Annotated in this window: 44 protein-coding genes; 23 read left to right on the top strand and 21 right to left on the bottom strand. The window is 51.1% G+C overall.

Going from position 1 to position 57671, the window contains the following annotated elements:
* Window positions 1-59: 59 nt before the first annotated feature.
* The 3 genes from H6G21_RS12825 to H6G21_RS12815 all read right to left on the bottom strand — a co-directional run bounded on the left by H6G21_RS12825 (window position 60) and on the right by H6G21_RS12815 (window position 4730).
* Complete coding sequence (locus H6G21_RS12825; RefSeq protein WP_190573814.1) at window positions 60-575, bottom strand: O-acetyl-ADP-ribose deacetylase; 516 nt, start codon at window positions 573-575, stop codon at window positions 60-62.
* 71 nt (window positions 576-646) lie between these two features.
* The gene (locus H6G21_RS12820; RefSeq protein ID WP_190573813.1) at window positions 647-2938 is read right to left on the bottom strand and encodes an HDIG domain-containing metalloprotein; all 2292 of its coding nucleotides are present in this window, start codon (window positions 2936-2938) and stop codon (window positions 647-649) included.
* Window positions 2939-3608: 670 nt separating this feature from the next.
* Window positions 3609-4730, bottom strand: coding sequence for a hypothetical protein (locus H6G21_RS12815; RefSeq protein ID WP_190573812.1), 1122 nt, complete (start codon window positions 4728-4730; stop codon window positions 3609-3611).
* Window positions 4731-4998: 268 nt separating this feature from the next.
* Between H6G21_RS12815 and H6G21_RS12810 the strand changes: the two genes are divergently transcribed.
* Together H6G21_RS12810 and H6G21_RS12805 are read left to right on the top strand one after the other, a co-directional pair.
* A complete protein-coding gene (locus H6G21_RS12810; RefSeq protein ID WP_190573811.1) occupies window positions 4999-5790 on the top strand; it encodes a peptidoglycan-binding protein in 792 nt (263 codons plus the stop codon).
* A 630-nt stretch (window positions 5791-6420) separates the two neighbouring features.
* Window positions 6421-7437 carry a sulfurtransferase gene (locus H6G21_RS12805; RefSeq protein ID WP_190573810.1) on the top strand — a complete coding sequence of 339 codons (1017 nt, stop codon included), beginning with the start codon at window positions 6421-6423 and terminating at the stop codon, window positions 7435-7437.
* Between the two features lie 61 nt (window positions 7438-7498).
* Here the strand turns inward: H6G21_RS12805 and H6G21_RS12800 are convergent, their stop codons facing one another.
* Window positions 7499-8503, bottom strand: coding sequence for a hypothetical protein (locus tag H6G21_RS12800; protein ID WP_190573809.1), 1005 nt, complete (start codon window positions 8501-8503; stop codon window positions 7499-7501).
* 1319 nt (window positions 8504-9822) lie between these two features.
* On the opposite strand from H6G21_RS12800, the gene H6G21_RS26040 reads away from it, so the two are divergent.
* Entirely contained in the window at window positions 9823-11340 is a 1518-nt protein-coding gene (locus tag H6G21_RS26040; protein ID WP_190573808.1) for a FecR family protein, read from the top strand.
* A 156-nt stretch (window positions 11341-11496) separates the two neighbouring features.
* On the opposite strand, the gene H6G21_RS12790 is transcribed toward H6G21_RS26040, so the two are convergent.
* Window positions 11497-12654, bottom strand: coding sequence for a sugar ABC transporter substrate-binding protein (locus tag H6G21_RS12790; protein ID WP_347278015.1), 1158 nt, complete (start codon window positions 12652-12654; stop codon window positions 11497-11499).
* Between the two features lie 779 nt (window positions 12655-13433).
* Between H6G21_RS12790 and H6G21_RS12785 the strand changes: the two genes are divergently transcribed.
* From H6G21_RS12785 to H6G21_RS12770, 4 genes are all read left to right on the top strand, one after another.
* Window positions 13434-14537, top strand: coding sequence for a type IV pilus assembly protein PilM (locus H6G21_RS12785; RefSeq protein ID WP_190573807.1), 1104 nt, complete (start codon window positions 13434-13436; stop codon window positions 14535-14537).
* Window positions 14538-15353, top strand: coding sequence for a PilN domain-containing protein (locus H6G21_RS12780; protein ID WP_190573806.1), 816 nt, complete (start codon window positions 14538-14540; stop codon window positions 15351-15353).
* Window positions 15350-16306: a hypothetical protein gene (locus H6G21_RS12775; RefSeq protein WP_190573805.1), complete on the top strand. Its 957-nt coding sequence runs from the start codon at window positions 15350-15352 to the stop codon at window positions 16304-16306. Before H6G21_RS12780 ends, H6G21_RS12775 begins: the two co-directional genes overlap by 4 nt.
* A 136-nt stretch (window positions 16307-16442) precedes the next feature.
* On the top strand, window positions 16443-18614 hold the full coding sequence (locus H6G21_RS12770) for a secretin N-terminal domain-containing protein (RefSeq protein WP_190573804.1): 2172 nt from the start codon (window positions 16443-16445) through the stop codon (window positions 18612-18614).
* 172 nt (window positions 18615-18786) lie between these two features.
* On the opposite strand, the gene H6G21_RS12765 is transcribed toward H6G21_RS12770, so the two are convergent.
* From H6G21_RS12765 to H6G21_RS12755, 3 genes are read right to left on the bottom strand one after another with little or no spacing between them, the layout of a single operon-like run.
* The gene (locus tag H6G21_RS12765; protein ID WP_190573803.1) at window positions 18787-19998 is read right to left on the bottom strand and encodes an aspartate aminotransferase; all 1212 of its coding nucleotides are present in this window, start codon (window positions 19996-19998) and stop codon (window positions 18787-18789) included.
* Window positions 19995-21149 (bottom strand): iron-containing alcohol dehydrogenase family protein, encoded by a 1155-nt coding sequence (locus H6G21_RS12760; protein WP_190573802.1) that lies wholly within the window; start codon window positions 21147-21149, stop codon window positions 19995-19997. Before H6G21_RS12760 ends, H6G21_RS12765 begins: the two co-directional genes overlap by 4 nt.
* A 28-nt stretch (window positions 21150-21177) precedes the next feature.
* On the bottom strand, window positions 21178-21696 hold the full coding sequence (locus tag H6G21_RS12755) for a Ycf51 family protein (RefSeq protein WP_190573801.1): 519 nt from the start codon (window positions 21694-21696) through the stop codon (window positions 21178-21180).
* Between the two features lie 172 nt (window positions 21697-21868).
* On the opposite strand from H6G21_RS12755, the gene H6G21_RS12750 reads away from it, so the two are divergent.
* From H6G21_RS12750 to H6G21_RS12740, 3 genes are all read left to right on the top strand, one after another.
* Window positions 21869-23032 (top strand): GuaB3 family IMP dehydrogenase-related protein, encoded by a 1164-nt coding sequence (locus H6G21_RS12750; protein ID WP_190573800.1) that lies wholly within the window; start codon window positions 21869-21871, stop codon window positions 23030-23032.
* Window positions 23033-23412: 380 nt separating this feature from the next.
* Entirely contained in the window at window positions 23413-23736 is a 324-nt protein-coding gene (trxA, locus tag H6G21_RS12745) for a thioredoxin (RefSeq protein ID WP_190573799.1), read from the top strand.
* A gap of 134 nt (window positions 23737-23870) precedes the next feature.
* Window positions 23871-24941: an LOG family protein gene (locus H6G21_RS12740; protein WP_190573798.1), complete on the top strand. Its 1071-nt coding sequence runs from the start codon at window positions 23871-23873 to the stop codon at window positions 24939-24941.
* Between the two features lie 102 nt (window positions 24942-25043).
* On the opposite strand, the gene H6G21_RS12735 is transcribed toward H6G21_RS12740, so the two are convergent.
* From H6G21_RS12735 to hslO, 4 genes are all read right to left on the bottom strand, one after another.
* Window positions 25044-26540 (bottom strand): NAD-binding protein, encoded by a 1497-nt coding sequence (locus tag H6G21_RS12735; RefSeq protein ID WP_190573797.1) that lies wholly within the window; start codon window positions 26538-26540, stop codon window positions 25044-25046.
* Window positions 26541-26713: 173 nt separating this feature from the next.
* Window positions 26714-27868: a threonine-phosphate decarboxylase CobD gene (gene cobD / locus H6G21_RS12730; protein ID WP_190573796.1), complete on the bottom strand. Its 1155-nt coding sequence runs from the start codon at window positions 27866-27868 to the stop codon at window positions 26714-26716.
* Between the two features lie 125 nt (window positions 27869-27993).
* Entirely contained in the window at window positions 27994-28278 is a 285-nt protein-coding gene (locus H6G21_RS12725) for an HU family DNA-binding protein (RefSeq protein WP_190573795.1), read from the bottom strand.
* Window positions 28279-28850: 572 nt separating this feature from the next.
* Window positions 28851-29759, bottom strand: a complete 909-nt coding sequence (gene hslO / locus H6G21_RS12720) for an Hsp33 family molecular chaperone HslO (RefSeq protein WP_190573794.1) — start codon at window positions 29757-29759, stop codon at window positions 28851-28853.
* Window positions 29760-29926: 167 nt separating this feature from the next.
* Here hslO and H6G21_RS12715 point away from each other — a divergent pair, with 167 nt between their 5' ends.
* A complete protein-coding gene (locus tag H6G21_RS12715) occupies window positions 29927-30337 on the top strand; it encodes a hypothetical protein (RefSeq protein WP_190573793.1) in 411 nt (136 codons plus the stop codon).
* Window positions 30338-30463: 126 nt separating this feature from the next.
* Here H6G21_RS12715 and H6G21_RS12710 read toward each other — a convergent pair whose 3' ends face one another.
* Both H6G21_RS12710 and H6G21_RS12705 read right to left on the bottom strand, forming a co-directional pair.
* Window positions 30464-31219 (bottom strand): hypothetical protein, encoded by a 756-nt coding sequence (locus H6G21_RS12710; protein ID WP_190573792.1) that lies wholly within the window; start codon window positions 31217-31219, stop codon window positions 30464-30466.
* Window positions 31220-31599: 380 nt separating this feature from the next.
* Window positions 31600-32601: a phosphoribulokinase gene (locus H6G21_RS12705; protein WP_190573791.1), complete on the bottom strand. Its 1002-nt coding sequence runs from the start codon at window positions 32599-32601 to the stop codon at window positions 31600-31602.
* 451 nt (window positions 32602-33052) lie between these two features.
* On the opposite strand from H6G21_RS12705, the gene petH reads away from it, so the two are divergent.
* The 6 genes from petH to H6G21_RS12675 all read left to right on the top strand — a co-directional run bounded on the left by petH (window position 33053) and on the right by H6G21_RS12675 (window position 41808).
* Window positions 33053-34243 (top strand): ferredoxin--NADP reductase, encoded by a 1191-nt coding sequence (petH, locus tag H6G21_RS12700; protein WP_190573790.1) that lies wholly within the window; start codon window positions 33053-33055, stop codon window positions 34241-34243.
* A 371-nt stretch (window positions 34244-34614) separates the two neighbouring features.
* Window positions 34615-35268 (top strand): cob(I)yrinic acid a,c-diamide adenosyltransferase, encoded by a 654-nt coding sequence (cobO, locus tag H6G21_RS12695; RefSeq protein WP_190573789.1) that lies wholly within the window; start codon window positions 34615-34617, stop codon window positions 35266-35268.
* A 406-nt stretch (window positions 35269-35674) separates the two neighbouring features.
* A complete protein-coding gene (locus tag H6G21_RS12690; protein WP_190573788.1) occupies window positions 35675-38590 on the top strand; it encodes a pre-peptidase C-terminal domain-containing protein in 2916 nt (971 codons plus the stop codon).
* 102 nt (window positions 38591-38692) lie between these two features.
* Window positions 38693-39478 (top strand): cobalamin biosynthesis protein, encoded by a 786-nt coding sequence (locus H6G21_RS12685; protein WP_199307193.1) that lies wholly within the window; start codon window positions 38693-38695, stop codon window positions 39476-39478.
* A gap of 172 nt (window positions 39479-39650) precedes the next feature.
* Window positions 39651-41210, top strand: coding sequence for an ATP-binding protein (locus tag H6G21_RS12680; RefSeq protein WP_199307192.1), 1560 nt, complete (start codon window positions 39651-39653; stop codon window positions 41208-41210).
* Window positions 41211-41244: 34 nt separating this feature from the next.
* Entirely contained in the window at window positions 41245-41808 is a 564-nt protein-coding gene (locus tag H6G21_RS12675; protein WP_190573787.1) for a pentapeptide repeat-containing protein, read from the top strand.
* Window positions 41809-41923: 115 nt separating this feature from the next.
* Here the strand turns inward: H6G21_RS12675 and H6G21_RS12670 are convergent, their stop codons facing one another.
* Window positions 41924-42898, bottom strand: coding sequence for a class I SAM-dependent methyltransferase (locus H6G21_RS12670; RefSeq protein ID WP_190573786.1), 975 nt, complete (start codon window positions 42896-42898; stop codon window positions 41924-41926).
* Window positions 42899-43228: 330 nt separating this feature from the next.
* Here H6G21_RS12670 and H6G21_RS12665 point away from each other — a divergent pair, with 330 nt between their 5' ends.
* Window positions 43229-44050, top strand: a complete 822-nt coding sequence (locus H6G21_RS12665) for a slipin family protein (protein WP_190573785.1) — start codon at window positions 43229-43231, stop codon at window positions 44048-44050.
* 131 nt (window positions 44051-44181) lie between these two features.
* Entirely contained in the window at window positions 44182-44556 is a 375-nt protein-coding gene (locus H6G21_RS12660; RefSeq protein ID WP_190573784.1) for a DUF4870 domain-containing protein, read from the top strand.
* Between the two features lie 149 nt (window positions 44557-44705).
* On the opposite strand, the gene H6G21_RS12655 is transcribed toward H6G21_RS12660, so the two are convergent.
* The 5 genes from H6G21_RS12655 to H6G21_RS12635 form a co-directional block, all read right to left on the bottom strand.
* A complete protein-coding gene (locus H6G21_RS12655) occupies window positions 44706-45893 on the bottom strand; it encodes a hypothetical protein (protein WP_190573783.1) in 1188 nt (395 codons plus the stop codon).
* Complete coding sequence (locus H6G21_RS12650; RefSeq protein WP_242041799.1) at window positions 45890-46306, bottom strand: hypothetical protein; 417 nt, start codon at window positions 46304-46306, stop codon at window positions 45890-45892. The genes H6G21_RS12655 and H6G21_RS12650 overlap by 4 nt, the downstream gene beginning before the upstream one ends.
* A 164-nt stretch (window positions 46307-46470) precedes the next feature.
* A complete protein-coding gene (locus H6G21_RS12645; RefSeq protein ID WP_190573781.1) occupies window positions 46471-46911 on the bottom strand; it encodes a hypothetical protein in 441 nt (146 codons plus the stop codon).
* Window positions 46912-47006: 95 nt separating this feature from the next.
* Window positions 47007-48431 (bottom strand): hypothetical protein, encoded by a 1425-nt coding sequence (locus H6G21_RS12640; RefSeq protein ID WP_190573780.1) that lies wholly within the window; start codon window positions 48429-48431, stop codon window positions 47007-47009.
* Between the two features lie 266 nt (window positions 48432-48697).
* Window positions 48698-49882, bottom strand: a complete 1185-nt coding sequence (locus H6G21_RS12635; protein ID WP_190573779.1) for an aminotransferase class V-fold PLP-dependent enzyme — start codon at window positions 49880-49882, stop codon at window positions 48698-48700.
* A 107-nt stretch (window positions 49883-49989) separates the two neighbouring features.
* Between H6G21_RS12635 and H6G21_RS12630 the strand changes: the two genes are divergently transcribed.
* The 3 genes from H6G21_RS12630 to H6G21_RS12620 all read left to right on the top strand — a co-directional run bounded on the left by H6G21_RS12630 (window position 49990) and on the right by H6G21_RS12620 (window position 54192).
* The gene (locus H6G21_RS12630) at window positions 49990-51483 is read left to right on the top strand and encodes a TM0106 family RecB-like putative nuclease (protein ID WP_190573778.1); all 1494 of its coding nucleotides are present in this window, start codon (window positions 49990-49992) and stop codon (window positions 51481-51483) included.
* Window positions 51484-51589: 106 nt separating this feature from the next.
* Window positions 51590-53146, top strand: a complete 1557-nt coding sequence (locus H6G21_RS12625) for an FAD-binding oxidoreductase (protein ID WP_190573777.1) — start codon at window positions 51590-51592, stop codon at window positions 53144-53146.
* A 203-nt stretch (window positions 53147-53349) separates the two neighbouring features.
* Window positions 53350-54192 carry a transglutaminase-like domain-containing protein gene (locus tag H6G21_RS12620; protein ID WP_190573776.1) on the top strand — a complete coding sequence of 281 codons (843 nt, stop codon included), beginning with the start codon at window positions 53350-53352 and terminating at the stop codon, window positions 54190-54192.
* Window positions 54193-54286: 94 nt separating this feature from the next.
* Here H6G21_RS12620 and H6G21_RS12615 read toward each other — a convergent pair whose 3' ends face one another.
* Window positions 54287-54949: an SIMPL domain-containing protein gene (locus tag H6G21_RS12615; RefSeq protein WP_347278017.1), complete on the bottom strand. Its 663-nt coding sequence runs from the start codon at window positions 54947-54949 to the stop codon at window positions 54287-54289.
* A 587-nt stretch (window positions 54950-55536) separates the two neighbouring features.
* Here H6G21_RS12615 and H6G21_RS12610 point away from each other — a divergent pair.
* Complete coding sequence (locus tag H6G21_RS12610) at window positions 55537-57438, top strand: polysaccharide deacetylase family protein (protein ID WP_190573906.1); 1902 nt, start codon at window positions 55537-55539, stop codon at window positions 57436-57438.
* Window positions 57439-57671 lie beyond the last annotated feature (233 nt).

Genomic DNA, 57671 nt, shown 5'->3' with positions numbered 1-57671 from the left:
CCTAATGGCCTCGCTAGCTTATGCAGGGGAATGGAGAGACGCTGAGACCCAGTGCGGCCTTAGGCGGCGGCGTCCACGGCTTGCAGATACGCTTGATAAATGAAATCAGAAAAACAGGTGAACAACACTTTTTCGATCGTGGAATTGGTTTCTAAAAAGCGGGTGGTCTCCGCGATCGCAATTTGTGTGGCTTGGTCAACAGGATAGCCATACACGCCACAACTAATGGCTGGAAAGGCGATCGTTTGCACCTGCCGTTCCACCGCCAGCATCAACGAGTGCTGATAACAGGAGGCTAACAATTCCGCTTCCTGCTGGTTGCCGCCGTACCAGACAGGCCCCACGGTATGAATAATCCATTGCGCAGACAGGTCATAGCCCCGCGTGATTTTAGCCTGTCCCGTTTCGCAGCCGCCTAACGATCGGCATTCCGCCAGCAATCGCGGCCCTGCGGCGCTGTGAATCGCTCCATCCACACCTCCACCGCCTAACAAGGACGTTTTTGCTGCATTGACGATCGCGTCTACTGCCAGTTTAGTAATATCGGCTTGAATAATTTCAATTCGGTTTAGCATCGTGATCTACCGGGTGAATCTTAATTGAAGTGATTATTCTCAGGATAGCGTTATCTTTTTCATCATTCTCATCACTTAGGATAGCTAATTCTTTGATGGTTAGACTGTTGCCATACCTGCAAAAAGACCTGACCAATTTTGGTGAGATCCTCCCGTGACAGACTGGAATTAGCCAGTTGTCCATCTTGCCATCTGGCCCGTAGGATTTTCTGAATCATATTATTCGCGATATCCGGAGTCGCATCTTTGAGCGATCGCAGGGCCGCCTCACAGGAATCCGCCAGCATCACAATGCCCGTTTCCCGCGACTGGGGTGCAGGCCCGTCATAGCAAAAATCAACATCCTTCACCACCTTACTCCCATCCTGTTGGGCTCTCTGCTGGGCACGATAGTGGAAATAGGCGATCGACATTGTGCCTTGGTGCTCTGGAATAAATGCCTGCACTGCTTTTGGCAATCGTGCTTTTTTGGCCATGACAATGCCCTCAGTGACATGTTTTTTGATGATTTTCGCACTCTCCCAGGGATCATCAATCACATCATGTTTGTTAGTGCCGCCCATTTGATTTTCAATAAATCCTAGGGGATCATGCATTTTGCCAATGTCATGGTACAGGGTGCCCGTTCGAACCAATTCCACATTGCAACCCAATTCCCGCGCCGCTGCTTCCGCCAAGTTTGCCACAAAAATGGTGTGCTGGAAGGTACCCGGAGCCTCCGCTGCCAGCCGCTTGAGCAACGGTCGGTTAGGGTTCGCCAGTTCCAAGAGACGAATGGTGGGAGCGAGGTCAAAAAATTGTTCCAGATAGGGACTTAACCCGATCGCGACAATGCTCCAAATCACACCCACCAGTGCTTGCAGGCCCATTTCCGTTACTAAGGCGTAGCTAAAGCCCCCCGTAAGAATCCCCAAGAGTCCATAGGTGGTGCCTTGCAGCAGGCCAATCATTAAGCCCAATAGCGCTTGTTCTTCCCGCGATCGTAGTTTCCCAGCCAGCATTGCCGCCAACAGTCCCCCCAATAGGCTTGGCAACCATTGCTTAATCCCTAGCACCATGCCCACGGGCAGCAATCCCCCCAGTCCCGCAGTCAGCAAAATCGCCGCCGGAGCGCCATAGAAGGTGCTGCTTAAAATCCCAATCATCGACAAATTAGGGACTGGAATTTTTAACATCAACAACAACGGTGTAGATAACGCTAAGAGAAGCACTAACCCGTCATCCCGCCGTCGCCACTGCTCCGTGAGCGAAGGCATCAATCGAGAAAAGACCAGAACGACAACTGCAACACCACCCCCAAACATGCACAGACCGATCCAGTTAGTACGTCGTTCGCTCAGTCCAAAATACTCTAATAATAAAAACTGCGATCGTTCAATTTTTGACCCGCCATAGACGATCACGGCATCTTTGCGAATCGTTACCATTTGAGGCGGCACTTCGTTGGCATTTTTATCCGCCGTGGCCTGAATGCGCGCTAGATCAGGAACTAAATTCGGCTGGAGCGATAATTTTAGAAGATTTTTCGCAGTGGTCTGGGTGTTGGTTGGGAGACTGCCTTGAACTTGTAGATCGATCGCCTGTTGCAGAGCCTCGTCGGGCAATCCCTGGGCAATCCCCTGCGCCAACATACGATCGGCAATTTTGCTAATTGTGGTTTGTATTTGCTTCCAAGTTGGGTCTGACCAATCTAATAACGCTGGGTCAAATTGCAATTTAGAATCGACAAATGTCGCATCTTGCAGGGCAGAAATGGCTGTTTTGTAAGCTTGACGGCTCTCTTGCACCGTGCGCAGAAATGGGCTGAAGTCGGCTGAAGTCTGGCGACGGAGATAGGTTTGAATCGCTTGAATGACTTTTTGTTGATTGGGATCTTTAACAGCGGTTAATTGCAGTTGTTTTAGGCGCTGTGAGTTTGGCCCGATCGCCTTGGACTGTTTGAGAATATCTGTTTGCACTGCCTGCCACTCCGCATCACTCCACTTGCGGAGAGACTGTTGCACAGCGATCGGCAAATCTGCGGGTTTCAAGTAAGGCAACGCCCCGGCCAATTTGCGAATCCGGTTACCTTGATCAAACAACCGGTGTAATTTTTGCTGCGTGGCCGACTGCACCTGGGGATCGATCATGACAAATCGATTCACATCCTTGCGGGCCTGTTGTTGCTTTGCTTCGGTGGCTTCCGCATCTTCTACACTTGCGTTTGCAGGGGCAATAATCGTTTGCGGGGCCATTTTCCCGATCGCCAATTGGGGTTGGGAATAAAACCGTTGACCCAAGGCAATGGTTAATGAAGTCACCGCAATCAAGCCAAATAACTGGGGATGGAGATGACGCATAATCTGAGCGAAACGTTTTGACATCGTGAATTCCTAATCAATAACGTTATGAAATCAGCCTAAATCCCTAGCAAAAGACTAGTTGTTGGTTCAAAATCCACTCATCGATCGTGATATCTTGGCGATCGCTGATCCCAACTCTACATCCTAGAAGCCTGAATCAAGATCGCCAAATCCAAGAAGCATGAAGACTCAAAGTACGAATGCTCGGCTGGAAGGATCACTACCGGAAGCAGACATACTTGCAGTATGAATAGCGAGACCTGTGCAAACTCGGAGCGTGAATGTTAAAAGCTATAGTGTCATCTCCATACAATTTAAGTTTTGACAACCCTTAAAACTTTAGTAAAACAGGTATAAGTACCGATTGATTAATCCAATTCAAATCAGAATAAACAAGATCAATAAAACAGTTGAATAGATGGAAAATATCACAATATATTGTAGAAATTGTGGATTACAACAGCAATCGGGAGGCAGCCTCCTCAATCATTGCAAAATCAATCATTTCAAAAAGCACTCTAAAAAAGTATTTTAAAAAAATCAATTTATCGATCTTCGTGTCAATAATACGGCTTGTCAATGAGGGTGTCCGGGAAATTTCCTTCTAGAAATTTGGACTATCCCCCATCCCTTGTCCAGTCAGGGTTACAAAGCGATCACTGTCCCTGGTCACATCATGTTCCACACTCAGTTAGGGACGGTTGCGCGATCGCACTTTCAACGATCGGGGGGCCGCAACCGATGGCGCTGTTACCTTAGCGCGTAGTTGTGGATCAATCCCAGCCCAAGCAAGGAGTAACTGTGTAGCTAGCCATTCACTCTGAGGCTCGTTTAATATCCTATCTGCTAGTCCCCCGTCTTCTAGTCTTGTGTCTTCTAGTCTTGTGTCTTCTAGGATTCTGTTCGCTCTAACCGAGTTCGCAGTCCTACCCCAGGCTCGCCAAGCGATCGGTAAACCCATCACCCCATTGTAAGCTCCCCCCAAAGCTCCCGCTAGGGCTCCCGTCAGGGTTGGATGATCGCTGGCCCGCACCGCTCGATCGACCACCGTTCCCACATCTTGTGGGGTGGAGAGAAAGCAATAAAGAACCTGCAAAACCTGCTGAGCATCCTTAGGCATCTGCGATCGGGTTTGTAACCATTGCTGGACAAACTCTAGACTGCGTTGCTGCGTCAGCCAATCTTCTAAGGTACTGATATGGGATAGGTTGAAGCCAGACTCTCCCTGGGGATGATCCGCCTGCGCCTGATCCCGCTTCTCCATAACCGGAAATGCCATTAACCACGGTCGCAGAAATTGGGCTAGGGCTGTTTTAGGGGACTCAGAATTTTGCAACGCCAGGGATAATCCTCCACCCACCAGCCCGAACAGCGAACAATGGCTAGGCCGCAAAGTGGGGAGGATCCTTTCTAGGATATGATTCAGCGCTCTGGGACTTTCATGGCCGTACAGCAGATAGGGCAACAGGCCGATCGCCCCTTCCAAGGGGGGAGTGGTTTCCGTCAACCACGGCAGTAAGCCCGCGATCGCTGCATCAGTCGGTAGAGGAAACGTACTCAGTACTGTGCGATCGTTGCTGGGGTCGCTCCTAGCTGCCACCAAGCTGTGGGTAGACTGCACCAGCCGTTGACTCAACTGACCGCAAGCAGACGACAGGATAGCGGGAGACTCATCCTGGAGCGCAGACCCTGTCCAGCCGCCCTGAGATCCCCGCCATGCTCCCAGAACTGCACCCAAAAGACAGCCTTGGAACCGCAGTAGAAGGGGATAGGAAGTCCGGGTCATGGTTGCTTGCTCCGTGAAGTATTCCATAGGTTACTCCGCAAATGGCTTCACGAGTTGTAGAAGCCCGTAGAGTCGTCTTGCCCAGTGATTGCTACGATCGCTGCCGTAGCTGACCTAGCCGTAGATGACTCAGCCATAAGATGCACGATCGCGGCTCCGTCAACGTAATCTGAATCTAATCTTCAGGTCGATCTCAGGTCGAATCTCAGGTCGATCTCAGTCCGATCTAAGTCAGAGATAGTATAAACTTCAGGGGAGTTAAACGTCTGCGTGGCAAGCTGAGGGAATTTCTGGGATGAGACAGGATACTCACCATCAACGACACAATCTCCTTGTCAGGATTGCAGGAGCTGGAATTTTGGGGCTTTGGGGCGCGATCGCTCCTTGCAATACCCCCTGGCATTTTGCGTCCACCAGCGCCCAGGCCGAAGTGTCTCCTGTGGCAACTATCCCCAACGTGGCAACTATCCCCAACACAGTTCCCACTCCCACGGCGGCACTCAACCGGCCATTGCTCAAGCTGGGCAGTCAGGGAGTCGATGTCTTGGAACTCCAAGGCATGCTCAAACTGTTAGGGTTCTACAACGGGAGTCTGACAGGAACCTATACCGAAGAAACTTTGATTGCGGTCACTCGCTTCCAGCAGGCCGCTGGCTTAAGTCAAGATGGCATCGTAGGGAATGGAACCTGGGCCAAATTACTGCCGCCTGCACCCGGTACCACACTGCCTAGTTCAGGGCCTAGTGCATCACCTAGTGCGACGCCCCCCAGCCCAACGGCTCCCCAGACAGCGCCTCCCAAATCCTCTACCCCGATCGCCCCTCCGCCCAAAACGGCCTCAGCACCCAAACCCCAGTCCCCCCAAGGGACGACCCAGGATGCCTATCCCGTTCTGCGGAAGGGCGCTAGCGGTGATGCAGTCATTCAATTACAGAAACGACTCCGCGCGATCGGGTTATTACAAAGTCTGGCGGATGGCATTTTTGGGGATGAAACGGAAGCAGCCGTCAAAGCCTTACAGGAGCAAGCGAAGTTGGATGTGGATGGGGTTGTTGGTGAAGCCACCTGGCGGGCTTTACAACGCTAAGAACGCTGATTTTTAAATCACCTCAAACTGAAGTATTGCAAAATGTAACAAGCCATCAACTTTGATAAAACTCTTGTTTTTTTCAGTCTGTACCGAGTAGATTAGATGCAGGCACTAAAGGAGCCAGACACCTCCTCTCTAAATCCCTGATTAAAGCTTGTGCCTCCTGCTTTGATCCCATCACAAAGGTTAACTTTTGAGCTTTATCTTCGGTCTCAAAATCTTAGCTCTGGAATCTGGTCTCAAACGCCATTCAACTCAATTAACATGTACCTGCTAGTTACTTTGTTTGAGGCTTCTCTACAATCCATCTAGAAGTACAGTCTGAATAGACTGAGAGCGATTTTTAAGGTCTGTTGACTACTGTGATTTTGTCCACGATTTCGCTTTCGTAATTGAACCAAGTTGCAAATTGAATTAATCTCTAGTATTCAGGGTCTAGTCATTTTGACTAGGCCCTTTGAGATGTTGAGAAAGATTCATTCAATAAGCTAGATTAAATCCGCGAGATTAAGTTAGCTGGGTGGCAAAATTCTAGGATTCTATAAACCCAATTTCAAACCCAATTTTGTGTCATTCTTGGATTCAAATCTGGTCAGACAATTGGAAAGTCTGTTATAGAAAATCGGTATGGTCGCTTTAGATGACTGCGTACGATCGGTAGTGATTTCGATCGAAGATCTTTTCCAGCAATTGCAATTGCAATCGGAGAGCAGCAATCCCGCAAATGAGGCCCATTCTCATCCTGCGATCCCTCGTTCTGCGATTCCTCATCCTGCGATCGTGATTGTGGATTGTCGTTTCTCCCTCATGCAGCCCCACCTCGGACGGCAGCAATATGAAGCGGGTCATCTGCCCGGTGCCTATTATCTTGACCTCAATCAAGATCTCTCGAGTCCCGTGGGTCGCCATGGAGGTCGCCATCCCTTGCCTGATCCAACAGTTTTGGCAGACAAATTAACAGCCATGGGCGTAACCTCAGAAACCTGGGTGGTGGCCTACGACGATTCTCGATTCGCATTTGCGGCGCGGTTATGGTGGCTATTGCGTTACCTGGGGCACGATCGGGTCGCGGTTCTCAATGGTGGTTGGTCTGCGTGGCAAGCCGCCGGATTGCCTACCACTACTGACCTTCCGTTGCCTCGGCAGGGAAACTTTCTCCCCCAGCCCAACCTCAGCGCAATTGTCGATATTCACAGGATTCGTGCGGGTCTTCCAGCGATCGAAGGGCATCAACCATCCCAAGCTGAGACGGTTCCGCCCAGTCTCTTGATTGACTCGCGGGAAGCCGTCCGCTACCGGGGGGAATCGGAACCGATCGATCCCGTGGCCGGCCACATTCCCGGTGCCATCAATGCCCCTTGGCAAGAAGTTACCGATGAACAGGGCTTTGTGCGATCGTTGGACTGGCAGCGCGATCGCTGGCACACCCTCCTAGGCGATGGGACTGAAATCCCGGAAAGCTCTGCAAGACCCGAAATTTCTGAAAACCCAGAAATCAGGCCAGAAATCATTGTCTATTGCGGCTCGGGGGTAACCGCCTGCGTCAACCTACTGTCTCTCCATCAAGTGGGCATTCCCGCAAAACTGTATCCCGGTAGTTGGAGTGACTGGTGCTCGTATTTGATTGAACCCGTTGAGATCTAACGTCCAGCCCAGGCTCTACGCCAAACCTGTGCTAAATCAACCCATGCTAAACACACCAGCGCTAAAAAAGTGGCACATTAAATACCACGCCGACTCCCAGTAGCCACCCATTGAAGTTCAGCCCTGGATTAGAAGAGTTACCGAAACTACGTCCCCCAAAAATATTGATTTGGGTACGGGGATTCAGTGTGTAACTCAGACGACCCGCCAGTTGATGGTACCAGTCTTCCCGCGATTGCTGGGTAAAGTGTGTCCAAATGAACTGGTAATCCAGGGCCGCTTGCAAGCTGGGGGACAGTTGATAGCTGAGGGAGCTGATGAAAGTATTGATCAGTCGATCGTAGTCTTTAATCTCATCCACCAAGCTCCAACGAAATTGGTAGTAAGTATTGAAGCTGAGCTGTCGAGTGAGCGGATCTTGGCGAGAAAATTCGATTCGCAAAGAATTATCGTTCAGAAACCGTTCTCCGGTCAGAACATTCCGTAACCCTTCCTTCGCTGTAAAGAGTTGTTGGTTGCTCCAGCCAATTTCCCCAAACATGCGGGGACTCAGCCTTTGCAAAATTCCCGCCCGAAATCGCAGTTCATCGTAGTTTAAGAGCGAGGCATTAGCGTATCGAATGACATTGGCATCGATCGACGTTACTGCATAGGTTTGAGGGCCGAGGGCTGGTGCATAGAACAGGGTCAACCCCGATCGGATCAAGCCATCGGATTCCTGCAAAAAAGCGGACGAAAAAATATTGGTATTGCGAAAATAATCTACCCGACCTAACAAGAAGACAGAGGGCGCTTTGGGGGGTGGGGGCGCGGGCAGGGGGCGGGGCTCCCGAATACGTAAGTCTCCTAATTCTGGATCCGAAGCACTAATTGGACGTAAGGTTAAGGTTCCTAGCTCGGGATCCGTATTCGGTTTGAGGCGAATTTCCCCCAATTCTGGATCATTTCCAGGATTTTGAGCCAATTGGGCAGTAGCTCGAGACGGTGCTGGCAGGGGAGAAGCGATCGCTTCCATTTCAGCGATCGTTACAGGTTGCCAGGGCTGGAGCGCGATCGTGTCCAGCAATGTCCACTGGGTTACTCGATTAGATATTTTTCGATTAGGGATTTCTCGCTCAGGGATCTCGCGAACATTGGGAGAAAAGTCCCTCCCATGGGAGAACTGGGAACGTTCGAAGGATAGATCAAGCGAATCGAAAGAATTAATGGGTAAATTGTTCTGAAATGTACTATTTAGTGGTGAATTCTGGGGTAGGGCTAGGGGATTGGGAAGAGGCCCGATCTGTCTGGCAGGTGGTGGGGCTAGGCGTAAATCTGGAGGGGATCCAAAAGTAGGTCGATCGGGTCGATTGAAAAGCGGCGGCAAGGGAGGTGGTGAATTGACTGGTGCTGAGCCATTGTTGTTTGGGGGGAGAGGAGGAGCCAAATCTGCCCAGGCAGGCAAGCTCACCCCAACATTGGTGAGGGCAAGGAGACAGCTGAGGTTGGCTATCCACCGCAACAACGGCGTCGAGTCATTGTGAAGTTGCTGGAGCAAGAGACAATCACCTTCAAGTTTGATGAGCGGGTGTTCTAAACAGAACTCGGAAAAGGATGCAGATGACTGAAGATACAGATGAATAAATGCTTGTCCACAGAAGTGCCCACCCAACATGACGGGAACCCCCGATCGAGCTACCTCGATTGAGGGACTCATGTTTTTGGGGGACTGATCTCTGCCTAGATGCTACACACAATCCTTCAGCTCTACTCCGTTTAGAGGACAACAAAATCCAGATCTGCCTTATTTTTTAACTGCTATTGCATCTCCTGTCATCCCCATTATGATGAGTGCAGGCAGAGCTTCTTCAACCACCCGGTATTCCCTAGGGCTTGTTACCCATTGCATTTCCATGAGATCTCGGCTTGCAGGTGTTAAGTATTACGATTCCCTAGGTTCTTTGGACAAGAACTTGCCATACTAGGTACTGAAAGTTGTCGTGACAAATCATCCAAGCAATACAGAATAATACAGAAAACTACAAATGCCTGTAGTGCTGTCAATGGGGTGTGCTATCAAAGTATGAGGGTGTGACACGATACAGTATGTTTGAGTGATCGAGTGATAGGCATATAGGATCTACTAATCAGATAATCATTATCGGCACTGAAGAAAAATTGTCACTGAAGCAAATTTCAACGGGCCGACTCACTCCCATATTGACTTCTATGTGTGACGCCCATATGTGTATGTGACGCCCATATATGAATGATGGGGGGTGACGTTCTCTAGGATTGTGCGATATATCTACTGCGGTATATCTACTAGGTGCGGTATATCTACTAGGTACTGAGGGTGCATGGCATCGGAGCGACTTCTTATTACACTCAACTTGCGGGGCAGTTATGTTTAGTAAATGGTTCCCTCTTGCGGCCATCACAGGGTTTAGTCTGGGGTTGGTACTTCAATGGAATGGCGCGATCGCCGCACCCTTAACAGATGCACGGGTCAAAAAACTGGTTCGTGAAGTCCAAGTTGCCCTGAAAAACCAAGGACGTCGTTCTGCCCGCATTGAGGATCGCTTGACACCGGGAGATCTGCTCTCTACTCGCAAAGCCTCCCGTGCCGACCTCCGGTTTAACGATGGAACCTTTGCTCGAGTGGGTGAACTTTCCACCTTTAGCTTCCGGCCTAACCAGCGCCACTATGATCTCAGCAAGGGCACTTTTCTCTTTGTCATTCCGCCAGGTCAGGGGGGAGGAACCTTCAGAACGCCCAACGCAACCGCAGGCGTACGGGGATCAGCACTCTTCATTCGCTACATCGAAGAGGATGACATTACGGTCGTAGGGGCACTCACCAATAACCCCACCGGCCCGATGGAAATTGAAAATAAAAGTGGTGAACAAAAACTGGGGCTCCGGGCTGGGGAGATGGTTGTCCTACAAAAAGACAAAATTATCGGCCTCTATGAATTTGACCTACGCCGCTTCTATGAAACGAGTGAAATGGTCAAGGGGCTAGATCTACAGGGCCGTAACGGACGGCATTCCGATCCTGATATTGCCAAGGTGCAGGAAGAAACGGTTCAAGCGTTGCAAGAGCAGGTGCCCTTTGCAGGTGCGATCGCTGAAACTCCCGATATTCTGAAAAACCCCGCCCACCGACTGGTCAAAGCAGGCACCCCATCCTTGCCCAGTACTGTGGCAGGGGGAGCCGCCTTTGATTTAGCCAATCCTAACTTGCCCGATGCAAGGATCCAATTTAATGGTCAGATAACTGGAACCGCTTCAGTTGTTTCACCCCCACCTGGCAATTCATCGAGTGTGAGTTTAGGGCAAGGTCAAGAAAATCGGGGAGAAGATCGAGGTGCTTCGGAACAGCCTTTTCTAGTGAGAGCTCAAAATGGAGGAAGCAGGGTAGAACCATCTAAACTCGATCCACCAGTACCTACACCTCCTGCGCCGCAACCCCCAGCGCCAATCCCACAACCTCCTGCGCCGCAACCTCCAGCGCCAATCCCACAACCTCCTGCGCCGCAACCTCCAGCGCCAATCCCACAACCTCCTGCGCCGCAACCCCCAGCGCCAATCCCACAACCTCCTGCGCCGCAACCCCCAGCGCCAATCCCACAACCTCCTGCGCCACAACCCCCACAGTTACCCAATCCTGGTCTTCCAAATCCTGGTACCCCACCAGGATTGAATAACGGAACTGCGCCCAATGGAGTGGGAAATAACGGGACGCCTCCGGGACTGAATAATGGAACAGCACCTGACCCAGGTTTAAGTTCTCTCCGGAATCCTCCCTCGACACCCACTCCAACGACCGTTCCCTCGCTGGATGCTAGTCAAAATTCCTCAGCTTTGCCGCCTGCATTGAACACCTCGACCACTCCACCTGGATTAAATAACACGCCATGAGGTTGAAAGACTGAGGTAAGCATGGGGCAGTGAGGATCAAGAAGCAAATCACTGCATAAAGCAAATCACTGCATAAAAAGAGGGCTTGAGCAGCCCTCTTTTTTGTTACGGTTTCCGATCTCGTTTTGGGTTACCGATCGCTATAGTCCTCGGGTTCTATTGGTTGGCTTCATTCCACCCCTTCTCAGCATCCCCGATCGCTTGATCAACCGATTTTTGCCCCAGCATCGCAGATTGGAGATTTTCATAGATCAGCTTTTGCAATTGCTTGACATTTTTCATAGCTGGAATGAGCACCTCGGCTTCCTGAAGTTGTTTAGCACTGATAATTCGGGCTTGATCCAGTGGGGTCGCTTGGGCGGGAACCTGGCTAAAGTAAGGATCTTGCAGAGCTGCTTGGGTAGACGGCAAAACGTTAGCCGCCTTTGCAAAGGCCAATTGATTTTCGTTATTGGTGACAAAAAGGGCAAATTTTAGGGCGGCTTCCGGCTGATCCGTCATTTTAGGAATGACTAAGTTCATCACTGCCACGTTTTTCTTCCCAGTTTCTCCGGTGAGCTGGGCTGCGGGAGCCGAAACTTTCGCGATCGCCGGAGCATTATTCCCAATGGTACGCAGAAACTCTGGGCTGGATGACAGGATAGCTGTTTCCCCTTGTTGGTAGAGATCAATGCCATGGCGGTGACCTTCGGTCAGTGCTTCCTTAGGCAGTCGTCCATTTTTATACAACTCTACCCAGCTTTGAAAGATCGCCTTCCCTTGCGGTGTATTGAACGCAGCTTTGCCCTGGCTGTCCACAAGGGAAACGCCCTGCTGGACAAAGGATTCCAACACTTCCCCAGAATCCGTCGGTACCAGGGTCGAGAAAAAGGCATATTTCCCCGTTTTCTCCTTAATTTGGGTTGCTGCCTTAAATAACTCAGCAAACGTAGCAGGGGGTTGAGCCAATCCCGCTTTTTGGAGTAACTCGCGGTTGTAGATCGCAATGCGTGTCGTCAGGTACCAGGGCACTCCAAAGGTTTTGCCCTCCAGCGTACTGGCTTTCCAAATGTTGGGTAAGTACTGTTGTTGGATGTCGGACGGTACTTTGTTGGTCAGATCCATCCAGACATCTTTCTCCGCCAGTTGGGAGGCGAAGTTAGGATTCAAATTGACCACATCGGGAGCAGTTTTGGCGGCCACCGCCGTGAGGATTTTGCTTTCCATGGCAGCCCAGGGCACATCAACCCACTTGACTTTGATGCCGGGGTTATCAGCCTCAAAACGGCTAATTAGCTGGTTGAAGTAGCTGGTGTATTGGGGCTGAAGCTGCATGGTCCAAAATTCCACTTCCCCTGAGCCTGCTGCTTTTTGGCCATTCCCCCCACAGCTGATGAGCCAACTGGTCAGGACTCCCAACAGACCTAAGAGACAAAACCGTTGCCATGCTTTGCCCCACGGCCTACCCCACGGTTTACCCCACGATTTGCTGAACGGTTTGCTGAACGGTTTGCTCAACAGCCTGTTCCGCCATCGGCTCCATCCACTGTATATCCCATCCATCATGACTTTCTCTCCAGTGACCCCCGATCGCACCATCCAGCTTAGGAACGGGGCTTGACTATCCCGGTCAGTCTACCAAAGGAGCGAATCTTGCGGAAAACTCAGATTTTTTCGTGCGTTTTTGAAGATTGTGTGTAACATCACTGTTGGGGTGCTATTCGTATTTAGATCAAATGTTTCTTCAACGAAGAACATCTTGGGCTAATTGAGTAGCTTCATGCTTATAAATTGAACCTACTTTTTAGAGTTTCTAGATTTCATCGATTGGAACATTCAGTCGATGCAAATTCTCTCCAAAATGAGATGCAATTTGCTATCTGAAGAGGAACTCTAACGCAGTCTCTATAGGATAATTGCTCGATTTTCAGATCGAGTCTATAGCAAGAGTCGCGCTAGATTGCGAGAGATTGATCATCTTGGCAAAACTAGTCGTTCATTCTGAAATAAATTGTGTACCATGCGGTAGAACACACTGTATTCAACAGTGAGTTGTCGTGTTTCGGTTCGCCATTTCTTACTTTCAAACTCGTTCATAGTGGGCTAGCAACGCTGTGGTTAACAGTTTTAAGGGTCTATTTTCAAAGAAGTCGAAAGGGGTCGGTATTGAATTGGCTCCCGATCGCGTCAACATCGTGCTTTTGCGGCGGCAAGGGCAAAAATTTCGGCTGGCAAATTATGTAACCATTCCTGTTCCAGAAGGCATTTTTCAGGAAGGTCAAATTGTCGATCAATCTGCTATGGCGGAATTAATTCAATCAGCCATGGCAGAGAACAAAATCAAGGCAAAACAGGTTGCCACAGCTGTGCTTGGCGGGCGAGATACGGTGACGCGGATTATTCCGGTTCCTGCGGAGTTAGACGATCGGGAATTGCGGGACATGGTGCTGAACCAGGAGGCGGGTCTGTACCTGCCCTTCCCACGGGAAGAAGCAGATGTGGACTACCAAAAGCTGGGCCTGTTCATCGACGAAGATGGCATTGAAAAAGTTCAAGTGCTGTTGGTGGCTACCCGCAAGGAAATGACTGACTCCTACATCCGCACCTTTCGGCAAGCGGGACTGGAGATTGATGTGTTAGAAATTAGCAGCTTTTCGCTAATTCGCACCATTCGAGACCAGTTGCGTCAGTTCGCCCCCCAAGAAGCCGTTGCGATCGTCGATATTGAGTTTGAAAGTACTGAAATTTCGATCACTGTGGATGGCGTTCCGCAATTTTCCCGCACCGTGCCAATTGGCACCTACCAAATCCAAAGTGCTCTGTCCCGCGCCATGAACTTACCGCCTTCACGCAGTATTGATTTGTTGCAGGGGATGACCATTCCTGTGAGTGCCGACATGGGCGGGCGGCCTGGGGGCACCAACCCAGGAACCGCAGCCATGTTGCGGATCTTAGGTGAGCTCGCCGATGAGTTGCGCCGATCGATCGACTTCTATACCAATCAAGGGGAAAACCTAGAGGTCGCTCAGTTGCTCTTGGCTGGCCCAGGGGCTGCCATTGGCCAACTAGACGAATTTTTTACCCAACGATTGAGCTTGCCCTGTAGTCAAATCGATCCTGTAGCAGCGTTGGCATTGGAAACCACCCAGGAAATTCCAGATACGGTTAGACCGAGTTTAGGCGTCGTGCTGGGCCTAGGTTTACGGGAGGCATGGTAGATGTACAGCTTAGATATTAATTTTCTCAACGATCGTCCCGATCTCAAACCCGATTCCGCATCTAGAAGTCGCGGCGGCCTCAGTACAGGACTCTCTCCAGACGACAAACGGCCTTTATATCTGGGGACGGGCTTGATGGTGCTGTGCTTGTTTGGCACATTGGGGGCTTGGGGATTTCTCAATTGGCAAAATGGAGCCTTGCAAGATGAGCAAGCGCGCTTAGATAGCCAACTGGGGAACTTGGAAGCGAAGAAAAAAGAGTTAGCCGAAGCCGAGAAAAAGGTAAAAGCAGCGGAAGACGAAATTCAAGCGTTAGCCTCTGTGTTTAACCAAATTAAACCCTGGTCTGCTATGGCTCAGGATCTGCGCGATCGCATGCCTGCGGGGATTCAGTTAAGTTCCATTACCCAACAGCAACCTCAAGGGCAACAAGCGGGAACCGCCGCCGCCAACAGTCCCACCTCGGGTGTTGTGGTGATTCAAGGCATTGCCCGCAGCTTTGAAGAGGTGAACGATTTTCTAGTCGTGTTGCAGCAATCCAACTTCCTGAAGGGGGATCAAACTAGCATCGTTTCTGTAGAACGGGAAGATCCTAAGGCGCTGTCGCAGATCAGCTTGCCGATCGAACGCAAGGATACGGGCTCTTCTCAAACATTAGACATTCCCAAGTTTCCAGGTGACATCAAGTTTTCCATTCAAACGGCAGTGACCGAAGTGCCGACTGCTGATTTGGTTCGGGAACTCGATCGCAAGGGAGCAGTGGGTCTTGTTAGCCGCATTGAGTCCCTCAAAAACAAGGGAGTGATTAAACCATGACCGCTAGTGGAGATTTTATTCCTCAAGATCCTGAATTTGATTCAGGCCCCAATTATCCCTCGGCCTTTGGCATCACTTTCACTCCAACGGTGACGGGAGTTTTGTTGGGGGTTGGTGGAGTCGTCGGTGCCATCCTATTGTGGCTGAATCTGGGTCAGCCGGCATTGGATCAATACAACCAGCTCAAGGCGCAAGTGGCCGAGAAGCAGGAGCAACTGAAAGAACAGCAAACGATCGAAAAGAAGCTGAAAGATTCCAAGGTGCGATTAGCCAAAGTGGAACAGCAGCGTCAGCAAGTTTTGGCTTTGTTTGCCTCAGAAAAGAACCTCGATACGATTCTGTTTGATCTCAGTCAGTTGATTGAAAAGAATAATCGCGGGGTTGTCAATGAAAAACGGACAAAATTAGCCAGTTGCCCCAGTTGGGTTAAAGAGCAATACACCAATCTAGCCAGTGCTCAAAAGTTTGAAGAGCAATTTGGCCCGATCGTGGCTGAAGCGAAACTGCGGAAGTTTCAACCCTTTGTTGATCCGGCCCAGGCAAACAATCCAGCGGCAGCCACTGCCATTCCAGGGGTGGTGAACGATGGGTCCCTCGGAGAATCCCTCAACAACAAGCTGAAACGCAAGACCATTACCGTTGAGTTTGAAGGGAGTTTTAATCAAACCCAAAACATTTTCCGCACGATCGAGCGATTGCAGCCACTGTTGATTGTTCGTGAACTCAACGTCAAACGGGGGCGGGGCGGCCAAGAAGCCAAAGTCGGTCGCCTCTACGAAGTCAACCCAGGGGACGGCACCATTAAGTCCGCTGACCAAATCCGGTTTTTGACGAATTGTCAACCCGATTCCTTAGTGACGACTTCCTTCAAGATGGATGCGCTCATTCCCCTCACCCCCGATGAGACGAAGAAATTAGCCCCCAGCCCTAGTCCCAGTCCTGCGGCCAAGTAGGGCTAAGGGCAAGGACTTCGTTTGACGTTGACCTTGCTTGTGTTGACCTTGATAGATTAGACGATCGCGATCTTTCCCAAGGCGCGACCGCTTCACAACCCTTTTCCATCACCCTTTTCCATCAGAGGAGTGTACTGTGAGACAGTTTCGAGAAATTAGTGGAGCACTGGCTGCAACGGTCGCGCTAGTCGCAGTTGCCCACCCTGCCTTTGCAGCGTCCACCCAAGTGACCGATGTGCAAGTCAGCCCCAGTCAAACGGGATTTGACGTTATCCTGAAGACCCAATCTGAAGGCGGTAAAGCGCCTCAAGTCTTTAATACCAACCGAGGTAATACTTGGACAGGGTTTATTTTCAATGCCCAGTTAGCCAAGAATCAACCCCTACGTCAGGATAATCCGGCTCCAGGCATTGCTTCAGTCATGGTGTCTCCGGTGAATAACGGCGTCCAGGTGACGGTGGTCGGCCAAAACGGTACCCCCACCGGACAAATTACCCGCAAAGATGGCGGCAGTGTGGTGTTTAGCGTGAATGGCAAACCGGGCGACAATCGCATCGCCCAAGCCCCCCCAGCCCCCAGCGCTGCCCCCACCCCAGCGCCTTCGATCGCGCCCTTTGTCCCGAATCCCACAGCCCCCCGGACGGCTCCCGTTGCACCGATCACGCCGGTACCGCCGCTGCTGCCCAAGGCTTCTCCGCCTCCAGTGGGTGATATGGCGGTGGCACAGATTGACACCAGTCCGAGTTATATCGACCTAGGTACCAGTGAGCGGATTCCACGCTTGGTGCTGCGGGATGCCCCTGTGCGGGAAGTCTTGTCGCTTTTGGCACGGGCGGCAGGCATGAACCTGGCCTTTGCAGAAACGCCTGGATCTGGCCCTGGAGCAGCAGTCCCTGGCGCACCGGGTTCTGGCTCTAGCTCTGGTGGGCCGACGGTATCTCTGGATATTGAGAATGAATCTGTCCAGGATGTTTTCAACTACGTCCTGAGAATTGCCTGTGTTGCCCCCTCGGGAGCGTCTAGCGGTGCACCAGGCGGGGGTTCTCAATGTGCTAGCCTGGAAGCCAATCGCGTGGGCCGCACGGTGTTTGTAGGACCTCGGCTGCCGGATGATGCGCGGAATGTGATTTCCCGCACAATTCGGCTCAACCAAACCACAACGGAAAATGCCTCTAACTTTTTGACGACCCAAGGGGCAGAAACCCAGTTGCCCATCACCCAGGTGCAGGTACAAACCGTTGGGGAAGGGGCAGCCGCCAGAACGATCGAAACTCGGACGCCGACCATCCTGGCACTGCGAGCCAATGAAGGGGTTGGCCCCCTGATTTTACGGGGACTTTCGGTATCGGGCGATAACCGCTTGAATAGCATTACGCTGACCGGCTCACCGCGTAAAGTGGCGATCGCGACGGCATTGTTAACCCAATTAGATGCCCGGAAGCGCCAAGCGTCCGTTAGCGTCAAGATTATTGATGTGAACCTACTGGGTATTAACCGGGCAGGGACCAGTTTCTCCTTCAATATCAACGACACGAACGTTGTGAACTCCGGTGGAACCGCCATTATCAACCTGGGGAGCCGTAGTCCCGCCTCTGCCCCTGCAACCTTGGTTGATCAATCGGTGGGTTTAGCGCCGGTATCAGTCATTCCACCCATCTCCTTTGATGTGGGCAATCGCTGGTTAGGCCAACTGCAAGCGGCGATCGTGAATCAGAACGCCAAGATTTTGACTGATCCAACCCTAGTGGTACAGGAGGGCCAAAACTCCCAGGTGAAACTGACTGAAGAAGTCATTACGAACTTCAAAGTAGAAACGCAGGCAGGTTCTCCGCCAACGGTGACAGTCACGATTGAAAAACAGGAAGCTGGGTTAACCCTGGACTTGGCTGTGGAGCGGATCGACGATAACGGGTTTATCTCGATGCGCATTAAACCCGTGATTAAGTCACCTCAACGGACGGAAAGTGTGAGTTTGCCTGCCGGTGGACAGATTGCTCAACAACAAGTTACGCTCCTGCAAAGCCGTGAGGTTAACACAGGATTGATTCGGATTCGGGATGGCCAATCCTTGCTACTCACCGGGGTCATTCAAGAAGCCGATCGAGCTAATGTGCGGAAGGTGCCAATTCTGGGTGATCTGCCACTATTAGGTGCACTCTTCCGTCGGACAGAGCGGCAAAATGAACGCAAAGAAGTTATCGTGCTGGTAACGCCTAAGATTGTTGACGACAGCGATCGGTCTACCTTTGGGTTTGGTTATAACCCCAGCAAGGAAGCTCAGCAGATGCTGCAAAAGAGCAACAACTAGAGTGATTGGGTTGTGAAGGGTTAAATGGTGAGAAAGGGGGCAATGAAAATTGCCCCCTTTTATTTTGTATTTTGATTATTTTTGCTTGCTGTTGCGGTGAACTGAAACCGCGTCTAGGGTGATCGTAACCCTGGTTATTTCCAAGGAACAGAGTGATTTCCAAGGAACCCGTTTAGGATTCCATCGAAACAAGGGCCGGAGTATCGTAGCGGATGCCCGCCTGAGTTAGCCGATCGAGGGCTTCCTGCAACCGATCGCACTCCGCAATCAAGCTAACCCGCACGTAGCCTTCTCCTCCCGTCCCAAAGGCATTCCCCGGCGTCACCACCACTCCCGTAGTTTGCAGAACAGAAAGTGCAAAATCCGTCGAGGTTTGACCGATCGGACAGGGTACCCAAAGGTACATCGTGGCGCTGGGTTTGGGGATCGTCCAGCCCAACTTACCCAAGCCCTCAATCAAAAAGTCCCGCCGCGTGCGATAGCGATCGCGCACTTCCTGAATGTAGGGTTCTGGCAACCGCAGCGCCGTTTCCGCCGCCGCTTGTAAGGCCGAGAAAAGCCCATAGTCCAGATTGGTCTTTAGGGTGCGCAACCCTTGGATGACATGGCGATTCCCCACGACAAACCCAATTCGCCAGCCCGCCATGTTGTAGGTCTTGGAGAGGGTGTGGAACTCAACACCGATGTCCTTCGCGCCGGGAATTTCCAGCAAACTCGTCGGTTGATAGCCATCAAAGGCCAATTCCGCATAGGCTTGGTCATGCACCAGCAAAATCTCATGCTTCCGAGCAAAGGCCACCACCTCTTCAAAAAACTCGCGGGGAGCCGTTGCCGTGGTGGGATTGCTGGGGTAGTTGAAATAAAGAATCTTAGCCCGCTGCGCGACCTCATCGGGAATCGCTCCCAGATCAATCAGCCAATCCTTCTCTGCCGATAGCATTAAGGGGTACAAGTCTGCCCCCGCCAACAATGGCCCCCGGAAATGGGGCGGATAGGAGGGACTCGGCACCAAAATTGTGTCGCCGGGATTGATATAGGCCAGCGCTAAGTGCGTTAACCCTTCCTTTGATCCCAGTAATGGCAGAGCTTCCCCATCGGGATCTAGCTGCACATCATAATGACGTTGATACCAGTCGGTAATGGCGGTCCGGAAACTGGCCGTGCCTTCAAAGGGCGGATAACCATGGTTCTTAACATCCTGTAAGGCCCGTTGAGCCGCGTCAACAACAGGTTGCGGTGTAGCTCCATCTGGATTTCCCATCCCCAAATCAATCAAATCGACCCCTTGGGCACGGGCATTGGCCTTCAGTTCATCCAACCGGGCAAAGACGTACTGGGGAAGTGCTTTGAGACGATCGGCGGTGGAAATCCAAGTGGGGGTCATAGGGATACCTCTTCAAGGAAAGCGGCAGATTCAACGGCGGAAAAGGCGGTAGGTGCAGTGGTGGAAACCATCGCAGCCAGCAGTTGGCTGGGTTCCACTGGGAAGGGAAGGCGATGAATATCCGATTGGGGATTGCAGGCCACGATCGCCGCCTGCTCCAAGTCTGCGATCGTAATTCTGTCCAGGCCCAAATCGGCTAAGGTTTTCGGCAAGCCAATCTCGTCGTAAAATTTCAGCAACTGTTGACGAGCGGTCGCGGCTAATTGGTTCCCCTGTAACAGTTCTTCTAGCCGCAGTTGCACCAAAATACCGTAGGCTACTTTTTCGCCATGGAGGGCTCCGTGGGCCGCGGGGAGGTGGGTCAGGCCATTGTGTACTGCATGGGCCGCCACTGTACGACACTGAGCACCGCCAATCCCTCCAATCACCCCCGCTAACAGCACCGAGGCATCCACCACATCCTGCCAAATCTCAGTTCCTGGCTCCTCGATCGCTTGCTTGGACTTCTGGAACAGGAGATCCCGCAGCACCCTGGCCTGTTGCACCGCAGCGACCAAGAACGTCCGTTCAGAATGACCACTGCTGACCGAGGCTTCATACCACTTGGCGATCGCATCACCAATGCCAGCCACCAGCGTGCGGCGCGGCGCAGTGGCGACTAGCCCGTAGTCTAAAACCAGTAAATCCGGACAGGCAGGCAATCCCACATCGTAGAGAAATGCCCCCGCCTCGGAATACACGTTGGACAACGCCGTCCAAGCGGCGCAGGTAGCGGCTGAGGTGGGAATCGTCACGATCGGTAAGCGGCGCTGGTAGGCCAAGAGCTTCGCCAGATCCAACGCCTTGCCACCCCCGATCCCAATAATGAGATCCGCCTGATGGGAGTCTGCTGCGCTCTGTAAATTCGCCAACGCCGCTTCACTACAGTCCAAGCCGTATCGTCCCCAGGCAGCGACTAAATTCTGTTGCGCCAGCACGGGCTTAAGCCGGGATTCAACAACTGCCAAAGTGGCGTCTCCACCGACTAATAAAGGCCGTTGGCCCAAACGCGCGATCGGAATCCCCATCTGTTCCAACGCATCCCAGCCTCGAACCACTTGCGCGGGTGCGATCGCAGAAACCAGAAGAGAGGAGGATGATGTGGTTGCCATGATCAAACCTCAACCTGCAATAAAATACCTAGCCCACTGAATTTTTGGGCAAATTTACCAATGTGTCTCGGTCAATTTCAATTTGTTGATTCACATCATTCCGCACGCCCATAGACCGACGCACAACCCCTAAATACACCGGCTGAGAAAGTCCTGGTTGGGGATGGAGGATGGTTCTAGCGCGAATCGTCATCGTGCCGTCGGGGGAGGTCCGGCCCGGTGAGTACAAATCAAAGGAGGCTTGTTGGAGGGTGGCCTCAAGTTGCTCAGGGGTGATCGTCGAAGGAACGGCAATGACCACTTGATCCGTCGAATTATCAAACACCCGCGAGAAGGGAACCGCCCCTGGGACTTCTGGGCGTTGATACCAAGCCAGACTCAATGCAAAGACTCCAGCCGTCAGGACACCGGTAAAGCTGGCCACGCCGACCATCCGGAAACGAAAGCTCCATTGCAAAGCAAAGGCCAGTGTTGCTAAACCTGCAAGGGCGATCGTGGCAATTCCCAGCCATTGGGCGACTTGTGTAAGTTGTTCTGTGGAAAGCATGGAATCGAAGGGGTGGTCTCCGGCGAAATGGAATCACAAATTTTCTCATTTCATCCTATCAGGCAACGGCCAAAGGCGGAGGGACAGAGCCCGCCGTCCAGTCCCCGAGAACGCAACACAAACAGCGCCGCAAATTTGATAACCTAGTCCAAATAGTCTTGGGAAAGATAGCGTGGACATTCAAATTGGCAGAGGTAAAACTGCTCGTAGAGCCTATGGCTTCGACGAAATTGCATTGGCTCCAGGGGCACGTACCCTTGATCCTAGCTTAGCTGACACCCGCTGGACGATCGGGGGCATTGAGCGGGAAATTCCTATCATCGCCAGTGCCATGGACGGGGTGGTAGATGTCAAAATGGCCATTCGCCTGTCCGAGTTAGGGGCATTAGGGGTGCTGAATCTGGAGGGGGTGCAAACCCGCTACGCTGACCCCAACCCTGTGCTCGACAAAATTGCCTCCGTGGGAAAAGACGAGTTTGTTCCCCTCATGCAGGAAATCTATCGCGAGCCGATCAAGGCAGAATTGGTCGAAAAGCGGATTCAAGAAATTAAGGCTCAAGGGGGCATTGCAGCCGTCAGTGCAACACCCGCCGGAGCAGCCAAGTTTGGCATGGTAGCCGCTAACGCGGGGGCCGACCTGTTCTTCATCCAGGCCACGGTGGTTTCGACCAATCACCTCTCTCCAACGGAGATTCAGCCCTTGGATCTGGCTAAATTCTGCGAAGAGATGCCGATTCCTGTGATTCTGGGCAACTGTGTGACCTATGATGTCACCTTGCAACTCCTGCGAGCGGGTGCTGCGGCCATCATGGTGGGAATTGGGCCGGGTGCGGCTTGTACTTCGCGGGGTGTCTTGGGCGTCGGTGTGCCCCAAGCCACTGCCGTTGCAGACTGTGCAGCAGCGCGGGATGACTTTGAAAAGGAATCGGGTAAGTACATTCCCATCATTGCTGATGGGGGTCTCGTTACCGGTGGCGACATCTGTAAGTGCATTGCCTGCGGTGCGGATGCAGTCATGATTGGCTCGCCCTTTGCACGGGCTGCGGAAGCACCGGGTCGGGGATTCCATTGGGGCATGGCAACGCCGAGTCCTGTTCTGCCCCGTGGTACTCGTATTCGAGTCGGCACAACAGGTACCCTGGAGCAGATTTTGCGTGGCCCTGCGGGGTTAGATGACGGAACCCACAACCTGCTAGGAGCTTTGCAAACCAGTATGGGAACGCTGGGTGCGAGCACCATTAAGGAAATGCAACAGGTGGAAGTCGTGATTGCCCCTTCGCTCTTAACGGAAGGGAAGGTTTACCAAAAAGCTCAACAGTTAGGAATGGGTAAGTAATCGGTTCAACCTGGGACAGCAACGGGGGCCGCTTCCGGCGATCGTCGTTCCCGCTGCCTACCCGATCAATCTTGCTGGAACGAGGGAGACCACCATCACACCAGCATTCCTGAGCGATCGAACATTCATGACTTAGGTCATAAAAACTTCCCTGAGTCAACGGTTCTGGCCTGGGAAAATTTGAATTCCTAACTTACAATAGAAGGTAGCGGAGACGCATGTTTCCGTTCACTCCTCACACCACACTCCGCCTGAACTTTGGTTTAGGCGGTTCCTTATTTTTAAGGTCTTCTTCCAAAAGGGCAGTGGCCAGAAGGGTTTTGACACCTGTCCCCTGTGATAAAATCAACTCCTAGAGTTTTAGGCAAGGATTTTTGAGCATGTCAGAAGCCGCGCAAGTTACTGATGCCACCTTCGACCAAGAGGTGCTGGAGAGCACCGTGCCGGTACTCGTTGACTTCTGGGCTCCCTGGTGCGGCCCTTGTCGCATGGTGGCTCCCGTTGTAGATGAGATTGCGAAAGATTACGCAGACAAAGTAAAAGTCGTAAAAGTTAACACGGACGAAAATCCGAGTGTTGCGAATAAGTACGGTATTCGGAGCATCCCGACATTGATGATTTTCAAGGGTGGCCAGCGGGTAGATATGGTGGTCGGGGCTGTTCCCAAAACCACGCTAGCGAACACACTGGAAAAATATCTATAAATCCAGCTCCCTTCACAATTTTTTAATTGACCCGAAAGCGCTTCAGGCAAAAGTCTGAGGCGCTTTCTGTATGCGGGCTAACCTATTTCTTCGGGAAATCTAGATAGAATGGAAACCCGAATATGGAGATGTGAATGGTTGCATATCCTTCGCCTGGTGCAATTGCGGCTCTACGTGCTGAAATTAATCATTTGTTGGATCAATTGCCAGGATCCCCAAATAGCGACGTTATTCTGAACGCTTTAGCCACCCTGATCAATTTGAGCGATGCAGAAATTGATCGGTTGGATTGGAAAATTTTGACCGCTTCATTGCAGGATATGGATCGTGCCTTCAGGGCATTTTATCCCTATCGCCATGTCCGTAAAATTGCCATTTTTGGCTCAGCTCGGATTGCCTCAGGAACGCCGGAATACCGGATGGCCAAGGAATTTGCTCAATGTGTGACCGCCCAAGGTTTTATGGTGATCACTGGGGCTGGCCCAGGCATTATGCAGGCGGGGAATGAAGGAGCCGGACTGGAGAATTCCTTTGGACTGAACATTCAACTGCCCTTTGAACAAGGCTCCAATCCATTTATTGCTGGCGATCCAAAGCTGGTTTCTTTCAAATATTTCTTCACGAGAAAACTCTTTTTCCTCAAAGAAAGTGATGCTTTAGCCCTATTCCCCGGTGGGTTTGGGACGCTGGACGAAGCTTTTGAGTGCATCACCCTGACGCAAACGGGCAAATCTGTACCAGTTCCTTTGGTTCTCGTGGATAAACCCGGTGGACATTACTGGCAGGAATGGGCGGAATACATTGAAAAGAACTTATTGGCCAATGGTTTAATTAGCCCTGAAGACACCAGTTTGTATACGATTACCGATCGCCTAGATGTGGCCTGTAATGCGATCGCGAGCTTCTATCAGGTTTACCACTCCAGCCGTTATGTCGATCAACAACTGGTGCTGCGGCTGAAAGCAGAACTGACCGACGACAATCTGGCGGAACTGAATGAGCGCTTCAGCGACATTTTGGTCAAGGGTAAGATTGAAAAAAGTGCCGCGCTCCCGAAGGAAGCCCACGATGAAACCTATATGCTGCCTCGGTTAGTGCTGCACTTTAACCAGCGGGATTTAGGTCGCCTGTATCAAATGATTCGGGTCATTAACCGCATGGGCGATCCAACAGCGGAAGATTTCCAACACCCCGAACGCAAGTAGTTCGCGGCACCGCATCTATCCTACGTGCTAGGCAAAAGGCTAATCATCCTAGGCAAAGGGCCAATCGTTTATGCGTGCTAAGCCCAAGGGCAATCCAGCAGGTTAGGACGATCGGCTCTGCTTCATGGCCCGCATCCGTCGCCAAGCAAACCAATCTAACCATAATTCCTGCCGCCAATGGGGGCGTTGCTGGTGTTGCCATTGCTCAGCTAACTGCTGAACGATCGCCCCTTGGCGAGTGGGTAAACTCGTGAGATTGCCTAACGCTTTGAGATTGAGTCGCTGATTCAAAGCTTGATTCAATAATTCCACCACTGCGATCGCGCCGTCTCCGACCGCATGAATACCCAGTAATTCGCCATTCCGTCGGGTAATGACCTTGCACCATAGGGGTGAGTCGTGCCCGAGGGCGGTGGCGGGAAAAACCGCTGGCAAAATCACACAATCCCGACCCTGTTGGTTTTTCGCCAGGGGTTCTGTAAGGCCCGCGCCTGCCATGGGAATCGGAGTCTGGACTGCGTAGAGGGCAGGATAGACCTCAGGCGATCGCCGCCAAGGCGTCAGCAAAATTCGCTGTATCCAGGCATGGGCAACGCTATAGGGGTGGGCAGGGGTGGGTGGGCAGGCATAGACTGGGCAGCCAAAGGCTTGCAGCGTCATGTTTGGTAACTGATCAAACGGCCCATCCAACGCCAGCGGCAGATGCACGCCCAGTTTCTCTAAGCCCAGCGAGGTCAAGTTGATTCGGCGGGACGTGAGGACGATCGCGTCGGTCGCCAGGGCATTGGGCTGGATCTGGCTTGGGTTCAGTTGTAACCAGAGTCGATCGTTGCGCCGACTAACCTGAGTGACGTCTGTATGGGTGAGAATCCGAATCCCCTGGGCCTCCAGTTTGGCTTGAAACCGAAAGGCCGCATCCGGATCCGCCTGGGGGAGAATCTGGGAAGACCCGGTTATTAAGGTGACTTGGTTCCCGAGTTGTTGGAATCCCCAGGCTAACGCGACGGTCTGCTCATCTTCACCGATGAGAGTCATGGTTGGCTGGAGAATCTGCGTCGATGTTGGTTGATGCAGCGCTGTCAGTACAGTCTCGATCGTCAGATAACCCGCCTCAGCCAGCCCCGGAATCGTAACAACAAGCTCCTGGGGTAACGCTAACAAAAAGGCCCGCGATCGCAAGACTCGTTGATCTTCCAGGAGAAACCCTGACTTGGGCACGCGACAAAATTGGCCCCTACCGGCAATCACTTCAATCCCCAGCATTCCCAGGGCTTCTGGGGAAGAGAGCCGCTGATAATCCGCGATCGCCGTTTGAATGAATTGGCCGAGCCGCTGCCCCTGCCGCGATCGGGCAGTTTGTTGATTGCTCTGTTGATCGCGCCATCGATCGCTCGGTCGATCGCGCCAAGGCTCTCCCCAGGGGAACTGACCACTGGCGGAAAAGATGCGTTCTAAGAAAACTCGTTGGACGATCGGCCCAATTTCGAGTTCTCCCTGTTGCACCAAGGCAACCCTTGCGCCATAGCGAGCGGCAATTTTAGCCGCTTCAATCCCCACTTCAGAGGCTCCAATAATAACGAGGTCGTACTCAATGGGCATAGGGTTTCTGGGCAGGTAGAAGGCTGTCCTATCAGGACTAGCCTAGGATACTGGCAGGATAAGGATTTGGAGCAGTTACATTCGGAGCAATTACATTCGGAGTAATTAGTAGGTGGATCACCCCTGTCGTTGACTGTGGATTAATCGCCCAGCGCATTAGATTAATCTTGCGCTTAATCGCCCAGCACATTCCTCAGACCCTCTAGTAAGGTCTGATTTTCGGCGATCGTGCGCAGGGCCACCCGAAAATAACGATCGCCTAATTCTGGAAAACTCAAACAGTCGCGAATCAGAATTTGGTGCCGCTGGAGCAGCTGTTGTTGGAGGAGGGGGACAGCGCGATCGCATTGCACTAGGAAAAAATTGGCGGCGCTGGGCAACACCTGTAGCCCCGGCCTTTGCCGTAATCCAGCTTCAAGTAACGGTTTTGCCTGCCTGAACCAAGCATGGGTTGCTTGCTGATAGGCCCTGTCTTGGAGAACCGCTTCTCCCACGGCAGCTGACAATGCATTGACCGACCAAGGGTCGCGCCACTGTTGCCACTGCCGCAGTCGATCGGGGTGAGCAATGGCATAGCCTAGGCGCAGTCCCGGCATGGCGTAGAACTTCGTCAGCGATCGAATCACCACCAAATTAGGATAACGCTCCACCCAAGGCACAACGCTAACTTGGTCATGGTGCTCCGGCGGAACAAAATCCATAAAGGCTTCATCAATCACCACCCAGTCAAAGGTCGTCACCAATGCCTCCACAAAGGCCCGATCGAATAGCCTCCCCGTAGGATTGTGGGGATTATTCAGCAGAACACCACGCCGGTTAGGAGGGGGTAAAGTGGCCAGAATATGAGAATCAGGGTAGGTACTTAGACTATCGCTAGACCCGGATTCGCTAGACCCACAGTCATTAGCCCTACAGTCGTTAGCCCCACAGTCAGTCCGATCTGCCAACAGGCCACAGGGATAAATGGTTGCCTGAAACGCTTTCAGCGCCCGTCCATAGTCGTTAAAGGCTGGTGTAAACAGAATCGTTTCTGCACAATGGGTGGCCAAGTCTCGACCCGCCCAGGTAATCAACTCGGCGGCACCATTGCCAGGTAAAACCCAGTCAGCGTCAATGCCGTGGTGCTGGGCGATCGCCTGCCGCAGGCTGCGATAACTCGGGTCAGGATAGGTGATGAGCGCTGACACATGGGCTTGAATTGCCGCGATCGCGCTGGTCGGCAGGCCGAGGGGATTAATGCTGGCGGAAAAATCGAGGATAGCATGGGGGGCGCAGCCAGCGATCGCCGCTGCCCACTGCAAATTTCCCCCATGCGTTGGACGATTCACAATCAAGTCTGGTTTATCTTCTACTACGATCAATGACTGGCTTCTCTGACTAACACCCAGAACTGATTTTTCCCAGTAACACCGGGGTGAGGCATTAGAATCTAAGGAATCTTCAGGGGGCGCAACTAATCTTCAGGGGGCGCAACTTTTTCTTTAAATAGCTTGCCCGCAGAAAAAGCTGGCACGGTGGTTTCTGGAATCATCATTTTTTCATTCGTCTTCGGATTCCGACCTTCCCGCGCCTTGCGTTGGCGAGGCTCAAATGATCCAAAACCCACCAACGTCACTTTTTGATTTTGGGCCACCGCATCCATGATGGTTTCGATCGTGGCACTAATCACAGCATCGGCTTGTTTTTTCGTCACACTGGCTTTTTCAGCAACCGCATCCACTAATTCACCTTTGTTCATTGTCACACTCTCCTTATAGGTTGGTTGAGATTAAGTTTGATCTAGTGGGTTTGATCTAGTGGGTTTGATCTATGAGTTTGATCTAAAAGGTTCAAGCGTGGGGAAGACGTTCGATGGCTTAACCTAGGCCGACAAATCTCAAATGAGATGGATTTGAGATTTAAACCCATGGAGCCAGCAGAATTGCTGGAACCCGCACTAGCTCAAGTTTTCAATGATTAATTCTATTCGGACTTATCCGAAAAAGATCTTCGAAACCTTTAAGTTCTGTGGATTTCAGCGATTTTTTATAATTTTTTCTCGTTTGGAATAAGTAAATATACGGAGTCTTGATTACGAATGTCATCAAACCTTCATGTAAAACAAGGAGAACCACCCTAGTCTTTAACAGTTGACGAGCAGGGTGGATCCTGAGAACTGGATCAGAGGGTGAGGTCTCCTTTGCGCGATCGACCTCACCCTAGTCTCATTTAAGACTTCCTTCCGAAGGAAAAATAGACCATCGCCCACCTGCCCCCCATGACCCAGGTTATTGCTTAGGTCAGGACAACAATTGGCTTCGCTCCAGTAGGCTAGCTCGCTTCAACTGTGCGAGATCGCAATTCATCCAGCAGTTTTTGCAACTCCTCAACATCGGCGTAGTAGATGGTATTGCAGAAATGGCAGGTTGCTTCGGCAATTTCATTTTGATTAATCATGTCCTGGAGTTCCTCTTGACCCAAGAGCTTGAGGGCACTGAGCACTCGTTGATGACTACAGGGGCAGTGAAATCGCACCGGTTGAACGTCTGGGAAGATCTCCAACCCCAAATCCCCGAGAATATCCTCCATAATTTCCGCGAGTTGTTTGCCCGATCGCAGCATTGCCGTGAAGGACTGCATCTCCGAAATCCGGGATTCCAAAATGGTGACAAGGAGGTCATTATCTACAGCTTTCGGCAAAATTTGGATTAACAAGCCCCCCGCCGCTACCACCCCATCAGCATTGATAAACTCTCCCAAAATCATGGAAGACGGGGTTTGTTCCGAGTTGGCCAGATAGTAGGTTAAATCCTCTCCCACCTCCCCCGAGACGAGCTCAGTCGTACTGGTGTAGGGAGTGCCACTGCCTTCATCCCGCATGACGTGGACATAGCCGCTACGTCCCACCGCACCGCCTACATTCAAACCGCCCCGATCGCTCAAAGCAATTTCCATAGCAGGATCCGCAACATAACCCCGCACAGTGCCATCTAATCCTGCATCTGCTGTCATACTACGCAGCGGGCCATCTCCTTTGAGACGCACATTGACCCGTGAGCCAGCTTTTTTCATGCTAGAAGCCAATAATAATGCCCCCGTCATGGCTCGCCCCAATGCAGCAGTGGCCACGTAGGAAAGTTTGTGGCGTTCCCGTGCTTCCTGGGCGAGATCGGTGGTAATGACGCCTACCACCCGAATTCCGCCATCTGCTGCCGTTGCCCGAATTAGCTGGTCGGCCATGGGTCTTCTTTTACCTTTTGTTACATCCTTTTCTCCATTGTAGGGGGAAGGCGGAAAGGGAACAAACCTGGACTAGTGGGGAAACCGAAGTCTCCAGGCGGTATATCCAACCCCCCATCTTGTTCGCTTACAATCAATCCAGGACGCTTGCACAGGTTTAGGGCACCATGTTTGGATCGTTTCAGCAGAGTACATTACGCATTGAGGTGGATGCCTCAACGGAGACCCTCAAGCGCTGCCTTACCCAGAGTGATGAACTGGTGCAGTGGTTACGGTTTCAACGTTTCCCGATCGATCTTCCCCCCACCCTGGAAGCAAACTCTACGTTTCTCTCCTTGGCCGGCGGATTATTACCCGTCCGTCACACCGTTCAGTGTGTGGAAAACCATCGACTCTGTCTGCTCCTGAGCCAAGGCATTGACGGATTCCACGAGTGGGCGTGGGGTGAAGGCTGGGTGCAGTCGCGCATTGAAGGGGTGTCGCTTCTCCCGATCGATCTCGGGCAAACCCTCAGCCTGCTCTGTCTCAAACAGCACCTGAAAAAATTTGAATCGATCAGGCGTCCCCACGATTCCTGAATGTCTCAGTTAATGTCTCAGTCGTGGCTGGATTCAGGGTTCAAAACAAAAGAAGGCTCATAAAGAGCCTTCTTCTTGGAAAATTGAGCTTTAGTCTACTGAAGTGTAGTCTTTGGCAGCCTAACTTTAATCTAAGTAACCCATCAGCACCGCAGGTTCCGGATCAACGGTTTCATTGGAGAAGATTGGCCGATTTCCCATTAGCACCGAGGCCGCGAGGAGCGCAGGCGGACTCACCAGAATCGGACGGTTGCCAGGTAAGCCTGCATCACCGGAGAGATACTTCACCTCATCGCAGAAAATCGGGCTATTCCCAGGAAGAAGCTCAGCAACTTTAAAGCTAGAGGACATGATAGGACGACCATTCAGAATGGTTCCGACGACAGCTAAATTGCTACTTGCGATCGGACGGATGCCTGCGGATTGAATTGTGCCTGCTACTTCAAGTTCACTGGGCATAACAGGACGATCCATATAGGATGTGGACGGGCTGGTGACGATCGCCGTTCCTTCCTGGACAGGTTGGGGCGTAATTTGGACGGTTTCCTCTTGACTCATCGCCTTTTCTCCTTGGGATGCCTGGGTAACAGCTTGGGGTTCTTGGGATTCCACTGCTGCCTGTTTTGGGATATCTACCTGTTGGGTGTCTTCGACAGGAGCAGAACTCGCTTCAGGTTCAGCAGAATCAACAGACTGAGCTATGGGTGAATCAACTGCAATGGGCTCTTCAGGTGTTTCAGTAGGCGCATGTTCAGCAGTGGGTTGTTCTGGGGTAGGTGATTCCGACGTATCCGTAGAAGATGAATCGGCTTTTTCCACAGAGGTACTGGCTGTTTTACTGCGGCTGGTACCGGCAGATCTAGTTCTACGATTGGTCGCCATCGCCCCTTCCTTCTTAAATGCGACTGAGCTAAAAACAACAATTCTGAGAGCAAATTCTCAAATGCAGTTTAATAAAACATTATAAAGATAAAGCGGTACGCTCCCGCGATCGGGACTGCGTAGCAGATCTTATTGCAGCAATTACCCAATTAAATCAATGGGGTTGGCGAACTAAAGCGTCCGGCCTCACGCCATCTCACAACAAAAGTCCAAGCACATAAAAGGCTGAAGATAGACAGGAAAATTCCGTGTCTACTTCAGCCTCCATACAACGTATGACTGCAAGTTATCTACTGCAAGTTATCTAACGAGTGCGGACAAGCGACCCAAAGCTTCCTGAGAAGGCGTTCGATCGTCCCACCGCCGCTCCAATCAGTGCATTAAACACTCGCTGCAACCTTGCTAGCTTCTTGGATCAGCCGCTCATAGGTGGCGCGCATCTTCACACCCGTTAACACTTGGAACAAACCGGTTCCATTGTTAGAACCTGGATATTCACGGTGTTGCAGCAGCAACTCGGTGACTTCGCCGGGATGCTTCGCAGAGGTGTTGCTCAGGTGCTTCTCGATGTAGATCACTTCATCCAGCTTGTCGAACTGTCCATCGACTTCGAGCACCGATACACTGTTGCCGTAGTAGACATCAGGCCCGTAGTGCATCTTGATGCCGGGATAGGAACAGGTGAGCTTACGTCCGCAGGGAATCCAATCGATCGTAGACCCTTCATCAAACAGGTAGGTTGGCTCAAAGCCGGTCACACCATCCCGTTGGATCATCTGAACCCGCAGGACTTTGCGCTCTGTATCATCCTTAATTAGGTTGGTCGGCAACACACGGATGACCACGTCAGCATATTGCTTTTGCGGATCGATGTAAGCTTCAAAGTCAGGCTTCCGGGCATTAATGGCTTGCAGTACATCTTCGTAGCTGTGGCCACGCTCAGCCATGTCGCGCTGAATCTTCCAAGCAATTTTGACCTCATCGTCAATATCAAGGTAAACGCTGAAGTCCAACAAACCTCTTACACGCTCGTCAAACAACGGGTGTAAACCTTCCACCACAATGATGTGGTTCGGATCAATATTTTCGGGCGGATCAATTTCGCCAGTCTCATGGTTGTAGATTGGCTTCATGATGCTCTTGCCGCTTTTCAGCGTTTTGATCTGCTCATACATCAGATCAAAGTTATTTGCACGGGGATCCAAGGCTGTAATCCCAGTTTCTTTGCGCTGCTTACGATCCAGACTGTGGTAGTCGTCGAGGCAGATCACCGTTACAAAATCTTCCCCGAACAGATCGGTGATGCGGCGCAAAAACGTGGACTTACCGCAGCCGGAATCTCCAGCAACGCCGATGAGTACCACACGGTCTGGCTTAGTCATAGGTTTCCTCTAAACACGAAGTCGTCTGCTCAACTGACAATCCAAATCAGTTAGATTGGTATCACTAGGGAACAAAACCCCAAATTGGCATGCTCACGGTATGCCAGCGTCACCTTAATAAGCCTACAACAGAAGTCAGCCTGTTCATGCTGGCAATTCTGTTCAGAACAGAGGCTCCCTAGGGGAAAACTAGGTTACATGTTCTCTATAAGCTTTACTAAGTATTTAGTACTACGCGCTAGGCCAGATTTTACCAGAAGCCTATTCACGGTCACAAGATTGAGCGCAAGTTTGCCAAGGGGGTTTACGGGAACTTCACGAAGTTTTGAGGGACTGATCCCACAATATCTCTTAAGCTCTCATGCGGATGTCTTGGTCGTGGCACCACAATGAGTCACAATACTTAATAAGAAATAAGAGACTTAAGGTTAGGTTCGGAGAAATTCTCGAAATGTTTAATTCCAGCGCAAGCGGCAGCCAGTCGGCTGGCAGTCGGATGTATCGATACGAAGTAGTAGGGCTGCTAGGGGGACGCGAAAGCGGTTCTACGTTCTTCAATGTGTCCTACGATCGCATGTCCAGCTTCGTGCAGCAGATTTCCCGTCGTGGCGGCAAAATTGTGAGCATTCAGCCCCTGGATGGTACCCAAGGGCCTGCAGTTTCCACTTTTGTTCCTACTGCACAGACAGCTCCTGCTGCGGTGTCTGAAACTAAGGCGGAAGCGCCTAAGTCAGAGAAAAAAGCCGTGGCACACGAAGAGGTACGGGTTAACACCTATCGTCCGAATAACCCGCTCACAGGCAAAGTCGTCTCCAATGAGGCTTTGGTCGGTGACGGGGGGGTTGGAATTGTGCAACACATCAAGTTTGATATTGATGGTAGCGATCTGAAGTACGTGGAAGGGCAAAGTATCGGAATCATTCCTCCGGGAATCGATGCGAAGGGTAAGCCTTATAAGCTGCGCCTTTACTCGATCGCGTCCACCCGCCATGGGGATGATGTAGACGACAAAACCGTTTCGCTTTGCGTTCGTCAATTGGAATACAAGAATGAAGCCGGAGAGACGATCTACGGCGTTTGTTCTACCTACCTGTGTAACCTGAAGCAAGGGGATGAGGTGCAAATTACTGGCCCAACCGGGAAAGAAATGCTCCTGCCGCCCGATGAAGACGCCAATGTCATCATGTTTGCAACGGGCACAGGGATTGCACCCATGCGGGCTTACCTATGGCGGATGTTCAAAGATAAAGAGCGTGCAGCCAACCCCCACTACCAGTTTAAGGGTTTCGCTTGGTTGGTCTTCGGGGTTCCGACTAGCCCCAACATTCTCTACCGGGAAGAGTTGGAAGAAATGCAAACCCGCTATCCTGAAAATTTCCGTTTAACCTACGCGATCAGTCGGGAACAACAAAACCAAGAAGGTGGCCGGATGTATATCCAACACCGAGTGGGCGAAAATGCAGTTGAACTGTGGAACCTCATGAAGAATCCCAAAACCCACACTTATATTTGTGGTTTGCGGGGAATGGAGCCAGGAATTGAGGAAGCTTTGGGAGCCGAAGCCGCCAAGGAAGGGATTGTCTGGAAGGAATACGTCCGCCAGATGAAGAAAGAAGAGCGTTGGCACGTTGAAACTTACTAATCCAGGTTCAGGATAGTCCTGTGGGACAAGTTTGAGCTTAAGACTGGTCCCATTGTTTAGATTCAGGGATACTTCAATTCTGAAGTGTCCTTTTTTTATGGAAACGTTGGTAGTTTTATGGAAACGTTGGTGGCTTCGATCGCCGCCTACCTATCCTAAAGTAGCGTGAGTTCGATGAATTCGTGGTGCGGCGCGATCGTCGAGGCTGCTATGTTGGGGGAGTCGAGTCCCCTGACACCCCCGAAAGTGAATTCTTCAGCCAAGCCCAGGGGATTTGTAAGGGACAATACTCGTTGGTCGAACTCACGTTAAAGTACTCTGTAGCACGCTTTGAGTGTTCTCGAATTCCCTATCTTGACTGAGAAAGTGTTATGCCTTCATCGGATTTGCCCCCGGATCTAGAACAAACAGCAGCAGATTTAACGCTGACAGAAGAACAGTATCAGCGGAAAATGCAGCGTCGCAAAGCAGTGCAGGAAAAGCGACTTGCAGAGAAAAATCAAGAAAAAGGACTGATTATTGTCCACACCGGGAACGGGAAGGGGAAAACAACGGCTGCCTTAGGGATGGTCTTACGATCGCTCGGCCATGGGTACAAAGTTGCGATCGTGCAGTTTATTAAAGGAGCATGGGAACCCGCAGAAAAAGCAGCCTTTGCCCCTTGGGGAGAACAATTAGAGTTCCACGCCATGGGGGAAGGATTTACCTGGGAAACCCAGGATCGCGATCGGGATATCCAAAGGGCTCAGACCGCTTGGCAGAAAGCTCAAGATTTCATTCGTCATCCGGATTATCGGCTTATTCTTCTGGATGAGGTTAATATTGCATTAAAGCTGGGGTACCTGAGTAGTTCTCAAGTACTTCAAGAATTAGAGCAAAAGCCGCAAGATAAACATGTCATTTTGACTGGACGTGGTGCACCTGCTGATCTGATTGATAAAGCAGATTTAGTGACAGAAATGACGTTAGTGAAACATCCCTTTAAGGAGCAAGGTGTCAAAGCACAAGCCGGTATTGAGTTCTAGCCAGGTCCTAGCTCAATACCTATTAGGATAAGAAGCAACTAGCTCACTCCCTGACCACCGTTATTTCAACGGCCCAGCGTTACTGAACTCTAGGATGTAATGACCCAATGAATTAGGGATATGGCACCTGCTGTTCCCAACTTCAAGATATCTACAAATAAACTTCAAGATATCTACAAATAAACTTCCGAGTTAACGCTGATTAATCAAATGATTTGCTGCCACTACAATAGCGGGCAACATTCTCCTGCAACTTAGGCGTATTACTTGAGGGGACATCCCCCAAGCGAGACCTCGCCTAGGTTTGGTAATATTCGCGCTTCTTTCTGAAATAAATCTTCTTTCCTGGGGCACACTAACCCTTGGGAATCCGTCGAACCATCTGCCATCTTACAAGGCCACAGCTATGCCTGCTAACCTGAACAATAATTCTTTCGCAACTCCTACTAACATCACAACTACGGCAGGATCGTCACCACTTACAGGTTCTCTTAGTGCTACTGGGGGCGACGAGGTTGACTATTATCGCTTTTCGTTATCGAGTGATAGCAACCTGAAAATTGTTTTGAACGGGTTGACTGGGGACGCCAGGCTATCACTCTATCGTCGTACCGATAGTGCTGTAGCGACTGAGAATGATTTAGTCCAAAACCTACCGACTAACAACCAAGGTCGCCTCAGTGATGTGATTGTTCTTAATGATGCAGCAGCGGGTGCAGGAACTTACTATCTCAAAGTGGATCTCGGTTCAGCCGCACCTTCCGCTGACTACAAGTTATCGGTAGTCACCAGTAGCTCCGATTTTTCGGGTAGTATCCTATGGCGCAATTCAGCTGCTAATGTTTTTGCTCCGTGGAGGATTCAGGACACAACCGTTGTAGGAACATCATCACAACCCATTAGTAGTGATTATGTGCTTGTGGGAACTGGTGATTTTGACGGGGATGGTACTAATGACTTTTTCTGGCAAAACCGTAATATTAACTCTAGCGACTATGGTGCAGCTGCAATCTGGTGGACTAATGATGGCATGACCTTTGCTCCAGGATCTGCTGCAATTCGAGATAGCCTTGGCAATGTCATTAGAGTTGGGCAAGAGTGGAATGTTCAGTCATTGAAAGATCTAGATGGTAATGGGACGGCTGACATTTTATGGCGGAACCTGGTTTCCGGTGACATCGCCATGTGGCTGATGGGAAAAAATCCCCAAACGGGCGTTCCAACGATCAGTGGTGGAACAATCCTCAACCGAGCGCTGGGTTTTACGTTGCCGGCCTCTTCTGGTTGGGATGTTGTAGGAGTCAATAATATTGATAGCCAATTTGGAGCCGATGTCCTTTGGAAGAATCGGTTTTCCAATCAGGTGGCTCTCTGGACTCTGAGTAGTACTGCAATTCTTTCAGCCACTGTTGTACCGATCCAACCATCTTTAGATTATAAGATCATTGGCTTTGTCGATGTTACCGGGGATGGTCAGGCTGATATTATTTGGCGTAATGATCAACGCAATCAACTAGCCATCTGGAAAATGAATGGAACAACACTGGTAGACAGTGTGGCCTATTCTGTGTCATCAGCCTATAAGGTTGCTGCCATTAAAGATTTGAATGGGGATGGAATTGCTGATTTTCTCTGGCGTAATACTGACAATGGACAAGGGGGCACCTATGGCTGGCTCATGGGAGGAGGAACTAATGGATTAGCCTATACGGCGGCCCGCCAATTATCTCTTACCAACGGCAGTAATCCTTTTGTCGGATCTGGTTACGAGGTACTAGGCGTTCATGATTTTGATGGCTTTAACAATTCCACATCTCATATCCTTTGGCGAGGCCAAGCAGGGGATGTCTACGTTTGGAAGATGGATGGACTCACCATCGTTGAAAGTAAATTACTGTCCAATGCTACCGGTTCTGCGTGGCAGCTACCGAGTCTAAATTATGGGGATTACAAAGAGCCTCAATTTGGGTCAGTTCAATTGACCAGTCAGTTCCAGACGATCGGGGGCTCCAGTTCCACTGAAGCTTTCGATATTGGGGTTCTGAATAATAAAGGTGTCTATAAAGACACCGTCAGTAACCGCAACAACAAGACTGACTGGTACAAGTTCACAGTTCTTCAGTCTACAGACTTTAAGGCCTCAGATGAAAACTCATCCGTTTCGCTAGAGCTGTACAAGGCTGATGCCAATGGCAATCTGACAACTACAGCTGTGCCCTACCCAACTGAAGGGAATGCGATCATTCTAGATACAGGAACTTACTACCTCAAAGTCAATGCAGGCGGCAGTTCCAATGGTTTGCTGCCCTATACATTGAATGTTGAAGGGGTCCCCAGAACTATTGATGTCTTTGGAACCAACTTTAGACTCGCAGAGACGACAGCCACTAATCCACCGACAGGATCCAACGATTTCTCAACAGATTTGCCGGACGTGACTAATACAGGCAACCCTGAGCGGAAAACTGTAAAATCTTTCCTCACCATCAAGAACGGCGGAACGGTGAAGACGGGTAGCTTTAAGGTGAAGTACTACCTGTCTCGAACTTCGACGATCGATCCAGATAGTAGTACCACGGTGTTGCTGAAAACGGTTGATGTAACCAATGGTGTTGACCCAGCAGTGGTAGGAAGTCAAGATCCAACGACAGGCACCTTCACACTGATAGAGGATTTAGTGCTACCGGATGGCCGGAACATCGATCCGAAGAAGTTCTGGACGCGAGATGCGGGTACTTACTACATTGGCGTCGTGATTGATGCCGATAACAATCTAGTGGAAGGAGCCGAAGGTGAACAGAATAATACCAATCAAGGGAACTTCCTGGATTCTTCCAGCTTTGTGGCCAATAATGTTCAAGTAGCCGAACTGGTGGGGCAATCCCTGACTGTTATCAATCCATCGCAGACCTATCTACCAGAGGGCACATTGCAAGTCAGCTACAGTGTCCAAAACCAAGGTCGTCGTCCTACGACAGACTTCAACAATAAGATCAACATTCAGTTTGTGCTATCTCAGGACAACATTATTGGTAACGCTGACGACAGTACTCTGGTGTCTGACTTGGTTGAGATTGCTGGAATCGCAGGTAGCACTGCTTCAGGCCCTGCTACATCTGGTGTTCAGACCCGCAACATTTTCTTGCCAGACTCCTTGGATAACTTCTGGCAAAATCTTGGGACTGGTACTAAGACGGTTTACATTGGGATGCGGATTGATCCCGGCAACTTGATTGAAGAATCTGTTGAAGATAATAATTTGAATCAGGGCCTAGGCATTGACTTTGCGAGTTTCCAAGTAGACTTACAGCCGATTACCTAACTGACAGGTACTGAAGGTTAGCTTTTATGCAGCGATAGCTTACAATTAGGTTTGCAAATAGGGGACACTTATCACAGTGTCCCCTATTTTCTGTGAGTGGGAGTGTTTGATTTGACAGTCCATGTTTGTTCAATTGAGGAATGGGGACAGCTTTTCGGATGGCAAAAAGGCAGTGGTGATTGGGCGGGGGTGAATGCGGCGATCGCGCGGGGCGATCGGGTACAGGTTCTGCAGGATTCGGGTTGCGATTTGTGGGCAAGGAATTTGCCAGATACCCATCCCTTTGTGTGGGATGAGCTGGAATATAGTGCAGACACAAAGCCAGAATTTCAGGCCCAAGCGCGGGTTTGGATTAGTTATCGACAGCGGAAGTTTGCCCCCCAGTCCAACTTTCCTAAGGTGCAGTGGCATCCCAGAGTATTGTGGGTGGGGATTGGATGCCAGCGGGCAACCCCTCGATCGGTGATTGAGGCAGGGTTGCAACGTGTGTTTCAGGAAAATCATTTAGCAGAAGGGGCGATCGCAGGATTAGCCACGATCGATTTAAAAGCAGATGAAGGGGGCTTAATCGAACTAGCGAGCGCACGTTCCTATCCTGTGCAATATTTCGCAGCAGAGCAATTACAACAGGTCCCGATCCCAGTACCATCTGACATCGTGGCCACCCAAGTTGGAACACCCAGTGTGGCAGCCGCAGCGGCATTGTTGGCTGCTCAACTCTCAGCAGACTCTACTCAACCCTCAGTAGGCTCTACAATCAACATCGCGAATTTATTAGTCAAGAAACGGGTATTTCGGCAGGACGGGCAACCGGGGGCGGTGACGATCGCTGTTGCCGTCGCTGATCGGGAATATACTGGAACCCAGGCTGGAACATCATACAGGTGACGCAAGATTACCAGAGTCATTAGTAAGAGTCATTAGTAATTGTGCCTTACTTTACATTGTTGGGGCCTAGAATTCGGTAGAAAGAGTAAATATCCAAAAATAACTAAAAAATTATTTTTAGATTCTAATTCTTACGCCTATCGTCACTCTTCTTTCTTTGGGCTAAGCTCCTGTGAATCCAATCACCCTGTCTCGGCAAATCAATGCAGCGATCGTGAATGTTAGTGGTCGTCAGCGGATGTTGTCTCAACGTATCGCCTGTCTGCTACAACAGTGGATTTATGCCACGGATTTGCAGCCAGCCATCGCTTTACACCAAGAACTTCACCATGTAATTGATTTGATGGAGCGATCGCACCGAGGGCTCATCCATGGTGATGCGCAATTGAACTTACCCGGTTCGCCCTCTCAAGCAGTTTTAGCGCTTTATTTTGAGCCTCCAGTACGGTTAAATGATCTCGTTTCTAACTATATTGCGAATGTTCGTCGAGTCTTGGCATTGCCAGAAGATCAGCGTTCGATCGCGCATCCAGTGGTGCAAGAAGTTCTCACCACTGCAAATTACGAGTTATTGAATGCACTAGATTGTGTCGTGCATCAGTATGAGAAGGAAAGTGACATTGAACAAGCAACCATTGCAGATCAACTAGTTTATCTCTATCAAAGTAGTTTAAGTGCAGCAGAAACTGCACAACAGCAAACCAAACAGTTAGAAGAAATTTTAATTGATTTACACCAAACGCAAACGCAACTTCTGCAAGCTGAAAAGATGTCCAGTTTAGGGCAGCTAGTGGCGGGGATTGCCCATGAAATTAATAACCCAGTGAATTTTATCTATGGCAATCTGCCCCATGTTTCGCAGTATACACAGGATTTGTTAGCGTTAATCGAACTCTACGAGCAATCGGCCTCCGTTGATGAAATTCAAGCCTATCGGGATGAGATTGAATTTGCATTCCTCAAAGCCGACTTACCCCGAGTTTTGAACTCGATGTACAGTGGAACCGATCGTGTGCGTCAGTTGGTCTTATCCCTACGTAACTTCTCTCGATTAGATGAAGCAGAGTTGAAAGATGTCGATCTCCATGAAGGCTTAGAAAGCACGCTGTTGATTCTACGCCATCGATGCAAACCAGTCATGAGCTGGCCGGGAATTCAAATTCAGCGGGATTATGCCAACTTGCCAGCGGTGACTTGCAATCCTGGTCGGATTAACCAAGTCTTTATGAATCTGCTCAGTAATGCCTTGGATGCCCTAGAGGACTACGGGCGGCAAAGACCGGAGCTCTATTCCGAACGGGCTCGTCCAACCATCACCATCCACACTGCCGTTCAGCACGATCGGGTGGTTATTTGCATCGCGGACAATGGGCCAGGGATTCCTGAAATCGTTCAGGCCAAAGTGTTTGATCCCTTTTTCACCACCAAGCCGATCGGGAAAGGAACAGGGTTAGGGCTTTCTATTTGTTATCAGATTATTGAGGCCCACCAAGGCAAATTGAGTTGCCATTCTGTGTTGGGGCAAGGAACAGAGTTTCGGATTGAATTGCCCATCACTGGGATGTTGATCCCACCGGTTGCGCCCGATGCTCGCTTATCTGGCGGTTCAACTACCCTCTCGACACCGATCACCAATACCCTTCCCTTAGTGGGCTCGCTGGGGATGGCGTCCACTGCGATGGCAGCGAATTCTGAGTTGGTCCCCCTTCAACCCAGTGCAATAGCCCACTAAACTGGGAGAGGACGAATTCTCTCAATAGTGCGTCATGATGTTTAGGCTGCTCTCAACTTTCTTGGTGGTGTGTTGCGATCGCTGGCGGCAGCGGCTCTGCACCGTGATGGCGATCGGGGTCATGGTTGTCGGTTGTTTGGGATGGGATCTCCCGGCTCAGGCAGCCGCTTCGGCAGCGGCAAGTGGTAATCCCTTGGCGGAGGCAGGGTCAACTTTGGTTGGACGGGATTTGACAGGAGCACAGCTGGCGCAAGCGGAGTTTGCTAATGCCAATTTAAATGATACAAATTTTAGCCAAGCGAACTTGGTAGGGGCCGTCTTCAGTACCTCAACGTTTACTGGAACTGTGTTTCGGGGAGCCGATCTGACCCAATCCATTTTTGACCAAGTGCGCCTGTACAATGTCGATTTTCGGGACGCCAATCTGACTGATTCTATGCTCCTGAGGACAGAATTTAATGGCGTAACCATTACCGGAGCGGATTTTACCGGGGCAATTTTGACAGCCTTGCAGGTCAAACAACTCTGCGCGATCGCCGATGGGATCAACTCCCAAACAGGTGTGAGTACTCGGGAATCCTTGGGTTGCCGAGGTTAATCCAGATGACCTGTGGGGGCTTCTCCCCGTGATGGGATCCCAGGATCGGAATTGGGATGGAATGCGGATAGGAATGGGGTTAGAAATAACCGGTTCCTATCCTTTCTTTTGGTTTTTATTCCGCAGGGCTATCAACCCGCGCGATCGGGGGAGTCGATATAGGGGTGGCAAGGTAAAGGTTAGTCCGGTAGTGAATAAAGACTCGACCTGCGTCATCGGCGAATTGCTGGTAAAGCTGCGTTAAATCAGTCATGAGGCGATCGTGGGCTGCGCCTGCCAGTGGCACATAGGATCGACTTTTGGCGAGGCCCAGTAAGCCCGCTAGATCTAGCGATTGCGTATGGGCAATGGCGTAATGGTGGGTGTGGGTAAAGAGCGCAGACTGGTAGAGCGGTTCAGGATTGTCGCGACGTTCAGCGAGGGTGGGAGTGGGACTGGCCTGCTTCATGAATTTGCCATACAGGGCAGTGAAGGCGTCCGATCGATCTCGGTTATTCCAGACGATCGCGAGACGGCCTGTTGGTTTGAGAATCCGGTGAAATTCCGCCAAGGCACGATCGGGGTGGAACCAATGGAAGGCTTGGAAGGCAGTAACCACGTCCATGGAAGCTGGGGGCAATTGGGTAGCCTCGGCAGTTCCGTCCCAAAAGGTGATGGGCTGGGAATTGGGGGTTGTCAGGTGAGGTTCTACACTGTTTTGTACTTGTACACTGTTTTGTACTTGTACACTGTTTTGTACTTGTACACTGTTTTGTACTTGTACACTGCTTTGCATTTGTACACTGCTTTGTATTTGTACACTGCGCTGTCCGGTTGTCCGCATGGCGGCATTCGGTTCCACTGCCCACACTTGCAAGCCCCGATCGGCCAGTAAGCGAGCAGCAATTCCAGTGCCAGCCCCAATATCGGCGGCAGTGGGTCTGTTGCAATTCATGGAACAGTCTACAGCCATGGGCGCAGGGGTAAGGTGGCTGAGGATGCGATCGATCGCGGCAGCAGGGTAGCTGGGGCGATATTGATCGTACTCCTCCGCACGATCGCTGAACCGTCCAGTGGGATTGAGTTCGTAGGCAGGCGTGATATCAGCCATGGGAAAAATTCCAGGAAATCTTTAGCTTGCGTTTAGATTTGCCGCAGACGATCGGTCTAGGGTCATGTCTACAATCAGATTATCTGACAGATGATCTGATCACCCACATTCCTTGGGAGCAGAGTGCCCCAATCCGCATCACTCCACCCAATCTGCATTACTAACCCAATCTGTATTACTAACCCAATCTGCATTACTACATCTGCATCACTATACCCACTCTGCATCACTACAAATGTCTTGCTATCCGTCAAGTTGACCAGTTGAGGAATTTTCTGTTTTTTACTTCATTACTATTTGCAAACTAATTTATCAAGACATGGGGCAACTATGAACAGTTTTTTGAGTTATTTCATTGGATTAGTTTTGCTCGCTTCTTTATCCGGTTTTAAGATCGATCGGGAATATCAACGGGGTGTCATTTTTCGGTTGGGGCGATCGAAGGGTGTGATGGGGCCGGGACTGTACTGGATTATTCCCATGGTTGATCAAAAAGTACAGGTGGATGTGCGCACTTGTACCGTTAGCATTGAGCCCCAGGAAACAGTGACCGCAGATAGTGTAACCATTCGGGTCAATGCTGTGTTGTATTACCGAATTTTGGATGCAGCCAAGGCTATCAATCGGGTACAGAGCTATGAATTAGCCGTTTATCAAACAGCATTAACAACGCTGAGGAACGTCGTTGGACAAAACATTTTAGATGATGTTTTACAGAACCGAGACAAGATTAATTTGAGGGTTCAGGAGATTGTGGATGAAGTCACGGAACCTTGGGGAATTGTCATTGAACGGGTAGAAATTAAGGATGTGGAAATCCCGACGAGTATGCAACGGGCAATGGCAAAGGAAGCAGAAGCGATTCGAGAAAAACGGGCACGACTCATCAAAGCTGCCGCTGAGCAGGAAGCATCTATCAAGTTAGCTGAAGCCTCCCAGAACATTGCCCTGAATCCCGCTGCTCTGGAGCTACGACGGTTACAAATGCTGACGGAAGTGGGTACGGAAAATAACACAACGACGATCGTCATGATTCCATCCGATGTGATCAATCTCGCCCACCGACTGGCCAATCCAGCCCCCCTGGTGAATGACTCCAACTCTGTTGCGCCCCGTTCCGATCAACCATCGGACTTTACGAATCAGGCTTAACCGGAATGCTGCGATCGAGGCAACAAACGTGCAATTTCGTCTCAACCATGAAGTACGGTAAACTCCTCTACGGTTTCTAGGGGGAATTCCGATAGGATGAAGCTGTTGGTGAACTGGAGGAATTTTTTAAGATGCAAGGCTCATATGATTCTGGTAAACGCAGCTTACTTTCATTGATTTGCCACGGATTTACCTTGGCCGGAGTTTCGGTTGTCACCATTTTTGCGCCGATCGTCGTGCTGATGATTTCCGACGATCCGGTGGTAAAAGCCAATGCCAAGGAGTCGATTAATTTCCACTTAAATATTTGGTTCTGGGCCAGCGTGATCGGTGGAATTTACGGCGTGTTGTCATTCCTGACCTTTGGCATTTTAGGGATTCTGCTCTTTCCAATGATTGCCTTTGGGTTCCTGTGGCACTTTGGTTGGTCGATCGTCGCTATTCTCAAAACCTTGGCCAATCCCGATGAAGCCTTCCGCTATCCCTTTATTTTCCGGGTACTGTAGAGCGGAATTTCGGTGCGCTTCAAAAGATTGCGGTTCAATTGAATCATTCAAGGTTGATCAATTCAATCTTGATAAAAGGGGAGCATTCCCCTTTTTTGTTGCGTCTCTATTACGTCTCTAGTGTATCTCTATTGCGCCTTAGCCGACGTTCAACGAGTCCAGGTTTGATCCATTTGCATAACCTGAGCCACTTCCGTTCCTGACGATCGCGGGACTCGCTGAAATTGCCCCCGTTTGCGAATCCAAGTTTGATCGACCATCATCGCTTGGGCGATCGCATCCATGCGGCGAGCTTGATCGTGGCGAATAAAGGCTTCATTATTGCCCAAGCCAGGGGCATCCCATTGCTGGGTGTCCGGGTGGCGGTAGGCATTGACCCGGGCCTCTAGAATGGCAGCCTCTCCAGATAAACCTGCCTGCTTAGCCGCCTTCAGCCGTTCCACATAGCCCCCGCGATCGAGGGCCGCTAAGGGCGCTTGGTTCGCCAAATCAATGGCATTTAACCGTTCTTTCAAACCTAGCTGCATCCCGTACTGGGCCGCCCGTTCCCGAATCATTTGGTCTTGTTTTTGCAGTCGGCGCAGTTGACGATCGTCGGCCTCTGCCGGGGATGCGGCTCCATGCTGGTAGGAAAAACTGCCTAGGTTCCACTGCGCATTACCGGGATCGACATGGCCATAGTAGGCAGGATTTTTGCCTCCATCGGGGCGGCGGGTTCCCTCAGCACTGCCCACAGCCCGAGCGACCAGTGAGTTTGCCCCCCCGGCAAAAATCGTAGTATCAGCATTGTCGAATGCGTTGTGATTACCAATCTGATCTACATTACCGTGACTGGTTGATGGTGAACCTAGCGAAGGTGATGGACGATCGAAGTTCCTAGGGGTTGTTTCAACTGTTCGATCAACTGTTCGATCAACCATTCGATCAACCGTTCGATCGACTTCTGGCTCCCCTTGGGCCACTGACGAATCAGTCGGTGCGATCGCTGCACGAGACTCCGCTGGAAAGACAACCACTTCAGCTTCGGCATCCGCAGGACTGGAGGGATTTTGGGAGGGATTGGCTGGGGGTTGAGATACCGATAGCGTCGGGGAAGGCGGTGTCAAACTAGCGGAATTGGGCCGGGACAGTTGCCCCTGCGGTTGTTTAATCAGCGGTTGTTGAATCACCTGTGGCGTTACAGCCGCTTGTTCGATCTCGATCGCGTCAAAGCCCACAACCCCATCCGCTTGGGCTGCATAACTCATCCCCAGCCACAATGACCAAAAACTAAACAACACGACCAAGGATTTCTGCACTTTACCGTGCACAATTTGCCAATTGATAATCCACTTCATGGGGCTTTTAGGGTTTTCTCCAACATTATTTTTGAGGGTTCAACAATGGCCCAGGTTCCATTGGGTTGCCTGCGTAGGGCTGCAAATTGGAGCGTCTCACCCCGACCGATCGCTTCGCCCTGCTGCACTTTTCCAACCTTGGGCGACTGCACCCCACAAAATCGCAACTTATAGGACGGAACTTCTGGACTATCAAAATAGACACAGCGACGTTTATCCAGTTGTGTGTCGCCGTTAAAGGGCGCATAGATCGATTGACCTTTCAGCGCGATCGAAATATCACCTAACCCGCCAGTGACTTCATAGCCTCCCACCCGATCGCCCGCTTGTAACTCCCAGTTTTGATAGAGCTTAATCTCAGCAAGGGGTGGGGATTGTTGGGAAGTACTACAACCAGAGAGGCAACTGATCAAAACTATAAAAATAAGCAATATGGGCGAAAGCGACATGAATAAAGGGGAGTCAGAAACAAAAGGAAATCAGATTTAGAATCAGAAAAAACTAAATTAATCCGTTTAGAGCAACGCTAAAAGCCCTCAGAACCCATCAACACAGCAACAAGATGATTGTATTCAGCTTAATGGGTAATAAAGTCATATCCCATATAGCGATCGCCCTCATATAAAACCACCAACCAGGTTTTGGGATTGGAGGCGAGGGGATAGACAGCGCGATCGGCTTTGCTGCCTGTGCGAATTTGCAGGCTGGCCAGATAGCAGTAGGGCTTGGGGAGAACTTTCGTGACTTGAGGTCGTGCCGTTGCCTCTGGAATGGTCAAAAATTGCCCCAATTGTTGTCGAGAAATTTGGGCCTTGGATTCCACAACTTGCACGCAGCGATCGGCAATAGATGACTGGCTAGCAGCGGAAAAAACCTTCGAGTCCAAGCAGAGTCCCAGGGTCAAGATGGCAGTTCCTCCCGCTAATAATTGCTTAGGTGTCCAAGCGAGACGGAGAGGCCGGAGCCAAGCTTGCCAAGGCAGGGCTCTCCAAGTGGGTCTTTCTAGGTGCGATCGCATGATGAATCAACCTCCATAGCGCAACTAAAACCGAAACTAAAACCGAAACTAAAACCGAAACTAAAACCGACCAAAAATCCTTGCTAAAACTACGGTTAAATTTTTGATCCCAGAAACAATCCCAACGTGATCAGCAACAATCGATAAATCACAGTCGTACTGGATTGAGGCACGAAAAAGGCTAAATAAGCAGCCACGATCGCCGGTAATAACATGACTAGCGTTAACGGCACCGCCAAGCTCGGAATCCACACAATCACCCCTTGAATCCCTAGCCGCACCCCCGTTGCTGTCAGCGTCCACAGCATGGCATCGATCGCGATCGTGACTGGGTTCTGGGGAATGGGTAACAGAGCTTGTAACCGCAGCCGAAGAGGGGGGGAAGGCATCCCATGGGCTTGCGTCGAGGACGGTGGGCGACGAATCCGCGCCGATCGTGGGCTCGGGGAAGCCGGATTCGGGGAAACCGGGGCAGTCACAACTTGTGCGATCGATTGTGCAGTCGGCTTTGCGGCAGGTTGTGGTCGAGATTGTGGTCGAGATTGTGGGCTGGGTTGGGCCAGCGTTGAAGGGCTAGACTGGCTGGGAGATTGACTGGAGTGAGACTGACTGGGGCGAGACTGGCTGGGGTGAGACTGGCTGGGGTGAGACTGGCTCAGGTGAATGAAGCTGGGTTTTGCGGGGGGAGTACCAGCGGAATGGGTTGAGGCAGTGGCCGGGGAAGGCTGAGGTTCGATCGCGGGGCTTTGCCGTTGGGACGTGGTGACAATCAGACTGGGTTTGACGGCTTTTGTAGCGTGAGCGGAGGCGGAATAGGGCGCGATCGGTTGGGAGCGGGAGACAAAGCTGGGTTTGACCGCAGGCTGGAATTCTGGGCCGCCTGAATTTTCAGAACTGGCGGGTAACTGGGAACCCCAATCATCCAGACGGGGATGGGGCGCTGGAGACTGTGTAGATCTAGCCTGCTGCGCTGCGTGGGATTTCGCGAGGGATTGCATTTGCTGGGAGAGCTTGCGCAGTTCTCCTAGGTTAGTGTCCAGGGCGGCGGACTGCTGATTCATAGTGGCGATTTGGGTTTGCATGGCCTCTAGCTGCTGCCGAAAATCCTTAATTTGCTCCAATACTTGACTAGAGGGGGCTGTCCAGACGGCAGGGGCATTACTGGAGGGCAAGGGTTTGGTGAGGCAACGGGTTTGGGTGGCAGGGGGTTTTGGGCTGGGCACGGCACGGCGAGATTTACCAACGGGCGTATTGGCCTCGATCGGCTCAGCTCCGTTCAAATTGGCTAGGGTGGCCTCCGTTAGGTTTTTGTCGATGGTGCGTTTTTCGATCGTTTTTGGGGTTGTGGTTTTCTTGCTAGAACGTCCCCGGCGAGCGGATTTGGCTGACTCTACGGGGAGTCCAGATGCTGGTACCTGTGGCGGCAATACCTGTGGTGGTAAGACCTGTGATGGCAATACCTGTGATGGTAAGACCTGTGGCGATGGAAGTGACTCAATGGCTACATGCTTAACGCCCATTTCCCAAAAGTCCCCTTACGAAACATCGAGTACTAGTATGCAGGTACTTAGTACTTCTGTACTATAGCAAGGATTTTTAGAAAGTGCAAACATTTCGATCGTCGTTGCTAGACTGGCGATCGAAGGCATAGGCATCCTAGAAAACCTGCTATCCCAGGGGCTGTAGGAGTCACCGTAATTTGAGCGGTAATTTGAGCAGTAGTTTGAGTGCTGGTAGGGGTTTGAGCCGATCGAGCTTGCGGTTTATTACTGTACTAATGGCCGAACTATTTACCGACGATCGCCCCGATCTCAGCAACTAAGCGATCGATCTCAGCCTCCGTTGTGAAGTAATGGGTGCAAGCTCGGATGCAATTGGGATCTAGCAACAACCGGACTAAAATGCCTTGGGATTCTAGGCCCATCACTAATCCCCTATGCTGAGCTTGCTGCGGGCCGGAAGTGATTTGAAAGGAAACTAATCCTGACTCTGGGGGCGTTGTACGTAGTGTTGTCACCTGGGGAATGGTTTGCAATTGTTCCCAAAGGTAGCGACTGCGATCGCAGATCATGCCATAGCGTTCCGCCGCTGAACCTAAGGACTGCTGCACCTGAATGGCAGTGGTAACTCCGGGATACAACAGCACCGCCGAGGTCGCGACCTCATAGCGTTTTCCACCCCCTTCCCAGGCGATCGGTTTGCCCTGGGCATTGGTGCGAATACTGCGCCAGCCAATAAACGTTGGACGTAACGCCTCCCGTACCTCCGGGCGCACATACAGGCCGCCCACCCCTGCGGAACCGCACCACCACTTATGGCAGGTAAAGGCATAGTAATCCGCCCCTAGGGTGGTCAGATTCAGCGGCAACACCCCCACCGACTGGGCCGCGTCTACTAAAATTCGCACCCGATCGCTATGACTCCGGCAACCAGCAACGATCGGCTCCAACGGCAACACCTGTCCCGTATTCCACAGGACATGGCTCAGCACCACCATGCGCGTGTTCGGGCGCAAATAACTCACCAACGTGGTCACTGGATCGCCCCCATTCAGCGTTGGCAACAGCGGACAGACCGAGACCTCAATGCTAAAGCGATGCTGAAGTTCTTGAACGATCGCCAACACCCCCTGGTGTTCGCAGTCCGTGATTAGCAAATGATCGCCCGCCTGCCAATCCAGTCCCCAGAGGGCAATGTTGCAGCCAACCGTGGTGTCTTCGGTCAAAGTGATGCTGTCCGGTGGGGCTCCCAGTTCCCCCGCGATCGTGCGCCGCAGATCCTCCGTCAGTTGCAAACTGTAGTCGTAGGCCGCCTGGGAAAAGGGTGCAATGCGTTGTAACGTCTCCTGGGCCTGGGTCACAGCCTCTAACGCTCGACGAGACATGAGTCCCTGGCCGCCGTAGTTAAAGTAGGCGTACTGGTCGAGAAAAGGAAATTCTTGGCGATGGGTGAGAATCCGATCGAAGGTCATACACGCAGAAGGAACTTTCTGGCCTAAACTAGAGCATAAGTGAATCCCTGTAAAGTCCCATAGCATCTTCCGGCTCGAGTCCACCCTAACTCCCTCGATCGATTTCCATGCTCATAACGGCAGAGCTTTTGTTGAACTATCAACGATGCAGCCGCCGCGCTTTCCTTGATACCCACGGCGACCCGCTTCAGCGTGACTCCATGAACGACTACGTGGTCAAGTTGATGCAGGATAGTGCTGCTCACCACCGCGAAATTCTCGAAACCTTGGACTATGTGCGACCCGTCTACCCCAGCCACAACTGGACGATCGCCGCTGCCAAGACCCTAGAACTGATGCAACAAGGGGCGGACTTTATTTACCAGGGTGTACTGCTGACGGAGGTTGAGGGCACTACCTTAATGAGCAACCCAGACCTGCTCGTGAGGCAGGCGGGAACGTCCGACCTGGGAGATTGGCTGTATGCCCCCGTGGAAATTAAGCTGAGTAAGCGTTCCAAAACGGAATACCAAATCGTGGCGGCTTACCACGTCAAAGTGCTGGCGGCAGTACAGGGCACCTGGCCGGAAGAATCTTATTTGTTCCTGCGGGAAAAAGGACAATACTCGATCGATCTGTGGGAAATGATTCCCCGCATGGAAGAGGTTCTGACTAGTTGTATTGCCAGCCTCCAGGCCGAAGCCAGTCCAGAGGTGTTTATCTCCCGCAATCGCTGTAGTCTCTGCCATTGGTACAGTCATTGCTACGAAACGGCCAAAGAAACGGAGCACCTGTCCCTCTTACCGGGCGTCACCCAGAGCCGCTACCGGGAACTGCAAGCCCTCAACCTGACCTCCCTGGAATCCCTCGCCAAGACGCCTCCCAAGGCCCTCGAAACCTTACCCGGCTTCGGCTTGGAAATGGCGAAGAAAATCACCCAGCAAGCCCAGGCAACCCTCCAAAACCAGGCGCTACCCACCACAGACTATCCCCCCGTGCACCAGCGGCCTCGCTTTATTAACGAATTTCTTCCCACCTCCTCGATCGAACTTTATTTCGACATTGAATCTGAACCGTCCTTAGATTTCATCTACCTGCATGGGGTCTTGGTCGTCGATCGACAGAAACAGACCCAACAGTTCCACGCCTTTCTGGCTGACCATCCAGACCATGAAATGCGGGTGTGGCAAGAACTTCTAGATTTGGTATGGGCGTATCCAGATGCGCCCATTTTTCATTTTTGCCCCTACGAAGTGCAGACGGTCAACAAGTTGGCCAAGCTGTATGACACACCGCAGCACCTGATTCAACCCATGCTGCCTCGGTTTATCGATTTACATGAAGTCGTCACTCGGGTAGCTACCTTGCCCGTAGAAAGCTATGCCCTGAAAAATATTGCCCGCTGGATTGGCTTTGAATGGCGGGATTCCAGCGCCAACGGTGCCCAGTCGATTTACTGGTATGCCCAATGGTTGCAGACGGGCGATCGGTCTTTCCTGGACTCGATTTTGGTCTATAACGAAGATGATTGCCGTGCCACCCATTTGATTAAGGAATGGCTAGTGGAGTTTCTCCAGTCCGCCGATCGGCATTCCCAGCAGCTCCACGGCTCGGTGGCATAGGGGTTATGCAATGGGGAATGGTTACCTTGTAAACTGCTGGTAGAATCCCTGAGGCGCTGCCTAGGGAGGCCACCTTTGGTTTCTGACTGTTTTTGCCGTAATACCCATGTCCCTTACCCGATCGATTCTCACCCCGCTGGGCTCCTATGCAGGCTTGCAACGGGCAGACCAGCTTTGGCAATCCCTACGGGAAGGCACCATTCCCACGCCGCAGGTGGTCGAAACCAGTGACCAACCCCTATCGACGATCGCCTGGGATGTGCTGATCTGTGGGGGAACGTTGGGCATTTTAGTTGGGGCGGTGTTGGCCCAGCGCGGTTACCGAGTGGCGTTGCTGGAGCAGGGAATTCTGCAGGGGCGGGTGCAGGAGTGGAATATTTCCCGCCAGGAATTACAGAAATTTGTGCAATTGGGATTACTAACGGAAGCAGAATTGGCAACAACGATCGCGACAGAATTTAATCCCATTCGCATCAGTTTTGCGGAGCAGGAGATTTGGGTTAAGGATGTTTTAAATATCGGAGTTGATCCCGTTCAGTTATTAGCCCTCCTGAAACAAAAATTTCTCGATGCGGGCGGAGATTTATTGGAACAGACGCCTTTTAAGGGCTGTACGGTGCATCCCAATGGGGTGGCGGTGCGATCGACGGATACCCCCTTGACTGCCCGCTTAATGCTGGATGTTATGGGGCATTTTTCCCCGGTAACGCGCCAAGCCAGAAACGGACAGAAACCCGATGCGGTCTGCTTAGTCGTTGGTACCTGTGCTACAGGTTTTCCAGAGAATCCGGCGGGGGATCTGATTGCCTCCTTCACACCGATTCAAAATCAATGCCAATATTTCTGGGAAGCGTTTCCGGCACGGGATGGCCGCACAACCTATCTGTTTACCTATCTGGATGCGGAACCCGATCGGATTTCCCTAGAAACGTTGTTTGATGAATATTTTCGACTTCTCCCCAGTTATCAATCGATCGAATTAGAAGCGTTGCAATTCCAGCGGGCTTTGTTTGGCATGTTTCCCTGCTACCGCAACAGTCCCTTACAGCCGAAATGGGATCGGATTTTAGCGATCGGGGATAGTAGCGGAGCGCAGTCGCCCTTAAGTTTTGGTGGCTTTGGAGCGATGGTGCGGCATTTGGAACGCCTGACCCAAGGCTTGGATGAAGCGTTACAGGCTGATGTACTCGATCGGCGATCGTTAGGACAATTGCAACCCTACCAACCCAATTTACAAGTCACTTGGTTGTTCCAGAAATCGATGAGTGTTGGAGTCAAGCAAACCCTAGAACCCGATCAAATCAATCAATTGCTACGCGATATTTTCCAAGAAATGCAAACGCTGGGAGATCCAGTCCTGAAGCCCTTTTTGCAGGATGTGGTGCAATTCGTACCGCTGTTTAAAACCCTGGCTAAAGCTTCGATCGCCCACCCATTACTCATTGTCAAAATCCTACCTCAAGTGGGCTTGCCTGCATTGTTCGATTGGTTGGGACATTACGGGAATTTAGCGACCTATACGGTTTTGCATTGGTGGAGTCGATCGTTTATAAATTCTTTACAAACCTGGATTGCCACCCTCCCCCCCGATCGGCAGTATCTCTGGCATTGTCGCTTAGCTGCATGGAAATATGGCTCCGGGGCAGACTATGAAGACCCATGAGCCAATGAGAAGATTGGCTGGCTGCCATGTATTTCCGTTGCAAAAAGCGCTAAATTATGAGCGAGCCTACATACTTAAGCTCACAGACTTCCTGAGCTTACAGACTTCCTGAGCTTACAGACTTGGTCCTCAGTCTTCCTTGTGATAAGCATTCCTTTTTGATCGATCGCCAGTCGTTATTAGTTCCTCATTGATCAGTCTCTATGCAATTCTCGCTTGCTCGGCAGTGTTTTATTCGAGAAATTTGTCAGCCTGAGGCGCAAATTTGCTTGGAACGGGCTGCTCTATACATTGCCCAAGAAGAAGATCCCACCCTGAATGTGGAGGAATATCTCTATACGCTGGATAGGATGGCGGAAGCAGTCCAAGTCCGATTGCCAGATACCTGGTATCCCCTGAAAGTCATTCAAACCATTAATCAGTATCTCTATGATGATTTAGGCTTTTCCGGCAATCAATCGGATTACTACGATCCACGTAATAGTTATCTCAATCAGGTGATCGATCGCCGCTTGGGGATTCCCATTACCCTGTCGTTGGTGTACCTCGCGATCGCGAAACGCATTCACTTTCCGATGGTGGGCATTGGGTTTCCCGGCCATTTTTTGATTCGTCCGGTGGTAGGCGAGATGGATCTCTACGTGGATGCGTTTAACCGAGGCGAAGTCTTGTTTAAAGACGACTGTGCAGTATTGCTAGGGCAAGCAGAGAATCCCAACTTTAGGGTTGACCCTAATTGGTTAACCCCAGTGAGCAATCGGCAATTTCTAGCGCGGATGCTAGTGAACCTCAAAGCCACTTACATCAATTCTGGAAATAACCACAAGTCCTTAGCTGCGATCGATCGCATTCTGTTGCTGTTCCCAGATACGCCAACGGAATTGCGCGATCGGGGCATTATTTACTATCAAATGAATCGCTGGGTAGAGGCCCGCCAAGATCTGGAACAGTATCTCACGGTCAAGCCCACAACCCAGGATCGAAAATTAATCTTGCAACTGTTAGCCAAGCTCGATCGGGGCGATCGCTGGGATTATCGCCCCTAGATCCTGGAGTCAAGGGGTCATGGGTTGACCCAGGAGCGGATGGACAGGGGTATTAGCTGGATGAATTGTCCTGGCTCATCCGCTCCTGTGGGCGCTAGTAACTGATTTCGAGCGTGACGGACGCTTCTACGGGTTGCTCACTATCCATCACTGGGGTAGAGGCTGCCTCGGCTCGGAGTTTAAAATTATCAGCAGCATACAGCCGAGGGGTCGGCGGAGTGGCCCCATTGACTTGAATACTGACAATTTCCTTGGAGGTCAGATTCAGGGAGCTGAGGACCGCATTCGCCTGGGTTTGAGCATCCTGGGTCGCTTTGCGCAGGGCGACCTTTTGGGCATCGGCGATCGCGGCATCCGTAGCAATAAAACTCACACCGTCAATGCGACTGGCTCCCGATTTGACCGCATCATCCATAATGGTTCCGGCCTTGGCGGTGGGAATACGGAAGCTCACCATGTTCGAGGCAACATAGCCCACCAGGATTTGTTTGCCATCTCGATAGTCATAGTTTGGGCTCAGGTTGATCCCCGTTGTTTCCAGTTTTTCCACATTACGAGCCTTCAACAGTTCCACCACCGCTGTGGCTCGCCGTGCCACCTCCGCTTGCACCTCCTTGGCCGTTTTGCCTTGGGCTTCCACGCCTAAACGCACTTGGGTCAACGTGGTGGGAATCCGTTCGGTCCCGCGACCGGTGACCGTTAAGGTCCGCAGTAACTTTTCCGCCGCGATCGCGGGTTGTGCCACACTACAGGCCATGATCCCAAGCAGAATCGGTAAGATAGCCCAGTAACGGGATCGCGATCGGGTGGCGCTGGATGACTGCAAAGACGACTGTGAGGGCGAGACTGGCTGAGACAACTTCCGGGCAGCATTGGATAGCATAAATCTTCATCTCCAAAGAATCCTATGTCCTATCAATCTGCCATTGAATTTGTGGACACCCCCCTAAAGTTTCTAAATTTGAAACAAATTCTTTAGACTTTTCAGATGCCATTCTTTTTCCCAGACATACATTCTTTTTCCCAGACATAATAGAATACATTTCCGAACACCCTTTCCAAAGCCTTTTCAAACGCCCTTCTCAATCTCGTTGCCCCTTTGATTTCCCACCCCTTTGATTTTCCTGCGGGTCATGCTTTTGCTGCACTTTGGATAGCGTAGTTCTCTAGCCATGTTATCCAGCCCTTGTCATAAAAGCGTTCACCCATCCTTGCAACTGCCCCATCGCAGAAAATTCTAGGGCTGGCAGTCAATTTAGCCGGAACGATCGAGATTGCCCGCGTTAATGAGGATGAGGTACGTGTGTGACTCTCCTTCTTGCCATTACTTCCCGGACATCTCCCATGACTGTTGTGCGATCGCGATTTCTGGTGCGTTGGAACGCCCTCCTGGGTTTGAGCGCTAGTCTGCTGTGGAGTAGTTCTTTCAGTGCGCCCTTGATCTCTCCGGCAGCCGCCCAACCGAGTCGAGATGCAAGGTCTAGCCAGTCGGCCCCTACCCAATGCGCCACCGTAGGAATTCCAGTGTCCACCTGGGTCAGTTTGGCGAAGCCGTTGGTACAGGATACAACCGCAGTGGGCGCTTCAGCGATCGCGTTGAACTACCTGGCAGATCAGTTAATCCCCAACCTAGGGGCAATGCTCAATCCCAAACCGTTTCCCGAAATCCATGAGCGGGCTAGGGCAGCACGGGTTCCGGTGATGATGTACCACGACATTCTGCCGGAGAAGCAAGTCAGTTTTGATGTCACTCCCGCTGAGTTTGAAGCCCATTTGCAAGCGATTCGGGATAAGAACCTCACGCCCATCAGTCTGGATCAGTTGATGGTGCACCTGCGCACGGGGATGCCACTGCCCCCAAAACCAATTTTGTTGACCTTTGATGATGGCTATGAAGGCCACTATACCCACGTTTACCCGCTGTTGAAAAAGTACAACTATCCCGCTGCCTTCTCGATTTACACGGCCAAGGTGGGCAAGAAGATGGGCCGATCGAGTTTGAATTGGGAGCAACTGCGGGAGATGGCCAAGGATCCGCTGATTACGATCGCGGCTCACAGTGTCAGCCATCCGCCAGATTTGACAAAAGTCTCCGAAGCGCAACTGAAGACAGAACTGACCGAATCAAAGCAGGTATTGGAGCGCGAACTAGGGATTCCGATTCACTACTTTACCTATCCCGAGGGCAAATATAACCAGCAAGTTGCTAATTTTGTGCAGCAGGCGGGCTACAGTGCAGCACTCACCATGAATGACTTGGATGAGCGCTTGGCGGGTCAGTCGGAAAGTTTGTTAGCGATCGGGCGCATTGGACAGTCGCGCATTGCGGAGATGTTGGATCAAGCTTGGGGGGGAGCACCGTTACCCAAGTGGAATGTGGGTTTTGATTTCCAGTCGCCGATCCAGAAGCAGGAACCGACGATCGAGAACACTGGATTTGTCTTCATCTCCGGCGGTAAACCGATGACTATCCATGCCAAGACAAGGGATCAGGTGCCTGCCATCCTAGCGGGAACACCAGCGATCGCAGGGGTGGATGGTGGTTTCTTTTCCTTGGAATTTCTCGATTCCAATAAGATGATTGGCCCGGTCTACAGCCAAACCTCAGGGGAATTTGTGCCGGGGAACGATCGGGAAAACTTGCGCCTCAACGGTCGGCCTTTGGTCCTGATTAGTCCGGAGGAAGTGCGCTATATTCCCTTTGATGCCGCAAAGCATAATTCCCTAGCGGGGATTCAGGCAGAAATGCCTAAGGTGACGGATGCGTTTGTGGCGGCAGCATGGCTTGTACGAGACGGGCAAGCCCAACCGGAGGCCGCCTTTGGGAATTTATTTGATTTCAATGCGGAACGACATCGGGCCTTTTGGGGGATTAATCAATCGGGTCAGCCGATGATTGGGGTTTCCAAGGATCCGATCGGCTCGGTGAATTTGGGACAGAAATTGCTGAAGGCAGGCTATCGTGACGCCGTGATGTTGGATTCTGGGGCAAGCACATCACTGGCATTTCAGGGAGAATCGTTGGTGGCCTATACGCCACGTCCGGTTCCCCATGTGGTGGGTTTAATTCCCACGAACGGGGTTTCCAATGGTTCTGGAGACGCGATCGAAAACACTGTGGTCAATTCTGGAGAGAATTCTGAAAATACATTCCCTGGTAATCCAAATACTGATTCGGCTACGCAGGCCAATCTCTCGATGCAAGCACAAACATCATGGGTAGATTGTCTCTTAGCCAAACGCTAAATTCTGGCAGTCAAGCTGTAGATCAACGCTACGATTCACGGGCAGTCTGTAGCAAATAATACAAAATACGGCCAATACTTAATTATCAATACTTAATTGGGTTTTCCAGCAATTCTCAGTATGGCAAAAAGCTGTTCAAGTCCTGGGAATGCCGGTATTGTAAAGACAACTGAGAGCGTCAAGAGAGCCAGAAGGGTTGAGCGAACGGGGGTTGTTTGACAGAGTAGTCGGTT

This window comes from Alkalinema sp. FACHB-956, from assembly GCF_014697025.1.
Taxonomy (GTDB): domain Bacteria; phylum Cyanobacteriota; class Cyanobacteriia; order Leptolyngbyales; family Leptolyngbyaceae; genus Alkalinema.
The sequence above is the reverse complement of the archived record's forward strand: the minus strand, read 5'-3'. Positions and strand labels throughout refer to the sequence as shown.

Coding starts and splice junctions, on each gene's coding strand:
- H6G21_RS12825 (WP_190573814.1), bottom strand. CDS start 575: ATGCTAAACCGAATTGAAATTATTCAAGCCGATATTACTAAACTGGCA.
- H6G21_RS12820 (WP_190573813.1), bottom strand. CDS start 2,938: ATGTCAAAACGTTTCGCTCAGATTATGCGTCATCTCCATCCCCAGTTA.
- H6G21_RS12815 (WP_190573812.1), bottom strand. CDS start 4,730: ATGGAATACTTCACGGAGCAAGCAACCATGACCCGGACTTCCTATCCC.
- H6G21_RS12810 (WP_190573811.1), top strand. CDS start 4,999: ATGAGACAGGATACTCACCATCAACGACACAATCTCCTTGTCAGGATT.
- H6G21_RS12805 (WP_190573810.1), top strand. CDS start 6,421: ATGGTCGCTTTAGATGACTGCGTACGATCGGTAGTGATTTCGATCGAA.
- H6G21_RS26040 (WP_190573808.1), top strand. CDS start 9,823: ATGTTTAGTAAATGGTTCCCTCTTGCGGCCATCACAGGGTTTAGTCTG.
- H6G21_RS12790 (WP_347278015.1), bottom strand. CDS start 12,654: ATGCAGCTTCAGCCCCAATACACCAGCTACTTCAACCAGCTAATTAGC.
- H6G21_RS12780 (WP_190573806.1), top strand. CDS start 14,538: ATGTACAGCTTAGATATTAATTTTCTCAACGATCGTCCCGATCTCAAA.
- H6G21_RS12775 (WP_190573805.1), top strand. CDS start 15,350: ATGACCGCTAGTGGAGATTTTATTCCTCAAGATCCTGAATTTGATTCA.
- H6G21_RS12765 (WP_190573803.1), bottom strand. CDS start 19,998: ATGACCCCCACTTGGATTTCCACCGCCGATCGTCTCAAAGCACTTCCC.
- H6G21_RS12760 (WP_190573802.1), bottom strand. CDS start 21,149: ATGGCAACCACATCATCCTCCTCTCTTCTGGTTTCTGCGATCGCACCC.
- H6G21_RS12755 (WP_190573801.1), bottom strand. CDS start 21,696: ATGCTTTCCACAGAACAACTTACACAAGTCGCCCAATGGCTGGGAATT.
- trxA (WP_190573799.1), top strand. CDS start 23,413: ATGTCAGAAGCCGCGCAAGTTACTGATGCCACCTTCGACCAAGAGGTG.
- H6G21_RS12740 (WP_190573798.1), top strand. CDS start 23,871: ATGGTTGCATATCCTTCGCCTGGTGCAATTGCGGCTCTACGTGCTGAA.
- H6G21_RS12735 (WP_190573797.1), bottom strand. CDS start 26,540: ATGCCCATTGAGTACGACCTCGTTATTATTGGAGCCTCTGAAGTGGGG.
- H6G21_RS12725 (WP_190573795.1), bottom strand. CDS start 28,278: ATGAACAAAGGTGAATTAGTGGATGCGGTTGCTGAAAAAGCCAGTGTG.
- hslO (WP_190573794.1), bottom strand. CDS start 29,759: ATGGCCGACCAGCTAATTCGGGCAACGGCAGCAGATGGCGGAATTCGG.
- H6G21_RS12715 (WP_190573793.1), top strand. CDS start 29,927: ATGTTTGGATCGTTTCAGCAGAGTACATTACGCATTGAGGTGGATGCC.
- H6G21_RS12710 (WP_190573792.1), bottom strand. CDS start 31,219: ATGGCGACCAATCGTAGAACTAGATCTGCCGGTACCAGCCGCAGTAAA.
- H6G21_RS12705 (WP_190573791.1), bottom strand. CDS start 32,601: ATGACTAAGCCAGACCGTGTGGTACTCATCGGCGTTGCTGGAGATTCC.
- petH (WP_190573790.1), top strand. CDS start 33,053: ATGTTTAATTCCAGCGCAAGCGGCAGCCAGTCGGCTGGCAGTCGGATG.
- cobO (WP_190573789.1), top strand. CDS start 34,615: ATGCCTTCATCGGATTTGCCCCCGGATCTAGAACAAACAGCAGCAGAT.
- H6G21_RS12690 (WP_190573788.1), top strand. CDS start 35,675: ATGCCTGCTAACCTGAACAATAATTCTTTCGCAACTCCTACTAACATC.
- H6G21_RS12675 (WP_190573787.1), top strand. CDS start 41,245: ATGATGTTTAGGCTGCTCTCAACTTTCTTGGTGGTGTGTTGCGATCGC.
- H6G21_RS12670 (WP_190573786.1), bottom strand. CDS start 42,898: ATGGCTGATATCACGCCTGCCTACGAACTCAATCCCACTGGACGGTTC.
- H6G21_RS12665 (WP_190573785.1), top strand. CDS start 43,229: ATGAACAGTTTTTTGAGTTATTTCATTGGATTAGTTTTGCTCGCTTCT.
- H6G21_RS12660 (WP_190573784.1), top strand. CDS start 44,182: ATGCAAGGCTCATATGATTCTGGTAAACGCAGCTTACTTTCATTGATT.
- H6G21_RS12655 (WP_190573783.1), bottom strand. CDS start 45,893: ATGAAGTGGATTATCAATTGGCAAATTGTGCACGGTAAAGTGCAGAAA.
- H6G21_RS12645 (WP_190573781.1), bottom strand. CDS start 46,911: ATGCGATCGCACCTAGAAAGACCCACTTGGAGAGCCCTGCCTTGGCAA.
- H6G21_RS12640 (WP_190573780.1), bottom strand. CDS start 48,431: ATGGGCGTTAAGCATGTAGCCATTGAGTCACTTCCATCGCCACAGGTC.
- H6G21_RS12635 (WP_190573779.1), bottom strand. CDS start 49,882: ATGACCTTCGATCGGATTCTCACCCATCGCCAAGAATTTCCTTTTCTC.
- H6G21_RS12630 (WP_190573778.1), top strand. CDS start 49,990: ATGCTCATAACGGCAGAGCTTTTGTTGAACTATCAACGATGCAGCCGC.
- H6G21_RS12625 (WP_190573777.1), top strand. CDS start 51,590: ATGTCCCTTACCCGATCGATTCTCACCCCGCTGGGCTCCTATGCAGGC.
- H6G21_RS12620 (WP_190573776.1), top strand. CDS start 53,350: ATGCAATTCTCGCTTGCTCGGCAGTGTTTTATTCGAGAAATTTGTCAG.
- H6G21_RS12615 (WP_347278017.1), bottom strand. CDS start 54,949: ATGGCCTGTAGTGTGGCACAACCCGCGATCGCGGCGGAAAAGTTACTG.
- H6G21_RS12610 (WP_190573906.1), top strand. CDS start 55,537: ATGACTGTTGTGCGATCGCGATTTCTGGTGCGTTGGAACGCCCTCCTG.